The sequence below is a fragment of the Planosporangium spinosum genome (assembly GCF_049999945.1).
GTDB classification, from domain to species: domain Bacteria; phylum Actinomycetota; class Actinomycetes; order Mycobacteriales; family Micromonosporaceae; genus Planosporangium; species Planosporangium spinosum.
Genome location: NZ_JBLYUB010000039.1, coordinates 1 through 52,685, shown reverse-complemented (window position 1 = coordinate 52,685; position 52,685 = coordinate 1). Strand labels below are relative to the sequence as shown.

The window sequence follows — 52,685 nt, the reverse complement described above, 5'->3', positions numbered from 1 at the left end:
CGGCCATCGCGTTCGTCTCCTTCGGTTTGTGACTTAGCCGTCTCGAAGGATCTACGCGGTGGCCGTCTCCTACATCACGACACGCTCATCAACGAGCCCGTCGTACACCATCTCCGTGGACGCAACCTCGGCAGGTACGCCAGTCGCAGCAGCACGGCAGCCCATCATGCCGCATCGATCACCAGCTACACCCGGGCTCAGCGCCCAGCAACCGGGCCAACATCTCCGGCCCCCGCACCGGCCCGCACCAGCGCGGATGGGGTTTTCGGCAGGGGCAACGTCGGTCAGGTGACTGCTTGGCTCAGCCCCAGGACTGTTCGGCCATCGAACGGAACGCGACCTCCAACATCCGGTAGTGCCGGGGCCGGGTGAGCGCAAAGAGCACCATTTCGGCCACGTCCTCCGGACGCATCATCTCCGCGAGCGCCGGCATCTCCGGAGTACGCAGACCCCGCCCCATCCCGAAGTTGGTGGCGACGCCGCCGGGGCAGACGTTGGTGCAGCGGATACCGAGGCCGCGGAGCTCGTGGTCCAGCGCCCTCGTGAAGCCGACCGAGGCGAACTTGGTCGCCACGTAGGCGGCCTCGTCCGGAAGCCCGCGCCGGCCGGCTTCGGAGGCCACCGTGATGATGTCGCCCGCGCCGCGCGCCTTGAGGTGCGGCAGCGCCGCCCGTACGGTGTGGAACAGGCCGCGGACGTTGACGTCCACCATCTCGTCGAGATCCTCGACGGGCGTGTCCTCGAACGGTCCCCACGAGCCGACACCCGCGTTCGCCACCACGATGTCAATGCCGCCGAAGCGGTCGACCGTCGCGGCGACGGCGGCCTCGACCTGCGCGAGGTCCCGGACGTCGCAGACCGCGTTCACGCAGTCGGATAGCCCGAGGTCCACCGGACGGCGGGAGGTGAGACCCAGCCTGACGCCTTCCGCCGCCAGGGCGCGCGCGACCGCGGCGCCGATACCGCTGCTCGCCCCGGTGACGAAGGCGACCTTTCCCGCGAGAGATGTCATTTCTGTGCTCCTTGGATGGCACCGGCCCAGGGTTCGTCGCCGGTCGTGACCGGCTCGCCGCGTTCAGCCGCAGCGTGGACGCCGAGCGCCAGTAGGTGGTCCTGGCAGCCGTCGGCGAGCGGGTACGGCGCCGACTCCGCACCGCGCCGCCAGAGCGCCGTCCGCTCGAGGCAGGTGGCGATGGCGATCTCCTCGTCCGACATGCGGGAGCCCGGGTACGGGTTGCGATAGAGCGTTCGGCCGCACCAGCTCAGCGCGTCGAGTTCGGCGCCTTCGAGGTTGCCGTCGAACCCGGTGTGGCGCCGTACGATCGGCGCGGACAACGGCCGGCCGTCGTCACCCGCCCAGATGACGTCGTTGCCCACGACTTCCCCACGGCTGCCGCGCAGGGTCAGATGCCTGCGGCGCCAGGGGTGGAACCACTGGCCCTCGGTGAAGTCGTAGACGCCGGTCCGGCCGCCGAAGTCGAGGATGGACAGGGTGTGCGCGGCATCCCGCACCCGCTGGACGTCCGGCCATCCGCCGCGGTCCGGCCCCTCCAGTACCGGCGTGGCCGTCTCCATCGCGCTGATCCGGGCCGGCTCCGCCCGTACGCTGAGCAGGGTGCGCAGCAGCGCCATGGCGTGGTAGTCGTGCGTCCAGGACACCTGCGCGGAGGTCACGTCGCCCAGGACCCCCTGGTCGATCAGCGCGCGCACCGCGACCACGACCGGCAGGTACGGGTGCTGCTCCGCCACCTGCACCAGGTCACGCGCGCCGACGTCGACCCACAGCCGCCGCATCCCGTCGGCATCGGCGGCGGGCGGTGTCTCCGACAGCACCGCCGTGTCGAGCCCGACCAGGGCCCGGATCACGTCGGGGTTGGCCTCCCTCGGTACGGAGGTGACGACGACCTCCGGTGCCCCGGAGGAGACGAGCTCCTCCGGGGTCCGGTACGTCGGGATGTTCCACTCGCGCTCGAGCCGCTCCCCCACCTCGGCGCGCCGGGTCACCGCGCCGACGCACTGGAAGCGGTCCGGGGCCAGGCGGGCGAGGCGGAGGTAGAAATCCGCCCGCCAGCCGTGGCCGACGACGCCGAAGCGCACCGGTCCGGGCCGCGCCGGTGGGTCCTCGATCGACATGTGGAACTCCCTGCCGTCGTTGTGGGCGAACTTACGGAACGAGGACGGCCCGCGCCTTGACCTGGCCGGCCTTGAGCATCGCCAGCACCTCGTTGGCCTCGGCCAGCGGGTAGTCGGCGTGGACCGAGCGCAGCTTGCCGGCGGCGGCGAGGTTGAGGACGTCGCGCATCTGCTGGCGGTTGCCCAGCACCGAGCCGACGACGGTCCGCTCGTCACCGATGTCGAGCAGACCGACGTTCTGGGCGACGCCCAGGACGATCCGCCCGCCGGGCTTGACGACGCGCATGGCCTCCGCGACCGAGGCGTCGGACGGCGCGAACACGATCGCGGCGTCCATCGCGTTGTCGGAGAGGTTGCTGGCACCGGAGCCCTTCGGGCTGTACGAGGCGACCGCGCCGAGCTCCTCGGCCACGCCCTGGTGCACCGAGCTGCGGGTCACCGCGTACACGTCGGCGCCGGTGAGCGCGGCCATCTGGATGACCATGTGGCCCACGCCGCCGACACCCAGCACGGCGACCTTCTGCCCAGGGGTCAGGTGCGCCTTCGCCACCGAGCCGTACGCGGTGATGCCGGGGCAGAACAGCGGCGCGGCGTCGGCGAAGGAGAGGTTGTCCGGCAGCGGGTACGCGTACGCCGACTCGGCGAGCATGTACTCGGCGTAACCGCCGTCGAGGGTCTCCCCCGTGATCTGACGCTGGCGGCACAGCTGCTCGCGGCCGGAGAAGCAGTACTCGCAGACCCCGCAGGTCTTCCAGATCGGCTGTACGCCGACCCGGTCGCCGACCTTGAGGTGCGTGACGGCCGAGCCGACCGACGAGACCGTACCCACGACCTCGTGGCCGGGGATGATCGGGAAGGACGCCGGCGTGTTGGGCAGCCAGTCCCCTTCGACCATGTGCAGGTTGGAGCGGCAGACACCGCACGCGCCCACCTTGATGACGATCTGGGTCGCCGACGGGGTGGGGTCGGCCACCTCACGCAGCTTCAGCGGCTTGCTGTCGATCGGGCCGGTCTGTTCGAGTAGGGCTGCCTTCACGTGCTTGCTCTCCTAAGTAAAAAAACGGCGATCGACGCCGGAAGCCGCTCGACCCTTCCAGCGATGACGCGTACTGGAAGGGTCGAGCGGGTTTACGCCTTACTGACGAGTTTCAAGAAGATCAGGCCGACGGCGGCGTGATGATGCCACGCTCGACGAGCTTGTCGATGTTGCCCTGGCGACGTACGTCCTCGCGGGCGAGCCAGCCCTCCTGCGGCAGCTCGTCGACGTACTGGTTCTTCTCGTAGATCGGCTTCTCGTAGATCGCCGCGTACTGCTCGGTGCGCAGGTCCTTGAACCAGTTCATGACACCGTTCTGCGCGCGGGCGCGGCGCAGTGCCTCGATGTCGATGACGCAGCTGACGAACGAGTCGCCCGGAAGGAGGCCCTCCTGGCGGGCGACGACCTGGCCCTTGCTGTTCACGATCATCGACCGGCCGCCGAACAGGTCGAACATGGTCCCGTCGTCGTAGCACTGCGGGCCCAGGTTCGGCGAGATCACGTAGGTCTGGTTGAACATGGCGTGGGCGCGGTTCTGCAGCTCCCACATGCCCTGGGCAACCTGCGGGTCGATCAGGGTGGCCCGGATGATGATCTCCGCGCCGTTCATCGCCAGACCGCGGGAGGTCTCCGGGTAGGCGCCCTCGTGGCAGATGATGTAGCCGATGTTGCCGATCTCGGTCTTGGCGACCGGGAAGATGGCGTCGAGGACGTTGCCGTTGCCCTTCTTGGCCACCCACTCGTCGTAGATGTCGTGCGGGTTGGTGGTGCCCAGTGCGCCACCCTCGTAGGCGTCGCTGGTGGACTTGGCCCGCTTGTAGATGACCTCGCCCTCGGGGTTGATGATGAACGCCACGTTGAACAGGTGACCCGGGAAGTCCTCGTCGGTCACGAACAGCAGCTCAGCGGCGATGTAGGTGTTGAGCTCGCGGGCCTTGGCCGCCAGGACGTCGGTCTCCGGGCCGGGCACGGTCGTGGCGAACGCCGCGTGGGCCTCCCGGTTGCCGGCCTTGAAGTCCTCCGGCATGCCCTGGATGGCCATCTCGGGCAGCACGACCAGCTTGACCGGGGCACCCTCGGTCGCCGCGGTCCGGACCGCCATGTCCATGAAGTTGCAGATGCGCTTGGCGCTCTCGACGGCGTCCTCGCGCTTCTTCATCGTGACGACGCGCGGCGAAATCGCCACCACTCCGTACGGTTCCACCGTCAGATTCCTCCTGACTCATGCGCCTCTGCGGTATGCCGCTCGGCACTCTTCTTACAAGCGCGTCGTTGCTCGGTACGGGTGCGGTTTCACACCGGCGGCCGTGCACGACGTGGATTGGTGATGCTCGGGCGGCCTACGTCCGCAGAGGCCGCACCGCCGCGCCCCCCGGCGCTGCGGGCTTAGGTAATCGATGTCACGGCCTCGAAACAACACCGTAAACACCTCCATCTGACGTGTCAAGCAACTCGGCGTACGGGGCGGGCGGAGGCGGAAACGCAACGGTCGGCCACCCGGAACCATCGCGAAATCCCTTGTGTCGCAACGCTTTGCGGGCCTCTGCGAAGACACGGTGGGACCGCCGATGGCGTCGGGCGGTGGGCCGCCCACGCATCGACCGAAAGCCTGACCGTCACGCCCCGGCGCCACCGCCGTTCGGGACGATCTCGCCTGATCCACGGGGAACCAGACGCAGCGGGATGACCGTGTTGACCGGGTCGCTACGGTCGCCGTCCAGCCGGGCGAAGAGCCGCTCGGCCGCGAGCCGGCCGAGAAGTTCCGGCGACTGCTCGAGCACGGTGATCGCCGGCGACAGGACGTCGGCCAGGGCGAAGTCGCCGAACGACACCATGGCGATGTCGGTGCGTTTCCGGTCGTGGAGCACCTTCACTGCCCCCAGCGAGGTCTCCGACCGGGCGCTGAAGATCGCGGTCGGCGGCTCGTCGAGGTCCAGGAACTCGCAGGTACGCGCCCGGGCCATCGCCGCATCGGAACAGTCGGTGGCCACGAGCTCCCCGACCACGGGAAGGCCGGACTCCTGGAGCGCGTCCACATACCCCGCGTGCCGGTTACGGGAGGTCTCGACCTCCAGGTCGTCGCTGATGAACGCGACCCGCTGATGACCGTAGCGAAGCAGATGACGCACGGCCGTCCGCGCGCCACCGCGGTCGTCGAACGTCACGACGTCCGCCTGTAAGTTCCTGGGGTGACGGTCCACGAAGACGACCGGGGTGTCGGTGGACGCCAGGTACGACAGGTCCGAGGTGTGCGGCGTGATGATCAGGCCGGCGACCCGGCGCTGCTGGAGGCTGTCGACAATGGCGGCCTCGCGGTTCGGGAGCCGACGGTTGCTCGTCACGATGACGTTCAGGCCGCGACGGAGCGCGGCGAGTTCGATCTCGCTGATGACGGCCGCGAAGAACGGGTCGGCGATCGACTCCACGATGACACCGATCGTGTCGTCCACACCGCGGCGCAACGACCTGGCCAGCAGATCGACGCGGTATCCCAGGCGGTCCACCGCCTCCTCGACCCGACGGCGGGTCTCCGCCGACACCCGTGGATCGCCGTTGATCACGCGCGACGCGGTCTTGGCGCTCGTCTCGGCAGCGGCAGCGACGTCACTGAGTCGCACCGGTTTCTTCATCCCGACACCTGCCCGCCGCCCTCACTACGTGGAATGAGGTAATCGTTGTTACGCCTGGCTTCACCCAGACGCCCATCTGTGCTCATAGACGTTGATGTTCCGATGTTAGGCCACCGTTCACAGTGTCGAGCTCGCCGTCGGCACCCGGGCTCACCGTCGGCGGACTAGTCCTGCTCCGCTGCGGAGCGGACCGGCGACGGTGGAGGTCAGGCCCCGTCCGGCCCTCTCAGGTGCGGAATGAGGTCACGCCAGTCGTAGTCCTGCACGTAGTACTCGCGCACGCTGTACGTGCCGTCCATGGTGTCCGCCAGCGACTCCGGGCCGGGGAACCCGATCACCCGCCAGCCGACCCGACCGGCGTTGCCGCCGTAGACCGGGTCACCGTAGAAGCCCTGCCGGGTGTGTGCCACGAGGGCGTCGAAGAAGGCCAGGCCGTCGTCGAACGCGTACACCTGGATGGTGGGGTTCCCCCCGTCGCCGGTGAGCGCGACGGGCGCCGGCTTCGGCGCGCCGGACAACTGTTCCAGGACCGCGTCCTGGTCGGCATCGGACAGCGACACGAAGTCCGACCCGAAGCGCTCATGGGCTCCTGCGTCGAGGTCACGGACGCCCCGGCGGTAGGTCTGCTGCAGATCCGCGATCCGCGCCCGCCAGGCGTCGGCGAGCTTGCCGCTCATCCGCAGGAACCCGCTGCCGTCCGCGGCGGCGTACACGTAGTCGATACCGGACAGGTACCGGTCGATGAACCGTACCGCGCCCGCCTCACGCGCGCCGGGGTCGTGATCGGTGGGGATGATGCGGGCACAGGCCGCCTCGATCGTGTCCCACTCGTGCTCGTCGAAGAACAGCCGCTCGTCGGCGCCGGGATCCACCGGCGCCGGGACGCTCGCCCAGTCGGCCATGGACGTCATCGCTGAGCACCCTCCTTCGCGTGGACCTGGGATATGTAGTCGGCGCACCGCCACGCGTTGGCCATGATGGTCAGGGTCGGGTTGACCCCGGTGGCCGTCGGGAAGCTCGCGCCGTCGAGCACGTACAGGTTGTCGACGTCGTGCGCCCGGCACCACTTGTCGAGGACCGTCTTCGCCGGGTCGTTGCCCATGCGCACCGTGCCGTGCTGGTGGCAGGTGTTCCCGCTGGCGCGGCCGCGCTCCAGGTACACCGGGATCGTCTTCCAGGCGCCCGCCGCCTCGAGGATCTCGACGTTCTTGTCGACCTGCCACTTCGCCAGGCGGATGTCGTTGGGGTGCGCCTTGTGGGTGATCCGGGCGGCCGGCAGGCCCCATGCGTCCTTGACCACCGGGTCGAGGTCCACCCGGTTCGACTCGACCGGCATGTCGTGCAGGGTGTGGCCGATCTTCATGGCGTGGTTGTAGAAGTCGCGGTCGGCGTCCTTGGCCGCGCTCCCCCACGACGGCCGGCCCGGGAAGTTCCAGTTGATCGGCTGGCCGACGTGTGACGCGCCGATCAGAGCGCCGCCGATGTGGCCGCGGTCGTAGTCGGTCTCGTAGAACTGGAAGGAGCCGCCGCTGATGTAGTTGCCCGGGAAGCCGTACAGCGGCTCGGTGTCGTTGAACAGGCCGACGGCGAACAGGTACTCGTGGAACGTCGCGTTGCGCCCGACCTGCCCGCTCGAGTTGGCGAGGCCGTCGGGGTGCTGCCGCGACGTCGACAGCAGCATCAGCCGCGCCGACTCGACCGCGCCGAGGCACAGCAGGACGAGGTTCGCCTCCTGCTCGATCTCCCGGCCGTCGGCGTCGATGTAGACGACCCCGCGGGCGCGGCCGTCGGGGCCGACGGTCACCTCGCGTACGTAGCACTCCGCCCGCAGTTCGAGGTTTCCGGTGGCGAGCGCCTCCGGTACGAACGTGTCCAGCGTCGACGAGCGCATCCCGCTCGGGTCGCCGTACCCGTTCCAGAAGCCGGTCCAGTTGGACGGCGTCCGTCCGCGGAAGGGCTTGGTGATCAGGGCCTGCGGGATCGGCATCGCGTTGATGCCCAGCTTCTCGCACGCGGAGTAGAAGCGCCTACCGGCGCGGGTCGGCGGCGCCGGCGGCGTCGGGTACGGCGTGCTGCGGTACGGCTCGTGGGCGTCCGCGCCGTCCAGGCCGGCACAGCCGAAGGCCCACTCCACCTTGGACAGGTACGGCTCGAGGTCGTCGTACGTGATCGGCCAGTCGGCGAGGCTGGCGCCCTCGATGTCACCGTGCAGGGTCCGCATCATGAAGTCCGACGGGCGAGGGCGCGGCAGCCAGCCCGCCCAGTGCACGGTTCCGCCGCCCACCATCTGCGGCACCATCGAGAACGGCGTCGGCACGGCCGTCTCGGTCTCGTCCATACGCACGGTACGGGGGTTGACCCGCGGGTCCGACCACAGGTAGGTGCGGTTGAGAAACTTGATCTCGTCACCGGAGAAGTGCTCGCGTGGCCGTAGCCACGGCCCGCGCTCCAGGCCGACCACCTTCAGGCCGGCTTCGCACAGCACCTTCGCGGCGGTGGCACCGGACGCGCCCATGCCGACGATGAGAACGTCGACGGGGTCCGGCTTCATCGCGTACTCCATGAGGCTCACCTCTCAACCGGAGCGGGCCGGGACGGTGCCCCGGCCCGCTGGTGACGTCATGCGCTCGCCGCTGCCAGCTTCCGGGAGCTGCGGGCCTGGTACACCTTGTCCAGGACGACGGCCAGGACGAGGATCGTGCCCTTGATCAGGTACTGGTTGAAGGAGGGGACGTTCATCATGTCCAGGCCGGTGTCGATCTCGCTGACGAGGATCGCCGCCAGGACGGTGCCGAGGATCGAGCCCCGGCCGCCGGACAGGCTGGTGCCGCCGATCACCGCGACCATGATGACCTCGAGCTCGTAGCCGGTCGCCGCCAGCGGTGACGCCGACGACAGGCGGCCGGTCAGGATCAGACCGCCGAGGCCCGCCAGCAGCCCGCTGATCGCGAACACCATCACGATCGTCCGGCGGACGTTGATCCCGGCCAGCCGGGCGTTGTCGGCGTTGCCGCCCAGGACGAACAGGCTACGGCCGAAGGGGGTCGCCTTCAGGACGAACGCGATCAGCGCGGCGAGCACGACGAAGAGAACGGTGATCGCCGGGACCGGCCCGTAGTTGGTGAGGCCGAACCAGTCGAACAGCGGGTCGGAGAACGTGACCCCCGCGGTGTTGGAGCTGCCGATCGCCCAGGCGATCATCAGGTAGGTCAGCCCTCGCGCCACGCTCATCATGCCGAGCGTGACCGCGAACGGCGCGAGCTTGAGCCGCGAGATCAGCGACCCGCTGACGGCACCGAGGATCGCCGTCACCGCAAGGGCGATCAGCACGGCGAGGACGGCCGGGAGCTTGACCGGGTTGGCGGCGCTGAACGCGGTGCCGAGCAGGCCGGCGCCGATCGCGCCGCCGAGCGCCATCATGGACCCGACCGACAGGTCGATGCCGCCGAACGATCCGGTGGCGATGATGACGACCGTCATGCCCAGCCCGACGATGCCGAACATCGAGGCGCTGCGCAGCAGGTTCTCGATGCTGCTCAGGGACAGGAACTCCGGCGACCGGCTGACGAACCCGGCCGCGAGCAGAGCGATCAGCACGACGAGCGCCAACTGCTGTCCCTGTACGGGTAGCCGGCGACCGGTCTTGGGCTTGCTCGCCTCGGTCTTGTGCCCCGGAGTCTCTACTACTACCGACGTCGACATCTACCTGCTCCTGCTCTCTGCCGTGGCGAACCGAAGCGACCCCGGCGTGCTCATGACCGCCTCCGGCGCCGGGCGATCCCGTCGAGGCTGATCGCCGCCAGCAGCACCAGACCGGTGACGACGTACTGCACCTGCGTCGAGGCCCCGAACAGGTTGAGCGCGTTCTGGATGACGCCGACGGTGAAGACACCGATGAGGCTGCTGATGACCGAGCCGCGGCCACCGACGAGGCTCGTCCCGCCGATCACGACCCCGGAGATCGCGATCAGTTCGTACCCGGTGCCGTTGACGGTGTCGGCGCTGGCGAGCCGCGACGTCAGGATGATTCCCGCCAGACCGGCGAGGAAGCCCAGGAGCGTGTACACGAAGATCTTCGTCCGGTCGACCTTCAGCCCGGACAGGCGGGCCGCTTCCGGGTTGCCGCCGATGGCGTAGATGGCGCGGCCGACCGACATGCGCCGGGAGATCCACCAGAGCGCGGCGACCACGATCGCGAACAGCCAGACCGGCGTCGGGATCCCGACCAGCGCGCCCTGTCCGATGAACGCGAAGGCGTGCGGCATGGGGTCGAAGTGGATCGGGTAGCCGCCGGTGAACAGGTACAGCAGGCCCTTGACGAAGATCATCGAGCCGAGGGTGGCCATGAACGGCTCGATCTTGGTCTTGGTGATGATCAGACCGTTGATGAAGCCGATCAGGCTGCCGACGGCGAGTCCGACGAGGACGGCCAGTGGTACCGGCAGCTTGAAGTCGGTCACGAAGTGGGAGTTGCTGGCGGATCCGGCGACCAGCGACGCCGTGACCGCCCCGACCAGCCCGACGGTGGAGCCGACCGACAGGTCGATGCCGCCGGTGATGATGACCAGCGTCATGCCCGCGGCGATGATGCCGGTGATGGACACGACCCGGGCGATGTCGAGGAAGTTCGAGAACGACAGGAACGCCGGCGAGACGATGCTCAGGATGATCACCAGGCCCACCAGCACGATGGCGCTGGCGATGTTCTCGATCTGAATGTTGAACTTTGCCAGGCCGCGCTTGGGCGCCTCGACGACCTTGCGGTCCACCTGCTGGCGGTCAATCTGCGCGGTGGTGCTCACGCGTTCGACCCTTCTCTCGTCGGCTCAAGGTCTCTCGTCGGCTCAAGGCCCGAGGCGTACATGACGATCGCCTCTTCGCTGAAGTCCTCCCGGGCGAGCTCACCGGCGATCCGTCCTTCGTGCATGACGAGGATGCGGTCGCTCATGCCCATGACCTCGGGCAGGTCCGAGGAGATCATGATGATCGTCGCGCCCTCGCCGGCCAGGTCGTTGAGCAGTCCGTGGATGGCGGCCCGGGCGCCGACGTCGACGCCGCGGGTGGGCTCGTCGACGATGAGGATCTTCGAGCCGGCGAACAGCCACTTCGCCAGCACCACCTTCTGCTGGTTACCGCCGCTCAGCCGGCCGGTCTCCTGCTCGGCGCGCGGCGGGTAGACCTGCAGGTCCTGGACGAGTTTCCGGGCCGCCTGCTTCTCACCACCCCGGTCGAGCTGACCGAACCGGCTCACCTTCGACAGGCTGGCGAGGCTGATGTTGTGCGCGTTGCTCATCGACAGGACCGCGCCCTGGTGCTTGCGGTCCTCGGGTACCAGGCCGATGCCGTGCCGGATGGCGGCGCCCGGTGAGCCCACAGTGACCTTCTCACCCTCGACGAAGATCTCGCCCGCGGTGATCGGATCGGCGCCGAAGATGGCCCGGGCCAGCTCGGTACGGCCGGAGCCGACGAGCCCGGCGATGCCGAGGATCTCGCCCTGGTAGGCGGTCAGGCTGACGTCCTTGAGCTTCGGGGTCGACAGGTTCGACACCCGCAGGGTCTCGCGGCCCCGCTCGTGCTCGGTCTTCGGGAAGAGCTCCGACAGCTCGCGCCCCACCATCATCGTGGCCAGCGTGTGCGAGCTGGTCGTCCTGGCGTCGACGGTGTTCACGATCTTCCCGTCACGCAGGATGGTGGCCCGGTCGCAGATCTCGGCGACCTCGTGCAGGCGGTGCGAGACGTAGAGGACGGAGACGCCGTCGGCCTTCAACGCCCGCATCAGCGTGAAGAGCCGCTCGATCTCCGATTCGGTCAGCGACGCCGTCGGCTCGTCCATCGTGATGATCCGGGCGTTCATCGACAGCGCCTTGGCGATCTCGACGAGTTCCTGCTCGGCGGTGCCCAGTCGGCCGACGATCGTACGCGGGTCGATCTTCACCGCGAGGCGTTCGAGGATCTCACCGGCCTGCCGGTAGCAGGCTGCCCAGTCGACCAGCCAGGGCAGGCCCTTGCGGCGGGGCAGGCGGCCGAGGAACACGTTCTCCGCGACGGTGAGGTACGGCAGGACGCTCAGTTCCTGGTGGATGAAGGCCAGGCCGGCGTCCTGCGCCTGCTTCGGCCCGGCGAACTCGACCGGCGCGCCGTCGATGTGGATGGAGCCGGTGTCGCGCTGGAGCACCCCGTTGAGGATGTTCAGCAACGTCGACTTGCCGGCACCGTTCTCGCCCAGCAGCCCCAGGACCTCACCGCGCCCGACCTCGAGATCGACGCCGTGGAGTACCTGGACGTTGCCGTACGACTTGGTTATGCCCTCCATGCGTAGGAGGGGCTGTGGAGCCGATGAAGCAACCATGGCACGCCCCCTTTCTCGTACTCCCCGTTGGTGGTCGGTCGACAAGGTGCCCTTCCCGCTCGCCACCGGCCGTCGGCGAGCGGGAAGGGGCAGGTGCGGATTGCGATCCGCGATGCAGAGCCGGGGCTGTTACCAGCCGACGAACATCGGGTCGTTCGCGTTGGTGGAATCGACACCGAAGAAGTCCGGCTTCACCCAGGGCATGCCCTCGTAGTCGACGAGAGCGGCCTTGCGGCCCTCGTACTCCTGGTTGCCGAAGTCGGGCTTCTGGCCCTTGAGCTTCTGGGCCATCAGCCGGGTGCCGATGACGCCCTCGTCCTTGGGGAAGAAGATGCCGTCGTAGTCGATCTGGCCCTTACGCAGGAGGTCCAGAGCGTTCTTGTCACCGTCGCAGCTGATGATCTTCAATCCGTCGCGGCGACCTGAGTTGTTGACCGCCTGGATGCCACCGAACAGCATCTCGTCGGCCATGTAGTAGATGGCGTCGAGCTCACCCTTGGGGAAGCGCTGGAGGATGGCCTCCGTCACCTGCTGGCCACCGCTGCGCTTGAAGTCGCCGTCCGCCTTGTAGACCACCTGGATGCCCGGGTTCTGGGCGATGACCTTGTAGAACGCCCCACCCCGGTCGACCGTCGAGCCGGCGCCGGCGGTGCCCTCGACGACGGCGATCTTGCCCTTGCCGTTCAGCGCCTTGACGACCTGCTCACCACCGACCGTGCCGGACTTGACCATGTCCCAGCTGACCAGGAAGTCCCACTTGATGCCCGAGCCCTTGGTCTCCATGCGCCGGTCGACGATCGCGAACGGTACCTTCGCCGCGTTGACCTTCTTGACCGCCGGGATCATCGGGTCGGAGACGGTCGGGGTCAGGATGATCCCGTCGACCTTCTGCGCCAGGAAGTTGTTGATCTGCTGGGTCTGGACGGCGGGGTCGTTCTTTCCGTCCGCAAGGATGACCTTCACGCCCTGCTTGGCGGCCTCCTCCTTGATCCCCTCCATCATGAGCTGGTAGACGGGGTGGTCGAAGTAGGCGACCGACCAGCCGATCGTGATCTCCTTGTTGCCGGACTTCGAGCCCGACGACGTGCCACACGCCGTCGCCGTGGCGACGGCGGCGACCGCGGCGGCGGCCAAGGAGGCGCGTCGCGTCATCCTTGCGTCGAAGATTGACATGCGGTGGGTCCTTCCGAGGAATGTGTCGTTATGGGGGATGTGCCTCTCAACCCGCTGATGCACCGCTGTCCCGGCTGCCTTCGTCCGTGACCCAGGGTTTGATGTCACGTCGTTGGTTCAGTGGGAGCGCGGGTCCAATCAGCGACGTTCGACGCCGCACTGTTCCGGTAGCCCATGACCGTTACGGTCACGGGAAGGTAATCGATGTCACCGTTAAGTGCACCCAAGCTAGGTAGCGCCGACCGGGGATGTCAAGCCTCTACAGACCGTGATCCTCCGGGTGCGCCACTACGTAGTTCTCAACCGGCCCATCCGTCCCGCCGCTCCACAATTTCCCTTGTGCCACAGGCATTTCGGGGTTCTCACGGACGACGCGACAGCATCGGCCCGCTCGCCCGGCCACCGGGTCGAGCAAGCCGACCGACCGGCTCGACGACGGCCCGCGACACCGGCGCGTCGTACGTGGGCACGACGCGTACACCGCGACACCGGCGCACGCGCCAGTCGCTCCCGTCGGACCGATCACCGTGGAACAGGACGGTCGCCCTGGTCGGGCCACCACTGTCCGCACGGCTCACCCCCTTGGAGGTCACCGTTCGAGGTGAGGTAATCGATGTCACAGCAGGGTGGTTTGAACTTAGACACGCGGATTTAACGTGTCAAGGGTTGTCGCCGCACCGTGTTCTTGTTATCCCGAGCGGCGCCCAGCCTCCGCTCAGGACGCGCTCGCGCCGGCGTCCCCGGCGCCGGTGAGCACCGTCAGCAGGCGCCGTACGACGGCCGTCATCTCCACCCGCGCCGGGGCGAGGTACTTGCGCGGGTCGACCAGCGACGGCTCGCGCAGGGTGTCCCGGACCGCGCCGGTGAAGGCGACGTTCAGGATCGTGCCGATGTTGACCTTGACAATGCCCGCGGCGACGGCCTCGCGCAGCTCGTCGTCGGCGACGCCGGACGAACCGTGCAGGACCAGCGGCACCGGTACGGCCTCGCGCAGCTTGCCGATCAGTCCGTGGTCGAGCGTGGCGGTACGGGTCGTCATGGCGTGGGAGCTGCCGACCGCGACGGCGAGCGCGTCGACGCCGGTGGCGGCGACGTAGGCGGCGGCCTCCGCCGGATCGGTGCGGACGCCCGGAGCGTGCGCGCCGTCCTTGCCGCCGACTTCGCCCAGCTCCGCCTCCAGGTGCAGGCCGCGCTCGTGGGCCCACTCGGCGGCGGCGCGTGTGGCGGCGACGTTGGCGTCGTAGCCCAGCTTGGAGGCGTCGAACATGACCGAGCTCATCCCGGCGTCGGCAGCCTGGTGCAGCAGTGCGGTGTCCTCGACGTGGTCGAGGTGCAGCGAGACCGGTACGGCCGCGGACCGGGCGACCGCCGCCGCGGCGGCCGCGATGGGCGTCAGCCGGCCACCGTGGAACTTGACCGCGTTCTCGCTGATCTGCAGGATCACCGGCGCGCCCGCCTGCTCGGCCCCGGTCACGATGGCCTCCGCATGCTCAAGGGTGATGACGTTGAACGCCCCGGCGCCGGCGCCCCGGGCACGGGCGGAGTCCACGATCTGCTGGGTACTGACGAGCGGCATCCACTGCCTCCGAGGTGACGGGCGCGAGGCGTCTCGCGGCGAATCAGGGTGTTGCCTTTTAGGAACATCAGTTCTCTTGACACCCCACCAACGAAACGCAACGATATCCACCGACTCGCAACTAGGCAACGGGTCGGGACAGTAAGGCTGGGTGCATGGATCCACTGATCGTCGGCCTGGACGTGGGCACGACCACGAGCAAGGCCGTCGTGTTCACCACGGATGGCCGACCCGTCAGCGAGGGCAAGGCGGTAACCCCGTGGGCGCTGACCGCACACGGGGCGGAGCTCGACGCCGTCGAACTGCTCGCCTCGGCCCGGGAAGCGTTGCGGCTGGCCCTGACCCAGGCCCCGGACGGCCCTGTGCTCGGCGTCGGCGTGACGAGCATGGGCGAGTCGGGTGTACTCCTGGACGCCCACGGCGTACCGCTGGCGCCCGTCATCGCCTGGCACGACACCCGCGACGGTGCCGAGGTCCGCGACCTGACCGCGGCACTCGGCGAGGACCGCTTCGCCGGCCACACCGGACTGCCGCTCCGCGGTCAGTGGTCGCTGACCAAGCATCGCTGGCTGCTGGCACACCATCCACAGACCAGGGGCGCGGTGCGCCGGCTCAACATCGCCGAGTGGGTGGTGCGGGGACTCGGCGGCGAGGAGTCGGCCGAGCAGTCACTGGCCTCACGTACCGGCTGGTTCGAACTGTCCACCCGGAGCTGGTGGTCCGACGCCCTGGAATGGTCGGGCGCCGCCCGCTCGCTGATGCCCGACGTCGTCACGGCGGGCACACCGCTGGGCCGGGTCAGTGACGAGGTCGGCATCCCGCGCCTGACCGGCGCGGTCCTGACCGTCGCCGGCCACGACCACCAGGCCGCGACCGTCGGCGCGGATGCCGCGGGCCCCGGCGACGAGCTGGACTCGTGCGGCACCGCCGAGGCGCTGGTCCGCACGGTTCCGGCCGGCCTCGTCGACACGGCAGCCGTCGCATCCCTCGCCAAGGGCGGGATCACGACCGGCTGGCACGTACTGGCCGACCGCTGGTGCCTGCTCGGCGGTACGCAGGGCGGCCTTGCCCTGCAACGGGTTCTGCGCCTGCTCGGCCGTACGTCCGCCGATGTCAGCGAACTCGACCGCGAGGCGCTGACCCGCGACACTCCCACCGTGACCGTCACCGGCGCCGACACCGACGAGCTGCGCATCTCCGGTATGACCAACGGCGTCGGCCCGGCAGACCTCTGGCGCGCCGCGCTGGAGGCCGTCACCGCGGAAGCCGACCAGATCCACTCCGCGATGTCCGCGGTCGTCGGCGGTCACCAGGCGCTCGTGGTCACCGGCGGGTGGTCGCGCAGCAGGGCCCTGCTCGAGGTGAAGTGCCGGGTCCTGGGTCCACTTCGGAACCCCGATGTGGCCGAGGCCGGCGCCCGTGGCGCCGCGCTGCTGGCCGGTCAGGCCGCGGGCGTGTACTCCGGACGGGAGCAGTTCCCTCCCCTTGACTAGCAGGTCGTCAAACGAAGGAGCAGCTGGCATGAGCACGCGTACGACCAGCGGCGGCGCGACGCGGCACGCTCTCGCCGACCGAGCCGGGGGCGCGGCATGAGCACGCCCGAGCGGGTCCCCTATGCCGCGCAACGCAAGCAGGCCATCATCACCGAGCTCCGCGCCAACGGGCGGGTGGACGCCGCCGACATCGCGGCCCAGCTCGGCGTCACCCAGGAGACGGTACGCAAGGACCTCATCGGACTCGAACAGCAGGGCCTGCTGCGCCGGGTGCACGGCGGCGCCGTGCCCGTGGAACAGCTCTCCTTCGAGCCGGCGGTGTCGACCCGCACGTACTACTCGGAGGAGAAGACCCGGATCGCGCGGGCGGCGCTCGCCCATCTGCCCACCCGTGGGTCCGTCCTCATCGACGCCGGTTCGACCAACGCCCGCCTCGCGGAACTGTTCCCGGCCGACCGGGAACTGACCGTGTACACCAACACCCTGTCGATCGCGCTCACGCTCGTCACCCGTCCCCGGCTCACGGTCCTCACCCTCGGCGGCCGGGTCCGTCCGCTGACGCTCGCCGGAGTCGACGACTGGGCCGCGCGCGCCCTGAGCGAGATCAACGTCGACGTCGCGTTCCTCGGCACGAACGCGATCTCCGTGGAGCGCGGCCTGACCACGCCGGACCCCGCGGAGGCCGCGATCAAGCGCCTCATGCTCGCGAGCGCCCGGCGGCGGATCCTCCTCGCCGACCACAGCAAGGTCGGCGCCGTCAGCCTGTGCAAGCACGGGGATCTGTCCGACATCGACCTGCTCATCACCGACACCGGCCTGTCCGCCGCCGACTTGAAAACCCTGCAGGCCACTGGCCTCGAAGTGGAGCAGACGTGATCATCACCGTTACCCCCAACCCGAGCGTCGACCGCACCGTCTTCGTCGACGCGCTGCCCAGGGGCGCGGTCATCCGCAGCCGGCGCAGCCGCAGCGAACCCAGCGGCAAGGGGGTCAACGTCGCGCTGGCCCTGCGCGCGCACGGCCACGACGTCGTCGCGGTACTGCCGGTGGGCGGCGCCGTGGGTAGCCAGATCATGACGATGCTCGACACCGCCGACATCCCCCTCATCACCGTCCCCATCGACGGTGACATCCGCAGCAACGTCAGCCTGGTGGAGCCCGACGGCACCGTCACCAAGATCAACGAGGCCGGGCCGGCCCTCAGCTCGGCCGAGGCCCGGGCGCTGGCCGTCGCGGCCCTTGAAAAGGCCGACAACGCGAGCTGGCTCGCCGGGTGTGGAAGCCTGCCCGCCGGCCTGCCGGAGGACTTCTACGCGCAGCTGACGGCCGACGCCCATCGCCGCGGCGTCAAGGTGGCCGTCGACAGCTCGGGCGCCGCCCTGCGCGCGGCGCTCCCGGCCGGCCCCGACCTCGTCAAGCCCAACGCCCACGAACTCGCCGAGGTCGTCGAACGCCCGCTGGCGACCTTCGGAGACGTCGTCGACGCGGCCACCGTCCTGCGGGAGCGCGGCGCCCGGTCGGTACTGGCGAGCCTCGGCGCCGACGGCGCGATCCTCGTCGACGACGACGGCGTGCACCACGGGATCGCACCGGTGACCCGGGTGGTGAGCGCGGTCGGTGCCGGTGACGCGCTGCTCGCCGGCTTCCTGGCGGCCGGTGGAAGCGGCGTCTACGCCCTGCGTACCGCCCTGACGTGGGGAGCCGCGGCCGTCCAGCACGAGGGGACCCTCTTCTCCGCCGCCGACCCGGGCGTCACGGTCACCGTCGACGACGTCATCGACCGCGAGCGGCCCCTCGCCGAACCGGCCTGACCTCTCGCCGCGCTAGGCTAGGCCGCGCGGAACGGGAGACTCGGCGGCATGCTTTGCTCTGCCAGCGAGGTCGAGCGCGGGCTTTTCGCGACGGCAACAGCACACTTTGACCACGCCGACGGCAACAGCACACTTTGACCACGCCTGAGCCCTCACTCGCCTGATCATCAAGAGGCCGTCAGGCCTGGCGGTAGACCGGCCCCCGGCCGATGACCGGGGCGAGGATGTCGTCCTCCAGGTAGTACTCGGCTTCGCCGTCCACCGCAGGCATCCGGCGCGGCGCGATACCGGGGTATCCCAGTGCCTGACGCACCGCGGGGTTCATGAAGTAGGCACCGCTGACGGCGAACGCGAACGCGTCGAAGACGTCCGTACGCTCGATCCGCAGCCTCTCGAGCACCTCACCGGGCGCACCCTCGATGGCCAGGACGTGTGCGACGGCGTCGGCCAGGTCGGGGTTCGCGGCCAGCGTACGGTTGATCCACTGACCCGCCACGTCGGCGTCGCTCGCGGGCGGAAGGCCGGACCCGCCCGGGATCAGGACGTCGGCCAGCGTGGCGAGGCGGGCCCGCGACGCGTCACCCAGTTCGTCCGAGAGGTTGACGACCGTCACGACCCGACCTCCTGGTTACGAGCGTTGGTTGCGATGTAGGTGGCGGTGCGCTTGGCCAGGGCGCAGATCGTGGCCGTCGGGTTCACGCCCGTCGAGGTGGTGAACACGCTCGCGTCGATGATGTAGAGGTTCGGTACGTCGTGCGCCCGGCCGAACCGGTCGACGACCGACGTGGCGGGGTCGTCGCCCATCTTCGCGGTACCGGTGTTGTGACCGGTCATGAAGTTGCGCCCGGCGACCCAGGTCCTCAGGGCGCCGGCAGCCTCGTGGGCCTCCAGGCTCCTGGCCAGGTTGAAGTCGATGATCTTGTTAGTGTTCTCGGAGATCCGGTACCGCACCTTGGCCGCCGGCAGACCGTCGGAGTCGGTGAGCGTGGGGTGCAGCGAGACGGCGTTCGTCTCCTCCGGGAGGTCCTCCGGAACGATGTGCCACTGCAGCATGCGCACGAACGACTTCATCCGGTCGGCCGAGCCCTCGCCCCAGAGCGCCTCACCGGCGAGGCTGCCCTTGTCGGTCCACTTCTCGGCCGCTTCGAGGGGCCCGGCGATGGGGAGCAGTGCCCACTTCGCGCCGCGTACGAAGCCGCGGGAGGAGTCGGTCTCGTAGAACTGCATCGAGCCGATGTGCTCACCGGCGGGCCCGAGCCAGTTCTCCAGGTCGTCGTCGTAGACGCCGACGGACGCGGCGTACGGGTGGAGCATGAGCCGCTTACCGACCAGGCCGGACGAGTTCGCCAGGCCGTCGGGGAAACGCTCGGACGCCGACATCAGCAGCAGCCGGGGAGTTCCGATGCCGCCGGCCGCCATGAGGACCACCGAGGCGGCCTGGAAGTGCTCCACACCGTCCCGGATGTAGACGGCCCCGTTGGCGCGGCCGCGTTCGTCGACGGTGACCCGGGCGACTCGTGCCCGGGTGATGACCTCGGCTCCCAGCGCCACGGCGTCCCGCCAGTGGGTGACGTCGGTGGAGGATTTGGCACCCTCCGGGCAGCCCATCCGGCAGATGCCGTAGCGGACGCACTTGCCCTCGTGGGTACGGTTCTGCGTCGGGATGGAGTTGGTGCCGGGCCACCAGTGCCACCCCAGCTTGTTCATACCCTCGGCCATCGTCCGGCCGGTCCGGTGGATCGGCGCGGCCGGCATCGGCGGCTCGAACCCCGGCGGGTACGCGGGGTTGCCGGCCAGGCCGGAGACGCTCATCTCACGCTCGACGGCCTGGTAGTACGGGAGGAGCTCGTCGTAGCTGATGGGCCAGTCGTCGGCGACGCCGTCGAGGGTCCGTGCCCGGAAGTCCGACGGCAGGGCCCGCGCCCAGATGCCGCCGTAGAGCACACTCGAGCCGCCCACCCCGTTGTACAGCCATACCGGCAGGTCGGCATCGGTGGTGTCCACCGGGTAGTCCTCGCGACGGCCACGGACGTTCGGGCTCGGGTGCCAGTTCTTGGACCCCAGCAGCTCATACTCGGGCTTGTTGCCCGGCAGGTTGCCCGGATCGACCCAGGTGCCCTGTTCGAGGGCCACCACCCTGAGCCCCGCCTCGGCAAGGTGTCTGGCCGCGATCCCGGCCGCAGTTCCCGCTCCAACGATCAAGACATCTGCAGGATCTTGCCTGGAACCCAACCCAACCACTCCCCATGCGGCCTTGCGTCGGTCGCAAGCGTTCACCGACCGCCCGGCTGGCGTTACTTGCAAACAGTTGGGAACTGTTGCAAGTCATTGGATTTCTGTCAAGCCTCTGGGAGTGTCGTCGCGACCGCGTAGTCGGTTCAGCGGCGGGTGGCCGCACGGCAGGAAGCTGGAGTGCTTCCTGCCGTGCGAAGAGTACGTACCTGCCGAGCAGGCCGAGCAGGCCGAAGTGGCCGAGCAGGCCGGCTTCCAGGCGGGACTGCCGGATCTCCGGCGCTGGTACACATCCGGTGATCACGATGAGCGACGATCGCTCGCGTAAGGTAGCCCGGATGGAACGTCACGTTCGAGACCGTGACCGCGGTACGGGGCCAGGACCGCGCTATCGGCGGCGTGCAGTGGCGCAGGATCAGGCCGAGGGCGAACGGAACGAGCTGCAGGATGGCCACGGTGCGCACCAGGGCGGCCACGTCCAGGGAGACCCCCGTGCCGACCTTGGCCGCAGTGAGGATGGCGTCGACGGTCGCACTGAAGGTCAGGCCGCCGATTGCGGCGAGCAGGACCTGCATGGCCGCGACCGTGCCCAGCTCGGCCGCGAGCGCAGCGTGGTCGACCGCATCCGACTGGAGCACACCGAGCATCTCGACGTGCTGCGCAACGACGGCCGGGGCGACCACACTGACGGCCGGCGCACCGAAAACTGCTTCCGCTCGCTACGCCCTCGCGCTGCTCTCCCACAAGCGCGCCGCGATCACCCGGCTGCACGACGAGCACCGCATTGACGACACCGTCCTACGCTGCGTGCAGACAATCTCGACGCCGCACAGGTACGGCTGTCCCGCTGCGACCATTGCGAGTAAGCGCCAGACATACAGCACATGCACCCCTCGTGCACGCCGTACCAGGGCGGCTCGTAGGGTAACAGGCGGGTACACCCCGGATGTACGTTCACGCCTTTGGCCCGCTCCCCCGGAGGGACCGACTGCAGGTGAGGTCAAGCAGTACGGGGGCCGATGCGGCGTACCGCTACCGCTGCCTGCCGGGCACATCTCAGCCGACAACCACGGGGAGGTAACGCCAGAATGCGATCGGACTCAAGGCCAAAGTCTGGTTGAAGAGTATTCGGTAACGCCAAGAATCGCGTATCCCTGCCGGCTATGACCGGAGTGCACGGTACGGGGTTGCCCCTCGTTCCGTGGCGGTTGCGCCCGGCATACGGGCATACGACATTGCCGCCGGAGAACCACGGGATGGAACCACTCCGCTTCGGGACGGTATCGTGCGCATTTGTTGGCTTCGGCGGGACGGGATGCGGTGCTTGAGACGTGGGCGTGACCGCACGCACCCGAGGGGTACGGCAGTGACAGCCGAGCTCGGGTCGTCGGCGTGGGATGCCAACGTAGCGGCGAAGCTAGCGGGGATGCTGCCCGGATCGGCACTGTCCGAGCTGGCCGGGGTGCCGGTCGTCCTGGCCGTGGTCGACCAGACCGCCGAGGCCCTGGAACTGGTCTGGTCGGCCGCCGTACCACCGGAGCAGGCCGAAGCGTGGACGCGCATCCCGCTCGCGGCGGACGTGCCGCTGAGCGAGGCGGTGCGCCGCGGCGAGCCGGTCCTCAGTGACGCGCTACCGCAGCGCCTGTCCCGCTACCCGACGATTCCCCGAAGGCTGAACGGAGCCGCGGCGGGCACCCTCGCGGTGCCGGTGTGGGCGCGGACCGGCGACGGCCCCGCGGTGATCGGCGCGGTCGGCGTCGGCTTCCGCGGTTCCGTTCCGCCGTACGCGCTGCAGACAGTAACCGTGTTCGCCGCGCAGTGCGCCCAAGCGATCAAAGACACCGGCGTGGCACACGGAACGGTCCGCACCGTCGACGAACGCAGCGACCCGCTGGCCCTCGGCGCAACGGCCGAGGTCGCCGACGCCGTAGCCGTGGCCCGCGCTCTGGCCGAGGAGCAGGCCCGCCGCACCATGCTGCTGCAACGGCTGACCGCCGCCCTAGCCGCCGCCGCCGACACGCAGCAGGTGGCCGAGGCGGTCCTGACGATGGTGCTCGACACGTTGGGCGCGGACGCCGGCGCGATCACCCAGCGCGACCCGTCCGGGCGGTCCCGGGCCCTGGCCTCGGTCGGGTCGCCGCTGTCGCGGTCATCCTGGGAAGAGGTGGCGCACGGCGCGACACCGATGTCGGCGGAGGTGCTCGCCACCGGCCGGCCAGTCGTGATCACCAACCGGTCCGACCGGGACGCCCGCTACCCGACGCTCGCCGGCCTGCCGATGCCCCACCAGGCGTGGGTCGCGGTGCCGCTGCTCATCCACGGCGAACGGGTCGGCATCGCCGAGTTCGCCTGGACCGAGCCCCGCCAGTTCGCCGCGGACGAGGTCGACCTGCTGGTCGCGGTGGCCGACTACACCGCCAACGCGATCGAGCGCACCCGACTGCTCGACCGGGAACGCCGCGCCCGCGCCCACCTGACCCTGCTGGCCGAAGCCAGCGCGCCGCTCACCACGGCGACCACCGAGGCCGACCAGTTGGCCGGCCTGGCCAACGCCCTGGTCGACGCGTTCTGCGACTGCTGCACCATCCTCGTGCCTGACGAGCTGGGAAGACTACGCCGAGAGGTCATCCGGATACGTGGCGTACAGAAGCAGCTGGTCGATCGGCTCACAGGTGCCGGTGTGATGCTGCTGGGCGAGCACGATCCACGCGCGGTCGCCTGGCGAGAACGCCACGTTGCCCGGGCCGACGTCGACGACCTCTCCGCCTACTTCGGCCAGCCCTCGGCCGACGTAGCCACCGACACCACGACGCCTGGCCCAGGCACGCTCATCGCCGCGCCGATGGTCGCCCGTGACGGCATGATCGGCGTCATCACGGCCTGGCGGGCCGCCGGCCGCGACGAGTTCGACACCGACGACGAACAGCTGCTGGCCGACCTCGGTCACCGCGCTGGCACCGCGATCGACAACCTCCGGCTGCTGGCCGAGCGCACCTACGTCGCCGCCCGGCTGCAAGACACTCTCCTGCCGGCGCAGCTGCCCACCATCGACGGTGTCGAGCTTGCGGCCGGGTACCTGGTCGCCGAAGCCGCCGCCGACGTCGGCGGCGACCTCTACGACGTCTTCCCCATCAGCTCCGATGGCGGCTACGCCCTCATCGTCGGCGACGTCACCGGTCGCGGGGCGGGCGCCGCCGGCCTGACCGGCATCACTCGCGCCGCTCTGCGGGCGCTCGCCGGTCAACTGCCCGTACCCGCTGCCCTGGCCCGACTCAACACTCTGCTGGCCGAACAAACCGGCGACGAACGCTTCCTCACCCTCGCCTACCTGCACCTGCAGCCGACGGCGGACGGTGCGGTCCTTGACACCTGGTTGGCCGGGCACCCCGCGCCGGTGCTCATCCACCCCGACGGCAGCCACACCGAGGTCGGCGTCCCCGGCCCGGCTCTAGGCATCCTCGACGAGGTCGAGTTCACCGCCACCCGACACCACCTGTACCCCGGCGACACGCTCCTGGCCTACACCGACGGGCTCATCGAGGCCCGCGGACCACGCGGGCAGTTCGGCGACGCCGACCTCCCCGCCCTGCTGCCCACTCTCGCCGGACACCCCGCCACCGACGTCGTCGCCCGAGTGGAGCAGGCCCTGCTCGATTACCGTGACGGCGGCGCCGACGACACCGCCCTCCTCGTCTCCCGACTGACCCCCCCGGCCGAGCCCAGTGAATACCTCCTGTTGGACGAGCACCTGCCCGCCAGCGCCGCCGCGGTCCCACAGACCCGGCACCAGGTCCGCGACGTGCTCGCCACCGAAGTGGCGCCCGATCTGATCTTCGACATTCTCCTCGCGGTCAGTGAACTGCTCGCCAACGCCGTCCAGCAGCTCACCCGCCAACCGCCACGCAGTCCCCGCCTCGACCCGATCCACCTGCGCATCCTGCGCCGCGGCAACCGACTGCGGGTGGAGATCAGCAACCCGGGTCCCCGCTTCCGTCTGCCCAACCCGGCGGATGTCCCGCCGGCAACCGACCTTGCCGAGTCCGGGCGCGGCCTGCAACTGGTGCAGGCCATCGCCACCGACCTCGGCGTCATCACGAGCAGCGGCACCACCTGCGTCTGGTTCGAAACGCCCCTACGGTATTGACGCCGCCGCACTCCCCATCCTTGATGGGCCTGTCCTGCTCCACCTGCTCATCCCACAGCCGTACGCCGTAGCGCGCTACTTGAGCCCGCCGCCGAGGGCACATCGGACAGCCTGCGGGGTTCCAAAATCCCACCCCGATGCATGAGCAGGGCAAGCAGTAGTGCTCGGTCATGCCCTCCGACATCATCATGACGCGTGTCGCTACACCTGCTCTACCTAGTGTTCCGCGGTATCACCGACTGGCTCGCACTCCTCGCCCACGCGTATGCGGCGAAAGATGCCAGATCCTGCTCCTACGCCACGAGAACACGGTCCTGCGCCGGCAGAGCCCCAGGTGAGTCGGTTGCAGCGGGCCTCCTCCGTGCGGGGAAACGGCCAACCCTCCACATCACGGCCCGCGCTTGCTCGCCGCACGTTCGAAGTCGCCGTATCAGTATCCAAACGGGCCGCACGCTCGGGGTCGTACTCGACGTCGTAGCAGGCGCAGTCACACGACCGCCCGGAGCTTGCGCACTATTCAATTTCTTTCCTCATCCACTGGACCTCGTACCTGCGTCGAAGCGGTAACGACGAAAGCCTGCCCCGTAGCCACAGGTCCCAGGTGGAGGTGCGCCATGGCCTGGATGGAACGACACGGTCCGCACTACCGGGTCCGCTACCGTACGCCGGCCGCACAGTCTTGGACGGCATCTACGACACCGCCGACGCCGCGCATGATCGAGTGATCCAGCTCGACCGTCTGAACCGAGCCGTGCGGCAACGACTCACCACACCGCCACCGACCGTGGCCGAATGGGTCGCCGCCTGGCTTCCCGCCCACTTCGCCGGCGCGGCGACCACCGCCAAGTACGGGTCGATGCTGCGCACACATCCTTCCCGTCTTCGGTGACCGCCGCCTCACCGGGCGGATGCCCAACCTCCACACCCGCATGCTCGTCGTCACCGCCGTCTACACCGGCATGCGCTTCGGCGAACTCGCCGGACCGAGCCGAACGAACGTGCACCTCGACCGCGCCGTCATCCACGTCGCCGCCGACACCGGCGCCCTCCACGAGGTCGCCGGCCAACGCTGGCTCGGCCCACCCAAGACCAAAGCCGCCGTCCGCGACATCCGCCTACCGCCGTTCCTCATCGACGGCCTCGAACGACTCCTGCGCGCCCACCCCTACGCCACCGCCTTCTGCACCGACACCGGCCGGTGGATGTGGCGCACCACCTTCGTCGAACGGACCTGGCGGCCGGCCTGCGACGGCCACGCCCGGCGCGGCTGGTAGCCGATCATCGACGCTTCCGCTTCCACAACCTGCGCCACACCCACCGCACCTGGATGGACGAGGACGGCATCCCCGAAGCCCTCAAAAGCCAGCGCCTGGGCCACCAACTGCCCGGCGTCCGCGGCGTCTACGCCCACGCCACCGAGCCCATGCAGACGCCACTGCTGGCAGCCCTACAACAACGCTGGCTCGCCAGCGGCGGCCACTCGTGACCAGGATGTAACCGACACAGCCGCGATCGGTAGTTACCGGGGGAGCAAAACTGCTCCCAGAAACAGATGATCGCCGATCCGTAAGATCGGCGATCAGTGCCTTCACCTGCAGTTTTTTTGGGGGGGCGATACTGGGTGTGAACCAGTGACCTCTTCCGTGTCAACGAAAATCCGATCATGCGCTGACCTGCGCAAACGCGAGGACCCGCAGGTCACGGCGAGACGATACAGGCAGCTCAGCCCGATCGAACGCGGTTCAGCGCCGTTGAACGCGCCCCGCTGCTCCCATTCCGCTCCCCTACCGCCAGCCCGATCCAGCCGTGAATGACGAGCGAATGGCACCCCGACGACGCCCCGTACAGCATCAAGATCGCTGACGGCCGCGTCCTCGCGCTGACCGCAGGGTTGGGGTCAGGGCTGGAATCGGTAGCCCATGCCCGGCTCGGTGAGCAGGTGCCGGGGCCGGCTGGGATCGGGCTCGAGCTTGCGGCGCAGGTGGACCATGTACTGGCGCAGGTACTGCGTCTCGGTCCGGTAGGTAGGCCCCCAGACCTCCTGCAGCAGTTGCCGTTGGCTGACCAGCTTTCCGGGATTGCTGATGAGCACGGTGAGCAGCTGCCACTCGGTGGCGGTCAGGTGGACGGTGCTGCCGTCGTCGGCTTGCACCCGGTGGCTGGCCAGGTCGACGGTGTAGTTGCCGATGCGGGCGCCGGGCGGGGCCTCCGTTCCGGCGAGTCGGCGGGTGACGGCGCGGATGCGGGCGAGCAGCTCGTCGACGCTGAACGGCTTGGTGACGTAGTCGTCGGCGCCGGCGTCGAGGGCATCGACCTTCTGCCTACTGTCGGTACGTCCAGACAGGATGACGATCGGGACCGGGGTCCAGGTACGCAGCTTGCGGATGACATCGACGCCGTCGATGTCGGGCAGCCCGAGGTCGAGGACGACCAGGTCGGGGCGGTGGATGGCGGCGGCGTGCAGCGCCTCGGCGCCGTCGGCGGCGGTGACGACGTCGTAGTGGCGGGCGTTCAGATTGATGCGCAGCGCGCGCAGGATCTGGGGTTCGTCGTCGACGATGAGCACCCGGGTCATGAGCTGGCTCCGTTGTCGCTCGCCGGCGTCTGCCGCGCCGGCTCGAGAATGGCGTCGTCGAGGTCGTCGGTGTGCGGCGAGGAGATAGCCGACAGCGTGAGGATCATCGTAAGGCCGCCGCCGGGGGTGGCGTCCGGATCGACGGTGCCGCCCATGGCTTCGACCAGGCCGCGGGAGAGCGCGAGGCCCAGGCCGACGCCGGTGGAGTTGTCCCGGTCACCGAGGCGCTGGAACGGGGCGAAGATGCGGTCCCAGTCGGCGGCGGGCACACCCGGGCCGTGGTCGATGACGCGGATCTCGACCTGGCCGGCGTGCGCGCTTGCGGTGATCATTGGGGGCCGGTCGGGCGGGCTGTAGCGGACCGCGTTGGTAAGCACGTTGACCAACGCGCGTTGCAGCAGCGCCGGATCGACCGACACCTCGGGCAGGTCGTCGGGCATCTGGATACTGATGGCGCGGCCACCGTCGCCGAGCTCGTCGACGGCGGCCGGTATCGCTTCGGCCAGGCTGATCACCTGCGGGAACATCGCCAGCGCACCGACCTCCAGCCGGCTCATGTCGAGCAGGTTGTCGACGAGCCGGCCGAGCCGGTCGTGCGACTCCTCGGCGGTGGCGAGCAGCTCGTCGCGGTCGGCCTCGCTGAACTCGACGTCGGGACTGCGCAGGCTGCTGACCGCTGCCTTCGCCGACGCGAGTGGGGTGCGCAGGTCGTGGCTGACGGCGGACAGCAGCGCGGTGCGCAGCCGGTCGATCTCGGCGAGCGGCCCGACGGCGGCGGCCTGCTCGGCCAGCCGCTCCTGGCGCAGGGCGACCGCGGCCTGGGCGGCGAACGCCTCGACGACCCGCCGGTTGCCGGCTGCGAGGGCACGTCCGCGTAGCACCAGCGACATCTGGCCGTCGACGGGTACGTCGGCGTCGCCCTGCGCCGGGGTCAGGCACGGTTGGTCGCCGACGGCGGCCGCCACCCGCCAGGCGGCCGGGTCGTGCCGCAGGTCCGGACCGGCGGCGTCGGGACGGCGCTCCAGCAGCGTGACGCCGGTCAACTGGAAGGTCTCCCGAAGCTGGTCGAGCAGGGCGGGCAGCGGGCGGCTGCCGCGCAACACGCTGCCGGCGACGGTGGACAGCGTTTCCGCCTCCGCACGGGCGTGGGCCGCCTCGCTGGTACGTCGGGCGGCGAGGTCGACGACGGTGCTGACCGCGACGGCGATCAGCAGGAAGACCGCCAGGGCGAGGATGTTCTCCCGCTCGGCGATGGTCCACTCGTGGATGGGCTGGGTGAAGTACCAGTTGAGCAGCGCGAACCCGGCGACGGCGGCGACCAGCGCCGGGTACAGGCCGCCGATGAGCGTGACCGCGACGACGGCGGCCAGGTAGAGCAGGATGTCGTTGGACAGCGTCAGGTGGCCACGTAGGTGGGTGAGCGCGACCGTCAGCAGCGGCAGCCCGAGCGTGGCGAGGGCGAACCCGGCCAACCGCCGTCGCGGCGTCAGGCCCCGGCTGAGGGTGATCGGCGGCCGGCCGCGCTTGACCTCCTCGTGGGTGACCAGGTGCACGTCGATCGGGCCCGACCCGGCGGTGGTGGTCACCCCCACCCCGGGTGCCAAGAGCTGCGCGAGGCGGCCGCGGCGGCTGGCGCCGAGCACGAGCTGGGTGGCGTTGACGCCTCGGGCGAAGTCCAGTAGTGCGGCCGGGATGTCATCGCCGAGGACCTGGTGGTAGCTGCCGCCCAGGCTCTCGACAAGCACCCGCTGGCGGGCCAGGTGCGCCGGGTCGACGCTGGCCAGCCCGCTGCTACGGGCCACGTGCACCGCGAGCAGGTCCGCGCCCTTGCTGCGATCGGCGATCCGGGCGGCCCGCCGGATCAGCGTGTCGCCTTCCGGGCCGCCGGTGAGCGCGACGACCACGCGTTCGCGGGTTTCCCAGGTGGCGTCGATGTGATGTTCGGCGCGGTAGCGCTCCAGTTGGTCGTCGACCTTGTCGGCCAGCCACAGCAGGGCCAACTCGCGCAGGGCGGTGAGGTTGCCGACGCGGAAGTAGTTGCTCAGCGCGGCGTCGATCTTGTCCGGAGTGTAGACGTTGCCGTGGGCCAGCCGCCGCCGCAGCGCCTCGGGGGTCATGTCGACCAGCTCGATCTGGTCGGCCCGGCGGACAACCTCGTCGGGGATGGTCTCGCGTTGGGTCACGCCGGTGATCTGGGCGACGACGTCGTTGAGTGACTCCAGGTGCTGAATGTTGACGGTGGTGATGACGGTGATGCCGGCGTCGAGCATCCGCTGGACGTCCTGCCATCGTTTGGCACTGCCGCTGCCCGGCACGTTGGTGTGGGCCAGCTCGTCGACCAGGGCGACCTGCGGCCGACGGGCGAGGACGGCGTCGAGGTCCATCTCCGTGAACGACGCGCCCCGGTACGTCACGGTCGTGCGGGGCACCACCTCCAAGCCCGCGACGAGGGCCTCGGTGTGCCGGCGGCCGTGGCATTCGACGAAGCCGACGACCACGTCGGTGCCGCGCTCGCGGCGGCGGTGGCCCTCCTCCAGCATCTTGTAGGTCTTGCCGACGCCGGGGGCGGCGCCGAGGTAGACGCGTAGTTGTCCGCGGGCCATCACCGCTTCTCCCTTCCCTGCGCCGGCCGCCCCGACGCCTCGCCTCACCGGTGGTACGGGTATCGCCGGTCCAGGTCAAGGTTGAGTTCGACGACGTTGACCGCCGGCTCGCCCAGGAACCCCAGGGACCGCCCGGTGGTGTGCCGGCCGATGAGGGCGTCAATGGTGGCGACGTCGACATCGCGGGCCCTGGCCACCCGGGCCGCCTGCAGTCGCGCGTACGCCGGGCTGATGTGCGGGTCGAGGCCGCTGCCGCTGGCGGTGACCGCGCCGGACGGCACCGCTGGCTCGGCCGGTGCGTCGCCGCGTACCGGGGTGACGACACCGCGGGAATAGTCCTCCCCCGCCTTGGCGCACTCGACGGCCACGCCGGCGTAGCCGTTTACGAACGGTGCCGCCGGGCACGGCTGGTTGAGGCTGACCACGCGGGTCACCGGGCCGGTGGCGCCGTCGCGGCGGAACACCGCGAGCACCGCGCCGACCCCGTCGGGAGTGCAGTACGGTCGTCGCCCGTCGGCACCTTCCAGCTTGCCGACCGCGACGCTGCGGGCGCAGACCTGGGTGAGCAGGCTGGGCTTGCCGGTGTCGCCGGGCTTGGCCTGGTCGGGCAGGGTGTCGACGATGCTCTCGGGACCGAGGTTGGACCCGCCGCTGGCGGTCGGGTCGTACCCGTTGCCGCCGCCGGCCGCCGAGGGGCGCGGCTGGAAGTACTGCACGAGGGGTTTGCCGGCGAGGTCGATGAACGACTGGCCGATGAGCGCGCTGCCCACCGTCCGGTCTCCGACCATGATCAGCGAGCCGTCGGCGCGGTGGGACAGGCCGGGCAGCTGGGCGACGACCGTGATGACCAGCGGGTACGCGATACCGGTGAGCACGGTGAGCACGAGCAGCACGCGCAGGGCGGCGACGTGCTGGGCAAGCCAGGAGGGCAGGCGCATCACGAGATCCCGGGGACGAACTGGATGAGCAGGTCGATGAGCTTGATGCCGACGAACGGGGCGATGATGCCGCCGAGGCCGTAGACGAGCAGGTTGCGGCGCAGCATCGCGGCCGCGCTGCTCGGCCGGTAGCGCACCCCGCGCAGGGCGAGCGGGATCAGCGCGACGATGATGAGCGCGTTGAACACGACCGCGGACAGGACCGCCGAGGTCGGGCTGGCCAGCCGCATGACGTTGAGCCGCTCCAGGCCCGGGTAGACGGCGGCGAACATGGCCGGGATGATCGCGAAGTACTTGGCGATGTCGTTGGCGATCGAGAACGTGGTCAGCGCCCCGCGGGTGATCAGCAACTGCTTGCCGATCTCGACGATCTCGATCAGCTTGGTCGGGTCGGAGTCCAGGTCGACCATGTTGCCGGCCTCCTTGGCCGCCGACGTGCCGGTGTTCATGGCGACGCCGACGTCGGCCTGCGCGAGGGCCGGGGCGTCGTTGGTGCCGTCGCCGGTCATCGCGACCAGCTTGCCGCCCTGCTGCTCGCGTTTGATCAGCGCCATCTTGTCCTCGGGCTTGGCCTCGGCAAGGAAGTCATCCACGCCGGCCTCGGCGGCGATGGCCTGGGCGGTCAGCGGGTTGTCACCGGTGATCATCACGGTGCGGATGCCCATGCGCCGCATCGCGTCGAAGCGCTCCCGCATCCCCGTCTTGACCACGTCCTTGAGGTGGATCACGCCGAGGGTGCGCGCCGGCTGGCCCTCCACGTGCTCGGCGACGACGAGCGGGGTGCCGCCGGAGGCGGAGATGCCGTCGACCAGTGGCCCGATCTGGTCGATCGGGTGGCCGCCGTGGTCGCGGACCCACTTCATCACCGCGGTCGCCGCGCCCTTACGGATGCAGCGCACCACGCGGCCGTCCGCGGCCAGGTCAACCCCCGACATTCGGGTCTGCGCGGTGAACGGCACCCAGGTGGCGGACGTCAGTTCGCCGGCCTGGCGTTCACGCAGCCCGTACGCGGTCTTGGCGTAGACGACGACCGAGCGGCCCTCGGGGGTCTCGTCGGCGAGGCTGGACAGCTGTGCCGCGTCCGCCAGGTCGGCCGGGTCGATCCCGTCGATCGGCAGGAAGTCGCTGGCCTGCCGGTTGCCGAGAGTGATGGTGCCGGTCTTGTCCAGCAGCAGGGTGTTGACGTCGCCGGCCGCCTCGACCGCGCGGCCACTCATGGCGAGGACGTTGCGCTGCACCAGCCGGTCCATGCCTGCTATGCCGATCGCCGACAGCAGTGCCCCGATCGTGGTGGGAATCAAGCACACCAGCAGCGAGACGAGCACGACGGCCGTCACGCCGTGCGCGGTCAGGGCCCCGGTGTCGGGCGCGAACACCTGCACGCCCTTGGAGTAGATCGCCAGCGGCTGCAGCGCGGCGACCGCGAGCAGGAAGATGATCGTCAGCGCGACGAGCAGGATGTTCAACGCGATCTCGTTGGGGGTCTTCTGCCGGTTGGCGCCCTCGACCAGGGCGATCATCCGGTCGATGAAGCTCTCCCCCGGCTTCTGCGTGATCCGCACGACGATCCGGTCGGATAGCACCTTGGTGCCGCCGGTGACCGCCGACCGGTCCCCGCCGGACTCGCGGATCACCGGCGCGGACTCGCCGGTGATCGCGGACTCGTCGACGCTGGCGATCCCCTCGACCACGTCACCGTCACCCGGGATGATCTCTCCCGCCTCGACCACGACGACATCGCCCAGCGTGAGTTCGGCCGCGGGTACCGACTCCTCGTCGACGCGTCCACCGCCGGGCGCCCAGCCCGCCAGTCGACGCGCGATGGTGCCCTGCTTGGCCCGGCGCAGCGTCTCGGCCTGCGCCTTGCCCCGGCCCTCCGCGACCGCCTCGGCGAGATTGGCGAACACCACGGTCAGCCACAGCCAGCCGGTGGTCAGCCACGCGAACACGGTCGGATGGGCGATCGCGAGGACGGTGGTGAACACCGAGCCGACCTCGACGATGAACATGACCGGGTTGCGCCACAACGTGCGGGGGTCGAGCTTGCGGAGCGCGTCCGGGGTGGATCGCAGCAGTTGGGTGGGGTCGAGCAGCCCGCCGGACACCCGGCGCGGGCCGGGCCCTTCCGGCGGGTGCGCCTGCGGTATGGCGACGTCGGTAACGGTCATCGGGCTTCCCTGTCGCGGTGTCACTTGAGGCCTTCGGCGAGGGGGCCGAGGGCGAGGGCGGGCAGGAATGTCAGGGCCACCAGGATCGCGGTCACGCCCACCAACATGCCCACGAACAGCGGCTGGTAGGTCTTGAGCGTGCCGGTGGAGGCGGGTACCGGACTCTGGCGCGCGAGCGAGCCGGCCAGGCCGAGCACGAACACCATCGGCAGGAACCGGCCGAGCAGCATCACCGCCCCGAGCGTGGTGTTGTACCAGGTGGTGTTGGCGGTCAGGCCGGCGAACGCCGAGCCGTTGTTGTTGGCCGCCGAGGTGTAGGCGTACAACACCTCGGACAGCCCGTGTGGTCCGGAGTTGAGCATGGACGCCCGCGCCGCCTTGAGCGCCATTGCCGCAGCCGTGCCCATCAGCACCAGCGCCGGGGTGGTCAGGAAGTACAGCGACGCGAACTTGACCTCGCGGGCGCCGATCTTCTTGCCCAGGTACTCCGGGGTCCGCCCGACCATCAGCCCGGCGACGAACACCGTGAGCACGGCGAGGATAAGCATGCCGTACAGGCCCGACCCGGTCCCGCCGGGCGCGACCTCGCCGAGCATCATGTTCAACATCGTCATGCCGCCGCCGAGAGCGGTATAGGAGTCGTGGACCGAGTCCACCGCCCCGGTCGACGTCAGCGTCGTGGCGCTGGCGAAGGTGGCCGAGTCGAGCACCCCGAACCTGGTCTCGACGCCCTCGCTCGCCGCGCCCGCCGCCTGCGGCACAGTGCCGTGGTGCAACCCCTGCAGCACGTTGATCGTGATGACGCTGCCGAGAGCCAGAATCGCCATCGCCGCGACGATCGCGTACCCCTGCCGGTTGCTGCCCACCATCCGGCCGAACGCGCGCGGCAGGCTGAACGGAATCACCAGCAACAGGAAGATCTGCAGCCAGTTGGTCCAGGCGGTCGGGTTTTCGAACGGGTGGGCGCTGTTGGCGTTGTAGAACCCGCCCCCGTTTGTGCCCAGCTCCTTGATGGCCTCCTGGCTGGCCACCGGCCCGCCGGGCAGGTGCTGCGCGGCGCCAGCGAGGGTGTGCACGTCGTGGCCGGCCGCCAGGTTCTGCGCCGCGCCGCCGGCGACCAACGCGATCGCCGCGACCGCGGAGATCGGCAGCAGGACGCGGACCACGATGCGGACCAGGTCGACCCAGAAGTTGCCCACCTGCGTCGTCTGGCGGCCGGCGAACCCGCGCACCAGCGCCACCGCCACCGCGATGCCCACCGCCGCCGAGGCGAAGTTCTGCACCGCCAGGCCGGCCATCTGCACCAGATGACCCATGGTCGACTCACCGGAGTACCACTGCCAGTTGGTGTTGGTGACGAAGCTGACCGCGGTGTTCCACGCCCCGGCCGGCGGCACCGCGGGGAAGCCCAGCGACAACCAGAGGTGACTCTGCAACCGCAGGAACGCATACAGGAACAGGATCGACACCGCGGAGAAGGCGAGCACGCTGCGCGCGTACACCGTCCAGGACTGCTCGCCGTCCGGGTCGACCCCGACCAGCCGACACACCACCCGCTCGGCGCGCAGGTGCCGGGGTGAGGTCACCGTCCGGTACAGGTGGTCGCCGAGCGGCCGGTAGGCCACCGCCAGGGCGACCACCAGCGAGGTGACAAAGAGGACTCCTGCCGTGGTGTCGCTCATCAGAACCGCTCCGGAAACAACAGGGCGACCACCAGGTAGGCGACCAGACCGACCGCCAGCACCAGACCCACCACGTTCTCGACGCTCACAGCCGCTCCACCGCCCGCGCCGCGAGCGCCAGCACGGCGAACAGCACCACCGTCACCAGCACGAACACCACGTCCAGCACGCCTACCTCCCGCTCTCCTCGACAATGCCGGCGCCCTCCACCCGGCCGTCCGGCCGCACGGACTGCGCCCCCGGCGCCAGCCGCACCTGCCCGCTCGACTCGCGTAGCAACACGGTGAACAGGCGCCAACGCCGCCGATTGCGACGCGCGCGGCGGATCGTGGTGGCGGCCGTACCCACCGCCGCCGCCCACAGCCGGCCGAGCAGGAACCAGGCGTCCAGCCGCCCGTGCCAGCTGAGGTCTCCGCCCCGGTTGACCAGGAACCCGTTGCCGACCGGCCAGGCCACCCCGGCTGCCGCCAGCGCCGCCCGGCCGTTACCGGTCATGGCGGAAAACGCCGCCACCGCGACCACCAGCAGCCCCAGTCGCGGGTCCGGCGTGCGGAGGATCATCACGGCGGTGGCCGCTACACCGACCACGACCGTCGCGCCGGCCGCCACCGCGATACCCGTGGGACCCCGTTCGTCGTCGGTCGGCGTCCGCCGGATCTGCCAGCCGCTCGCCGTCATGCCAGCCGCCTCCCTCGTACTCCGACCGCGGAGGCCCGCGGCCGCAGTCAAGTGAAGTCACGTGTAGATGAGCGGGACAGTGGCGTTGACGCGTTCTCTACGGTGGACGGTCGAATATTCACGCGATTTCTACGCGCCGCCCGTCGGGATGTCGAAGCCGTCGACTGTTACCAGAGAACCGGCCGCGCGCCGTTCGCGCCGCTTTCCTGTGACCGTGTCGGCGGATGCTGTGCGGTCGGTCGCCGCGCGCTGCACGCCGTCAGGGTGATTAGCGGACGGTCACGGGCGGCGCGACTGGCTGAGCAGCTCGTAGCGAGGGTTACAGATGGCCTGCGGGGTTCCAAAACCCCATCACCGTGTTTGACCTGAACAGACGCAACGCCTGACGATGCCATCGGGCATCATCATGATGCGTGTCGCTGCGCCTGACATACCTCGCGCTCTGCCGCGTTGTTGGTTGGCTCGCCCTCCTCGCCCGTACCAGCGCGGCCAAAGACCTGGAGATCTTGGTTCTGCGTCACGAGAACGCGGTCCTACGCCGGCAGAACCCGAAGCCGCGCCTGGACTGGACCGACCGAGCCGTGCTCGCCGCCCTGATCAGGCTCCTCCCTCAGGCGTTGAAGAACCACCGCTCCCTCAGGCGTTGAAGAACCACCGCCTGGTTACCCCGAACACGGTCATGCGCTGGCATCGGCGACTGGTCGCCCGGCACTGGACCTATCCGCACCGGTCCGGCCGGCCGCCGATCGACCCGACCATCACCGCCGTCATCGAGCAGATGGCCCGCGCCAACCCTGGCTGGGGGCACCAGCGCATCCAGGGCGAGCTGATCGGTCTCGGTCACCGTGTGAGTGCGTCCACCATCCGCCGCATCCTCAAACAGCTCTGCCTACCACCAGCACCCGGTACGCCGCGACCGCACCACCTGGCGAAAGTTCCTCTCCACCCAGGCGTCGACCGTGCTCGCCTGCGACCTCTTCCACGTCGACTGCGCACTCACTCTCACCCGCCTGTACGTCTTCTTCGTGATCGAGGTCGGCAGCCGCTACGTCCACATCCTCGGCGTCACCGCCAACCCCGATGGGGACTGGACCACCCAGGCCGCCCGCAACCTGCTCATGGACCTCGGCGACCACGCCAAACAGTTCAGGTTTCTCATCCGGGACCGCGCCGGGCAGTTCACCGCCGCCTTCGACGCCGTCCTCGCCGACGCCGGCATCACCAACTGCAAGATCCCATCACGCAGCCCGCGGGCCAACGCGTACGCGGAGAGGTTCGTACTCACCGTCCGCACCGAGGTCACCGACCGCATGCTCATCCTCGGTGAGCGACATCTCCGCCGAACCCTCGACGAGTACGCCCGCCACTACAACGGATACCGTCCGCACCGAGCCCTGCAGTTGCAGCCACCACGGTCCGACCGTCCCGCCGTCGACCTCACCCGTGAACGGATCAGGCGTCGATCGGTCCTTGGCGGACTCATCACCGAGTACGAACGAGCGGCATAGCACTGCAGGTCACCCAGGATGCCTGGATGCCAGGCGCCAGGATTTTGACACCCCACAGCCGTTTCTCTGGTGGGCGATACTGGGCTTGAACCAGTGACCTGTTCCGTGTCAACGAAAATCCGATCATGCGCTGACCTGCACAAACACGAGAACCCGCAGGTCACGCCGAGACGATGCAAGCGACTCAGCCCGGTCCAGCGCGATTCGGCGCCCGTTGGACGCGCCCCGCTGCTCCCATTCTGCTCCCCTACCCTCGGCCGCCGCAACGACTTCGAGCTGGGCGCACTGACACGACCCCGCGGTGAGGTTCGCGAGGCGGGCAAGCCTCAAGAGCATCGATCCCCGCATTGTCGGTGAGACAACTGCGGGGATCGATCCAGTCGGTTTATGTGGGGCCGACCATCCCGTCGTTCATTGGTGCGACCGCGCGGGTCTGAGGTGCCGGCCGCACGCGAGCTTTGATCAGAGCGGACGAACGTTCTCGGCCTGCGGGCCCTTCTGGCCCTGCGTGATGTCGAACTCGACCCGCTGGTTCTCCTCAAGCGACCGGTAACCGCCGGACTGGATGGCGGAGAAGTGGACGAACACGTCGTCGCCGCCGCCGTCCTGGCTGATGAAACCGAAACCCTTGTCGGCGTTGAACCACTTCACGGTGCCCTGTGCCATTGCCGTTCTCCCTTGTCAGGCGAGGATCTGCACCACGCAGATCCGGAAGCCGTTGGTCTAGCGGCCCCACATCGCCCAACCCGCTGGCGACGCATCTGCGGTCTGCCAACTGGCCGGGATAAGGCGAACCACCGATCCAATAACTTCGTTCACCCTAACAGGGACGCGGCGGTGGCGCGCAGTCGTCGTGTGACTCCCCGGGTCCGCCGGCACTGGCTACTCGTAGGGTCAGCCCCGCCGACGAGGCGCCGTTGGACCGCAGCGCGGGACGCGGCCCCGCCATTTGCCGAGCGGCACGGTCAGCGACGCAGCCCGAGGACGTAGGCGTGTCGGATCTGCGCGTCCTCGGGCGCTCCGATCATGGAAACCGGGTAGCTCGCGACGACCTCCAGGCTGTCGTGCGGCAGGTAGACCCGGCCGGGATCGCCGATCAGGATCCGGGCACCGCGCGCGGCGGCGCGGTGCAGGAACGGCAACATCCGCTCGGCCATGGACCGGCTGTAGAAGACATCTCCGGCGAGCACCACCTCGGCGTCATCACCGTCACCGTCGAGCAGATCGCCCCGGCTTACCTCGACAGCCACGTCATTGGCATGGGCGTTCAGCGCTATCGCGGCCAGAGCGTAGGGATCGATGTCGTTGGCGGTGACGGCCGCCGCACCGGCCACCGCCGCCGCGATGGCCACCAGACCCGACCCGGAGGCCACGTCGAGCACCCGCAGACCGGCAACGACGTCGGGATGGTCCAGGACGTACCGCGCGACCGCCTGACCACCGGCCCAGGCGTCAGCCCAGAACGGCGGCGGCAACGCCGCCCCCACCTGAGCCTCCAGCCTCGCCCGCAGCACGATCGCGTCCTCGGCGAGGTGCAGACGGATCTCGGGCACGAAGGGCACCTCCGCGAGGCGTAGTCCGTCGTGACCGGCTGCGTCGGGCACTACGAAGGGATCGAGGACGGGGCGGTCGTCGGTGGTCAGGGCGGGTGCCGTCCGATTCATCACTTGCCCAGCATGCCGCACAAATCGGAAACTGATCGGCTCGTCGGCGACATCGGGCTTCTCGTACCCTGCGCGCCAGGCCACGCTGCTGGCATGCGACGGCTGGAACCGCACCGACCGGGCCAAGTCCGTCACCGCAGCGGTGGGCGCTGCCGGGGAGCCGAAATCGGCATTCTGATTCCGTCACCACAGGCACGGCGTTGACCGGCCCCGATCGACGACGCAGACGAGGGGCACTGCCGCCCGGAGTGTCACCGCAGAGCGTGTACAGTCCACAGAACGGTTTCTTACTTTGTGGTTGCCTTCTGCCCAGTTACGGCCCGGATCGGTCTGCTTGCGGATTCGTCTTGGTTCGCCGCTGCTTGAGACGGCCATCTGGCCCTCGCAGCGCGAGGGCCGTGACCGCACAGAAGGAGATGTCCTTGTCCACTGGCACCGTGAAGTGGTTCAACGCCCACCAGGGTTTCGGCTCCATCCGCGTCGGTCGCGACGGGCCCGACGTGCTCGTACACCACGCCGCGATCCGGACTGACGGCTTCCGCGAGCTCCAGGAAAGCCAGCGGGTCGAGTCCGACATCGCCCCGGGCGCCAAGGGCCCGCACGCGGACGCCGTCCGCCCGATCTGACTCAGACTCCCGGGCCCACTGTGGTCCGGGCGGCGCCGCACGGCGCCACGGTGCTCGGGCCCCGCATTACTGCCCTGTGCTGCGGGGCCCGACCTCACCATCCCCCGCCACCGGCGGGGCCAGCCGGTACGGGGCCAGGTCGCCAGGCGGGCGGGCGTGGGCAAACTCCAGGCCCAGCCACTGCCAGGCCTGCTCGATAAGCGTCTCGTGGTCCGCCGTCGGCCAGGGCTGCCCGAACGTGTGGTGGCAGAAGGCGAGCCGGTCGCGCAGCGCCCGGGCATCGCGCCCCAGAGCAGCAGCCGGATGCCCTTCTGACGCGGCCCGTTCAGCACCGCCTCGACCAGCATCCCGCACGGCTTACCATCGCACCCCCCACGGGCGAACTACGGCCAGCTCGCGCTTGTCACCGTACGTGCGGCGCAGCCTCCCCGACCGAGGGTTGCGCCACCCTCTGAGCGGCGGCGCCCTCGAGTTGGGTGATACGCCTGCGGGCCACGGCGAGCTCGTCTTCGGCGCGTACCACCCGGCAGGCCGCAGCGAGGGTCATGCCTTCGTCGACCAGCTCGCGGGCCCGGCCCGCCAGCTCCAACTGGTGACGGGAGTAGCGCCGGTGCCCGCCGCCGGAGCGGTGCGGCGTGAGCAGTCCTGCCTCGCCGAGACTGCGCAGGAAGCTGGGCGTGACGCCGAGTATCTCGGCGGCGGCACCCATGCTGTAGGCGGGGTGGTGCACGTCATCGAACTTGCCTGCCGACGCCGGCTTGGTGTCAGCCAAGTATCACCTTCCGCAACGCGGTCAGGGGCCCCGGCGCGACATGGACAGCGCCGGGGCCCAACGGAGGTAAAACACCATCTATTGACTTCACAATGCGCTCATGACACGCCTCACCACAGAAGTGACGGCGAAGCGGAGCGCTTGCGGGCGCCTTCCGCACGGTCAGGGACGCGGGTACCGAATGCACCGTCGCGCCGACCGGAGCGGTCGAGGCCGCACCGCTGCAATATCGATGTCTGACCTCCTTCCTCACAAACCCATCGGATGCTCAAACTCGGCAGTGCTCTTCTGCGGCGGTCCGGCCCTGACGATCAGGCCTTTCCGCCACCGGGTCAGCGACTCCGTCACATCGATGCGACAAAGCCACAACTGCCGACCCGACGGGCCAACCGGCACGCCTGTCGCGCGACCGGCTTCCCGTTCGGCGTTCACCGTCGAACCTCTTCATCAACTTCAGATAAGTTAACCGCCCGGCGACATTATTTCTAGTCCCGCCATGGCAGATTTTATAGGCCGGCAGATGGCCGTGGACTCCGCCGCCTCGCGGGCATCGACGTGGACGATGACCGGGCGGTACCCGACACCGGCGCGGCCCGGTCGACCCATTCCCCGGCCACGTTCGACGATCAGGGCGGTCGGGGCACAGCGTCGTCCACGGCTCGACCGCCCCGCCGGCGGACTTCACCCATGAACAGAACAGACGTCGATCCGTCCTCGACGGGCTCATCACCGAGCATGGACCGGCCGCGTAGAACTGCAGTTCACCCGCGATGCCAGAGTTTTGAAACCCCACACGAAGTCACGAGCCATTCCTACTAAATTGATAGACTAAGTAGGTGATTCGCGTCACAGTGTGCTGACGGTCCGTCACCGCCGCGGTTAGCGTGCATACATGGATCGAAGCAAGCGTCTCGTCCGGCGCCGCTTCGTCGACTTCCTCCGGGTGTGCAGCAGCACCTGTTGAGTCTGACGGCGTAGCGCGAGCACTGACCGTCCCATCACACCCCGCCGCGACGGCCGCCGTGTGACACCGCCCGTGCGGCTGACCCCACCGGGCCAACGCCGTGGTCGGTCCCCACCCCCTCCCGTGCCGGGATTCCCACCCGCCGCGGCGCGGCGAACCGCCCCGCGCCTGACGGTCGGGTCGGCCCGGACGCCGGGTCCGCTCCCCCGCTGCGCCTTCCCGCATGCGACGACGCCGCGTCGGCGTCGCCGGCACCGTGTCGTTTCCGTTCACCCGGGCTCCGCCGCCGATGCCGGTCGCCCCCACCCATCCGCCGCCTGACCGCGAGGAGACGCACCGATGACACACATCTCCCCTCGACATCCCACCCGGTCCCGGCAGGCCGCCGCTGTCGCATTGTCCGCCGACGTCGTCGTGATCGGCGGCGGGCCGGCGGCGACCTGGGCGGCGTTGAGCGCCGCCGAATCGGGGGCCGACGTCGTCCTGGCAGACAAGGGGTACTGCGGAACGAGCGGGCCGACCGCCTCCGGCGGCACCGGCGTCTGGTACGTCGAGCCGCGGCCGGCCGCCCGGGAGGCGGCGATGGCCAGCCGGGAGGGGCTCGGCGGGTACCTGGCCGACCGGCGCTGGATGGCCCGGGTCCTGGAACAGACGTACGAGAACATGCACCGCCTGGGTACCGAGGGCCGCTATCCGTTCCCGGTGGTCGACGGTGCCCAGGTGCGCACGGGGGTGCAGGGGCCGGAGTACATGCGCCGGATGCGCGCCTGGATCAAGCGGCGCGGGGTACGGGTGCTCGACCACAGCCCGGTCCTGGAACTGCTGGTCGACGCGACGGGTGGGGTCGGCGGGGTGGCCGGATACCGGCGTCAGCAGCACCGGCCGTACCGGGTGCACGCCGGCGCGGTCGTGGTCGCCACCGGCGGTTGCGCGTTCGGAAGCGGCGCGCTGGGCACGAACGTCGACACCGGCGACGGTGCGCTCATGGCCGCGGAGGTGGGCGCGGCCCTGTCGGGGATGGAGTTCTCCAACGCGTACGGGATCGCCCCGGCGTTCACGTCGGTGACCAAGACCGCGTACTACAACTTCGCCTCCTTCTTCCACCCGGACGGCACTCCGCTCGAGGGCGCCGGCAGCCAGCGCGGCCGGTCGGTGATCGCCCGTGCGCTGCTCCGCGGCCCGGTGCACTGCCAGCTCGACCAGGCCGACGCCGACACGCAGGCGGCGATGCGCCGGGGCCAGCCCAACTTCTTCCTCCCCTACGACCGGCTCGGCATCAACCCGTTCACCCAGCGGTTCCCGGTGACGCTGCTGCTGGAGGGCACGGTGCGGGGAACCGGCGGGATCCGGGTCGTCGACGGCGACTGCGCCACAGGCGTGCCCGGCCTGTACGCGGCCGGCGACGCGGCCACCCGGGAACTCATCTGCGGCGGGTTCACCGGCGGCGGCAGCCACAACTCGGCGTGGGCGATGTCGTCGGGCACCTGGGCCGGGCGGGCCGCCGCCCGCCACGCGCGTGGGATGCGGGGCGCGGCCGGCCGCCCGCGGTTGCACCCGGCCGGCGAGGCCGGGCTGCGCCCGACCGGACCGGCGACGGCAAGAGTGGACCACCGGGTGGTACGTGAGGTCATCTCCGCGTACGTCCACCCGTACGACCGCAACTACCTGCGCCACGGCGACCGGCTGGCCCCGGCGCTGGCCGCGCTCGACGAAACGTGGGCGGCGCTGCGCGCCGGACTCGGGGGCGGTAGGGGCGACGGCTACGACCCGGTCCCGGCGCGGCAGGTGGCCGCTATGGTCGCGCACGCCCGCTGGATGTACACCGGCGCACTCACCCGTACCGAGAGCCGCGGGATGCACAAGCGGGAGGACCATCCGGACACCGACCCCGGCCAGTGGCACCGGCTGGTCGTCAGCGGCCTCGACGAGGTGCACGTCGAGACCGAGCCGGTACGGCCGGCACTGGCGACCGCATCATGATCGAGATCGTCTCCGCGGCGCGCTGCATCGGCTGCGACGTCTGCGTCGCCGTCTGCCCGACCAACGTGTTCGACCCGACCCCCGGCGGTGGACCGCCGGTGATCGCGCGGCAGACCGACTGTCAGACCTGCTTCATGTGCGAGGCCTACTGCCCCGTCGACGCCTTGTTCGTCGCGCCGCACGCCTGTCCACTGCCGACATCGTCGCCCCTGCTCGACGAGGAGTACCTGGTGGCCACCGGGCTGCTGGGCAGCTACCGCAACGAGATCGGCTGGGGCAAGGGGCGTACCCCCGGCGCGCGTACCGCAGTTGGGCCGCCACTGCCGCCGGCCCACATCACCGCCGCGGTCGGCCGATCCGCCGACCCGCTCACCCCGGAAGGAGCCACTGGTGCGTAGGAGAAGAAGACTCAGGACGGCCGTCGCGACGATGGCGGTCGCCGTGGCGGGGCTGGCCGGCTGCGGCACGGCCGGCGCCTCGCCCGGAAAGCAGGTCACCGAGCTGCGCTACCAGGGCTCGGTCGGCGCGGTCACGCTGCCCGAACTGGCCGCCGACCTCGGTTACCTGGGCAACGTGAAGCTCAAGTGGATCGGCAACACGATCAGCGGCCCGCAGGACATCCAGGCCGCCACGACCGGCGACACCGACTTCGGCGGGGCGTTCAACGGGGCGATCGTCAAGCTGAAAGCCGCGAATGCGCCGATCAAGGCGGTGATCGGCTACTACGGCGTCGACGAGCAGTCCTACGGCGGGTACTACGTGCGCGACGACAGCCCGATCAAGTCGGCCCGTGACCTGGTCGGCAAGAAGGTCGGCATGAACACCCTCGGGGCGCACTACGAGGCCGTACTCAAGACCTACCTGACCCGAAACGGCCTGTCGGACGCGGAGGTCAGGCAGGTCACCGAGGTCGTGGTGCCCCCGGTCAACGCCGAGCAGGCGCTGCGGGCGGGCCAACTGGACGTCGCCGTGCTCAGCGGTCCGCTGCGGGACAAGGCCCTCGCCCGCGGCGGCATCCATCCCCTGTTCACCGACTACGACCTGCTGGGGAAGTTCACCGCCGGCAGCTACGCGTTCCGCGCCGACTTCATCAAGAAGAACCCCGACACGGTACGCGCCTTCGTCACCGGCGTCGCGAAGGCGATCGAGTGGGCCCGCACCCAACCACGGGACACCGTCATCGCCGAGTACGAAAAGATCCTCAAGGCCCGGAGCCGCAACGAGGACGACAGCCAACTGCAGTACTGGAAGAGCACCGGCGTCGCCGGCACCGGCGGGGTCATCGTCGACCGCGAGTTCGCCACCTGGATCGACTGGCTCACCAAGGACGGCGAGCTGAAGGGCAAGACGGTCAAGGTCGCCGACCTGTACACCAACGAGTTCAACCCGTACCGGTCGGGCGGTGACCGACGGTGACGGCGAAGATCAGTTTTCAGGGCGTCGGCAAGACGTTCTCCTCCCGCGGCCGCCAGCTGAGCGCGCTGGAGGACATCACCTTCGACGTACGCCGTGGCGAGTTCCTGGCCCTGGTCGGGCCGAGCGGCTGCGGCAAGTCCACCCTGCTGGACCTGCTGGCCGGGCTGTCGGCGCCCACGACGGGCGCGATCGAAGTCGACGGCGCGCCGGTGACCGGTCCGGGGCTGGACCGGGGCGTGGTGTTCCAGCAGTACGCCCTGCTGCCCTGGCGCACCGCACAGGCCAACGTGGAGTTCGGCCTGGAGGCCAAGGGCGTCGCCCGACGCGAACGCGCCGACCGCGCCCGGCACTTCCTCGACCTGGTCGGCCTGTCCGGCTTCGGCGACCGGTACCCGCACGAGCTGTCCGGCGGCATGAAACAGCGCGTCGCGATCGCCCGCAGCCTGGCCTTCGACCCGGACGTCCTGCTGATGGACGAGCCGTTCGCGGCGCTGGACGCCCAGACCCGCGACAGCCTCCAGGACGAACTGCTGCGCATCTGGGAACGCACCAACAAAACGATCGTGTTCATCACCCACGGCATCGACGAAGCCGTCTACCTCGGCCAGCGGGTCGCCGTGATGACCTCGCGGCCAGGCCGGATCAAGAAGATCATCGACATTCCGCTCGGATCGCGCACCGAGACCGAGGACCTGCGCTCCGACCCGACGTTCGCCCGGTACCGCCACGAGATCTGGGCGTTGCTGCGCGACGAGGTCGTCACGGCGCAGGAACAGGAGCGCACCGCCGGCCGTCGGGACGCCGACGGCGAACACCGGCCCCGGACCCGGTGGCACGGACTCGGGCGCAGCCGGCCGCCGAGGCGCGACAGAAGACCCGGACCAGCCGCCAGCAGCGAGCATCAGGAGGCCCGCGTTGACTAGCACCGCCTACTCCACCCGCGCCGACACCGCTGCGACAGCTGCCAATTCACCACCGGCCGGATCGACGCCGCTCGCTGGCGGCACCCGTCCGCTCCGCCGGCGACGCCCGATCGCCCTGCTCGGCGCCGCCACGCAGCGCACCGCCGCCATCGCCGCGCTGCTCGCCATCTGGGAGACGTTCCCGCGCCTGAACCTGGTCGACCCGACCTTCCTGCCACCGCTGTCACAGGTACTCAAGGCGTGGTGGACCCTCGCGGCCACCGGTCAGCTCGCCCAGCACGTCGAGGCCAGCCTGGTCCGGTCGCTGTCCGGATTCGGGCTCGCGATCATCGTGGCCGTGCCGTTGGGTCTGCTCATCGGCTGGTACCGGCCGGTCGCGACGCTGCTGAACCCGCTGCTGGAGGTGTTCCGCAACACCGCCGCCCTCGCCCTGCTGCCGGTGTTCGTGCTCATCCTCGGGCTGGGCGAAACCTCCAAGATCGCGATCATCCTGTACGGCTGCGCCTGGCCGATCCTGCTCAACACCATCAGCGGGGTGCGCACCGTCGACCCGCTCCTGGTCAAGTCGGCCCGCTCGCTCGGTCTGTCGCCGCTGCGCCTGTTCAGAAAGGTGGTCCTGCCGGCCGCGGTCCCCACCATCTTCACCGGCATCCGGCTCGCCGGCGCGTACTCGATCCTCATCCTCATCGCGGCGGAGCTGGCCGGCGCGAAGGCCGGCCTCGGGTACCTCATCACCTACGCCCAGTTCAACTTCGCCGTGCCGGACATGTACGCCGGCATCATCACCATCTCGGCCATCGGCCTGGTCATCAACCAGCTCCTGGTCCTCCTGGAGCGCCGGTTCTCCTCCTGGCGGACCTCATGACCGCCGCGCCCCCGGCAGTGAGCGCCGCGCCGTCCGCAGTGAACGCCGATGTGCTCCGCGCTCTGCTGCGCCACCAGGCCAGCACGGTGACCGTGGTGACCGCACCCGGAACGCCTCCGGTCGGCTTCACCGCCACCTCGTTCACGTCGGTGTCGCTGTCGCCGCCGTTGGTGTCGTTCTGCCTCGCGCGGACCTCCTCGAGCTGGCCGACGGTGGCCCGGGCCGGGCACGTCGCCGTGCACCTGCTCTCGCAACGGCAGCAGGCCCTTGCCCGGACATTCGCCACGAGCGGGATCGACCGGTTCGCCGAACCCACGGCGTGGCGGCCCGGCCCGCACGGCGTACCCGTCCTCGACGGCACGCTCGCCTGGCTGCTGTGCCGCGTGGTCGACCGGGTCGCCGCCGGCGACCACACCGTCGTGCTCGCCGAGCCGCTACTCGCCCGGCACGGTGAATCGGACGCGCCGCTGCTGTACCACCAGGGTGGCTACACGGCCCTCGTACCCGCCGTACCACGAGCGGGAGCCGCGACGTGACCGCCCGCGCCGCCGGGGACCTGCTGGCGCTGGACGCCGCCGCGCAGGACCTACTGTTCCGCGCGGCCCGCACCGCGAACACGTTCACCGACGAGCCGGTCACCGACGAGCAGATCCACGCGATCCACCGCCTCATCCGGTACGGCCCGACCGCGTTCAACGCCCAGCCGCTGCGCATTCTCCTGCTCCGCTCGCCGGCGGCACGGCAGCGGCTGCTGCCCCACCTGGCCGAGGCCAACCGGGCCAAGACCGCCGCCGCACCGCTGACGGCGATCCTCGCCGCCGACACCGCGTTCCACGAGCACCTGCCGCAGGTGTTTCCACGCCGACCCGGCCTCGCCGACCGGCTGGCCACCGACCCGGCCGGCCGGCACGCGCAGGCCCGCTTCAACGCCGCGCTGCAGATCGGCTACCTCATCGTCGGCATCCGCGCCGCCGGCCTGGCCGCCGGCCCGATGGCCGGCTTCGACCCGGCCGGCATCGACGCGGAGTTCTTCCCCGACGGGCGGCTACGCGCGCTGCTCGTGGTCAACATCGGCCGCCCCGGACCGCACGCCTGGGACGGGCGACTACCCCGCCTCACGCACGACGACGTCGTGCGGACCGCCTGAGAAGGCACGACTTCATCATGCAGACCGTCCAAGGAGGACAACCATGACCACCACCCACACCGGCCTCGACGTCAGGAAGATCGGCGGCCGGATCGGCGCCGAAGTCGTCGGCCTCGACCTGTCCACCCCGCTCGACGCGGGGACGGTATCGGAGCTCACCGCCGCGCTGCTGGCCAACAAGGTCCTCGTGTTCCGCGGCCAGCACCTCGACGATACCGGCCAGGTGCGTTTCGCGGCCGCGTTCGGGCCGCTGACCACCGCGCACCCCACGGTGCCGGCGCTGGACGGCAACGAGCACATCCTGCCGGTCGAGGGCGGCGAAGGGGCACGGGCCAACAACTGGCACACCGACGTCACGTTCGTACTCACCCCGCCCAAGGCCAGCACGCTGCGCGCCCTGGTCGTGCCGCCGTACGGCGGCGACACCCTCATCGCCAACGCCGCGGCAGCCTACGCCGACCTACCCGAGGAGCTGCGGTTACTGGCCGACCGACTGTGGGCGGTACACACCAACGACCACGACTACGCCACCCACCCGCAGTTCCGCACCGAAGAAGCGGTCGAGCGGCACAAGGTGTTCGTCTCCCGCCCGTACTCCACAGCCCATCCGGTGGTGCGGGTGCACCCGGAGTCCGGGGAGCGGGGCCTGTTCATCGGCGGCTTCGCCCAGCGAATCGTCGGCCTGTCGAACACCGAGTCACGCGACATCCTGCGGCTGCTGCAGGCGTACGTCACCCGGCCGGAGAACGCGGTCCGCATCCGATGGTCACCCGGCGACCTGGTGCTGTTCGACAACCGGATCACCCAGCACTACGCCGCAGACGACTACGGCGACCTGCCCCGCCGGCTGCACCGCGTCACCGTCGCCGGGGACGTGCCGGTCGGCGTCGACGGCCGACGCAGCCACGTCATCGAAGGCGACGAAGCCGACCACTACACCCCGAAGGCAGCCTGATGAGTACCCGACACGGCACACTGCACCTCAACGCGTTCCTGATGGGCGTCGGACACCACGAGGCCGCCTGGCGGCTTCCCGAGGCCGACCCGTTCGCCCACGTCGACGTCGCCCACTACCAGCACCTCGCCCGCATCGCCGAACGCGGCAAGCTCGACTCGCTGTTCCTGGCCGACGGGCCCGTCCTGTGGAACGACCTGGGCCGCCGGCCGGCCGGCACACTGGAACCCACCGTACTGCTGACCGCCCTCGCGGCGGTCACCAAGCACATCGGACTGATCGCCACCGCATCGACGACCTACAACGAGCCCTACAACCTGGCCCGCCGGTTCGCATCGCTGGACCACATCAGTGGCGGGCGGGCCGGCTGGAACATCGTCACCACCGCCGACCTGCAGGCCGCCCGCAACTTCAACCTCGACTCCCTGCCCGCACACCGCGAGCGCTACGAACGGGCCGCCGAGTTCGTCGAGGTGTCGCTGAGGCTGTGGGACAGCTGGGACGACGACGCCGCGCTCGGCGACAAGGCCGCCGGGGTGTGGGGCGACAGCGCGAAGATCTACCCGCCCGCGTACGCGGGCAAACACTTCCAGGTCGCCGGAGCGCTCAACGTACCCCGCCCGCCACAGGGCCACCCGCTGCTGGTGCAGGCCGGCTCCTCCGAAGACGGCAAGGACTTCGCCGCCCGCTACGCCGAGGCCGTCTTCACCGCCCACCAGACCCTCGCCGACGCGCAGGCGTTCTACGCCGATCTCAAACGGCGCGCCCTCGGCCACGGCCGGGACCCGGACACGGTCAAGATCCTGCCGGGCATCGTGCCGATCCTCGGCGCCACCGAAGCCGAGGCCCGCGCCCTGGAGGCCGAACTGGGCCGGCTCATCCGGCCGGAGTACGCCCTGCCGCAGCTGGCCGAACTGCTCAAGGTGTCGCCGGCGGCACTGGTTCTCGACCGGGAACTGCCGGCCGACCTGCCCGACGAGGACGCCATCGAAGGGGCCAAGAGCCGCCGCACCCTGGTGGTCAACCTGGCCCGCCGCGAACGGCTCACCGTCCGTGAGCTGATCGGCCGGCTCGGCGGCGGCCGCGGACACTTCACCGTCGCCGGCACCCCGGCACAGGTCGCCGACACTATCGTCGAGTGGTACGAAAACGGCGCGGCGGACGGGTTCAACATCATGCCGCCGGTACTGCCGTCCGGGCTGTCCGCCTTCGTCGACCACGTCGTGCCGATCCTGCAGCAGCGCGGCCTGTTCCGCACCGACTACGACGGCCGGACCCTGCGCGACAACTACGGCCTGCCCCGCCCGGCGAACCGCAACACCGCCGCTCCCGCGCCGGCCCTGACCGGCGACGGCCGGTAGCCCCTACGGGTGCGTGGCCCGCGCGGGTAAAGCCGTGCGGGCTACGCAGCCGGGGGCCGAGCTTCCCGGGGGCCAGCGGACGCGGCGTACGAAGGAAGTTGCCGGGCGGAATGATTACCGGCGGTGGGAGCGGGTCAGGCTGAGGCGGGGGCATGGGCGACAGCGGCACGGCCATGATCAGCTCGCCCGGCAACGAGGAAAAGATCAGGCTGCTCAGTTAATCGTGCGGGGACGTGTACGAGGTGGCAAGCCTCGACCGTGCACGGTCGTGGAATGCGCCTCCCCACCGCGGCGATCACCGCGGGCTCCCTCATCGGCGGATGGCAGCCCGCCCGCCGGACCGGGAACCGCCCCTCGGCGGCGTGGTCCTTGCCGCGGGCGGTGCGCTGGCCGGACGCAAGTGGGCCCGGCGGACCAGCCCAGCCGTGACGACAGCGCTGGTCACGACCTACGTCGAGGCCTTCGGCCTGTCGCACCCACTGGCCAGGCGCATCGACACCTGCGCTCCCCCGCCGCGCGAGTTGGAGCGCAGTACTCTTCCGTGCCGGGAAGCGGACAACCCTCCGCATCGCGGCCCGCGCTTGCTCGCCGTGCGTTCGAAGACGCCACGTCCGCGTCCGAGCGGGCGCCACGCCGGGGTTGTACTCCACGTCGTCGCAGGCGCAGACACACGAAGCTTGCACATATTGGGTTCCATTCCTCATCGACTGGACCTCATGCCTGCGTCGAAGCGGTAACGGATCAAACCCGCAGTCAGATCCCAGGTGGAGGTGCACCATGGCGTGGATGGAACGACACGGTCCGCACTACCGGGTCCGCTACCGGTACGCCGGCCGGACCATTCTGGCCGGCACCTACGACACCGCCGACGCCGCGCACAACCGAATCGCTCAGCTCGACCAGCTCAACCGAGCCGTACGGCAACGCCTCACCACACCGCCGCCGACCCTGGCCGAATGGGTCGCCGACTGGCTCCCGGCGCATCTCGCCGGCGTGGCCACCACCGCCAGATACGAGTCGATGCTGCGCACACACACCCTTCCCGTCTTCGACGACCACCGCCCCGACGCGATCACCCGCAACGAGGTCAGAACCTTCGTCCGCACCCTCGCCACCCGGCTGTCCCCGGTCACGGTGCGCAGCATCGTCACCGTCCTCGGCCTGGTCCTGCGGGAGGCGATCGACGAGCACTACCTGCTCTTCGACCCCACCGCCCGGCTCCGGCTGCGCGACGGCCCCGGCGAGCCGCGCCCCGTCGCCACCCCGGCACAGGTCTGGCGCATTGCCGGGCGGATGCCCAACCTCCACGCCCGGCTACTGGTCATCACCGCCGCCTACACCGGCATGCGCTTCGGCGAACTCGCCGGGCTCAGCCGCGCGAACATCCACCTTGACCGCGCCGTCATCCACGTCGCCGCCGACACCGGCGCCCTCCACGAGGTCGCCGGCCAACGCTGGCTCGGCCCGCCCAAGACCAAGGCCGCCGTCCGCGACATCCGCCTACCGCCGTTCCTCGTCGACGGCCTCGACCGGCTGCTGCGCGCCCACCCCTACGACACCGTCTTCTGCACCGACACCGGCAAGTGGCTGTGGCGCACCACCCCTGCTGGCAGCCCTGCAAGAGCGTGGGCTCGACAGCGGCGGCTACTGGTGACGGCGACGTAAGTCCAGGTTCGGTCGTTACCGTGGTAGCAAAATTGCTCCCAGAAACAGATGATCGCCGATCAGAAAGATCGGCGATCATTGCCTTGACCTGCAGTTTTGGTGGGCGATACTGGGTTTGAACCAGTGACCTCTTCCGTGTCAACTTTGTTCGGTCCACCGGCCTGACCTGCCACAACAGCGTTTCGGCAGGTCAGGCCGGCTCTGTTCAACGCCCCTGACACCCCTTCGGCGCCATTGACGCTCGTTCACGGCACCCATCGACAGCCCCAATGACCGGCCCGCCATGGGGAGCATGCCGCCAGTCGTCATCCCGCCAGGGCCACCCAACATCACGCACTGCTCCCCCAATGCCACCTCGACAGCGACCATGACCAGCACAAACACCCGAGCAGCAGGGAGCAAGGTGCGCAGCCGGAGGTCGAGGGCAGGCTGTCGGCATCCCGAAGCGCCCGGGTCCAGGGCCGATGCTCGGCCGCCGGAGGCACGGCCAGGGACGGCCAACCCCGGAACCGGTGATCGCGCGGGAACAAATCAAGGCCGCATCCGACGTTTTCGCCGGTCACAGCCTTAACCTAGTCGCACGCCCGAAGAACTCGAACCCCTAACCTTCTGTTACCGACCGTCGCAATCCCTAGCTTGTGCCGATCGTCAAATCTTGGCACTGAGCTGCACAGACGCTGCCACACGGCGATCAACGCTTGTCGCCGATCGTCAACGCTTGGCACGGGTTTTCGGGGGTAAACGGGGGCGCATCCCGGCCTGCGGGTGCCCGTACCGTCGGGACGCAGGGATGTCGGCGCAGGCTGGTGCCCCGCCGGGGGCACCAGACAAATGGGCACGGTCGTCGAGATCACGGACGTTGGTGATCGAGGCAGCCGTTTCGCTTTCTGTCGATCGTGAGGGCGCGGGTCGGCGCCGGTCGGGTGGTGCCCGATGAGCGCCACGAATCGGGTGATCGTCGGTGCGGCCGGAACGACGGTGGTTGGGCTGGCCGGGGTTGCCGGGGCTATCCCTTATTCGCACGGACTATCTACACGAAGGCCGACCAGCCTAACCTTCAAATAATCTTGATTAGCCAAGCTCGCCGACCGCGCAAGAGCTGCTCCGTCTTCTATAGCACCAGCCGTCCACCGTCAACCTGATCCGGCGCGTGGATCAGACGTCGCCGCTGGCTGCCACCTGCATCGATGCGTCAGAGCGCGCCGTTCGATAGCTTGATCGTTTCGTACACGTCCCGGGTCTTGCGCTGCCTACGGTGGACCATGCCTTAGCCCCCAACGGACCACCCACTCGCACCCACGCTCACTCTGCGCTATCAGGTCTTTCCATAACGTAGCAAGTTGAGTTACGGTCATGCCTGCCTATCTGGAGCGGCGGAGGACACATGGCGGGTTGCGTCCACGGAGATGGTGTACGACGGGCTCGTTGATGAGCGTGTCGTGATGTAGGAGACGGCCACCGCGTAGATCCTTCGAGACGGCTAAGTCACAATGAGCTGTGTCAAGGATCTTGGACAGGTCCTCGTGGGTTTGCTGGTCAGGCGGCGATGCGGATCTGGTAGTCGGTGAGGGCTTCGGCTGGGGTGCGGTAGTCGAGCGCAGAGTGCAGCCGCTGCCGG

Annotated in this window: 46 protein-coding genes and 1 pseudogene; 22 read left to right on the top strand and 25 right to left on the bottom strand. The window is 69.7% G+C overall.

The features are described 5' to 3' along the window. Window positions 1–301: 301 nt before the first annotated feature. The 12 genes from ACNTMW_RS31830 to ACNTMW_RS31775 form a co-directional block, all read right to left on the bottom strand. Window positions 302–1,012 carry an SDR family oxidoreductase gene (locus tag ACNTMW_RS31830; protein ID WP_426637695.1) on the bottom strand — a complete coding sequence of 237 codons (711 nt, stop codon included), beginning with the start codon at window positions 1,010–1,012 and terminating at the stop codon, window positions 302–304. Then, window positions 1,009–2,133, bottom strand: a complete 1,125-nt coding sequence (locus ACNTMW_RS31825; protein WP_426637693.1) for a Gfo/Idh/MocA family protein — start codon at window positions 2,131–2,133, stop codon at window positions 1,009–1,011. The genes ACNTMW_RS31830 and ACNTMW_RS31825 overlap by 4 nt, the downstream gene beginning before the upstream one ends. Window positions 2,134–2,164: 31 nt before the next feature. Continuing rightward, window positions 2,165–3,169, bottom strand: coding sequence for an alcohol dehydrogenase catalytic domain-containing protein (locus ACNTMW_RS31820; protein WP_426637691.1), 1,005 nt, complete (start codon window positions 3,167–3,169; stop codon window positions 2,165–2,167). A gap of 121 nt (window positions 3,170–3,290) precedes the next feature. Beyond that, the gene (locus ACNTMW_RS31815) at window positions 3,291–4,373 is read right to left on the bottom strand and encodes a nitrilase-related carbon-nitrogen hydrolase (RefSeq protein ID WP_426637690.1); all 1,083 of its coding nucleotides are present in this window, start codon (window positions 4,371–4,373) and stop codon (window positions 3,291–3,293) included. 412 nt (window positions 4,374–4,785) lie between these two features. Then, window positions 4,786–5,787, bottom strand: coding sequence for a LacI family DNA-binding transcriptional regulator (locus ACNTMW_RS31810; RefSeq protein ID WP_426637689.1), 1,002 nt, complete (start codon window positions 5,785–5,787; stop codon window positions 4,786–4,788). 218 nt (window positions 5,788–6,005) lie between these two features. Continuing rightward, window positions 6,006–6,710, bottom strand: a complete 705-nt coding sequence (locus tag ACNTMW_RS31805) for a gluconate 2-dehydrogenase subunit 3 family protein (RefSeq protein WP_426637688.1) — start codon at window positions 6,708–6,710, stop codon at window positions 6,006–6,008. Then, window positions 6,707–8,362: a GMC family oxidoreductase gene (locus ACNTMW_RS31800; RefSeq protein ID WP_426637687.1), complete on the bottom strand. Its 1,656-nt coding sequence runs from the start codon at window positions 8,360–8,362 to the stop codon at window positions 6,707–6,709. The genes ACNTMW_RS31805 and ACNTMW_RS31800 overlap by 4 nt, the downstream gene beginning before the upstream one ends. Window positions 8,363–8,418: 56 nt before the next feature. Then, the gene (locus tag ACNTMW_RS31795; RefSeq protein ID WP_426637686.1) at window positions 8,419–9,501 is read right to left on the bottom strand and encodes an ABC transporter permease; all 1,083 of its coding nucleotides are present in this window, start codon (window positions 9,499–9,501) and stop codon (window positions 8,419–8,421) included. Window positions 9,502–9,551: 50 nt separating this feature from the next. After that, window positions 9,552–10,601 carry an ABC transporter permease gene (locus ACNTMW_RS31790; RefSeq protein WP_426637685.1) on the bottom strand — a complete coding sequence of 350 codons (1,050 nt, stop codon included), beginning with the start codon at window positions 10,599–10,601 and terminating at the stop codon, window positions 9,552–9,554. After that, window positions 10,598–12,112: a sugar ABC transporter ATP-binding protein gene (locus ACNTMW_RS31785; protein ID WP_426637684.1), complete on the bottom strand. Its 1,515-nt coding sequence runs from the start codon at window positions 12,110–12,112 to the stop codon at window positions 10,598–10,600. The genes ACNTMW_RS31790 and ACNTMW_RS31785 overlap by 4 nt, the downstream gene beginning before the upstream one ends. 165 nt (window positions 12,113–12,277) lie before the next feature. Beyond that, entirely contained in the window at window positions 12,278–13,321 is a 1,044-nt protein-coding gene (locus ACNTMW_RS31780; RefSeq protein WP_426637683.1) for a substrate-binding domain-containing protein, read from the bottom strand. Between the two features lie 715 nt (window positions 13,322–14,036). Beyond that, entirely contained in the window at window positions 14,037–14,897 is an 861-nt protein-coding gene (locus ACNTMW_RS31775; RefSeq protein ID WP_426637682.1) for a class II fructose-bisphosphate aldolase, read from the bottom strand. 155 nt (window positions 14,898–15,052) lie between these two features. Here ACNTMW_RS31775 and ACNTMW_RS31770 point away from each other — a divergent pair, with 155 nt between their 5' ends. From ACNTMW_RS31770 to pfkB, 3 genes are all read left to right on the top strand, one after another. Next, a complete protein-coding gene (locus ACNTMW_RS31770; protein ID WP_426637681.1) occupies window positions 15,053–16,390 on the top strand; it encodes an FGGY-family carbohydrate kinase in 1,338 nt (445 codons plus the stop codon). Window positions 16,391–16,486: 96 nt separating this feature from the next. Then, window positions 16,487–17,266: a DeoR/GlpR family DNA-binding transcription regulator gene (locus ACNTMW_RS31765; RefSeq protein WP_426637680.1), complete on the top strand. Its 780-nt coding sequence runs from the start codon at window positions 16,487–16,489 to the stop codon at window positions 17,264–17,266. Next, window positions 17,263–18,201, top strand: a complete 939-nt coding sequence (gene pfkB, locus ACNTMW_RS31760; RefSeq protein WP_426637679.1) for a 1-phosphofructokinase — start codon at window positions 17,263–17,265, stop codon at window positions 18,199–18,201. Before ACNTMW_RS31765 ends, pfkB begins: the two co-directional genes overlap by 4 nt. Window positions 18,202–18,379: 178 nt before the next feature. Here pfkB and ACNTMW_RS31755 read toward each other — a convergent pair whose 3' ends face one another. Together ACNTMW_RS31755 and ACNTMW_RS31750 are read right to left on the bottom strand one after the other, a co-directional pair. Beyond that, complete coding sequence (locus ACNTMW_RS31755; protein WP_426637678.1) at window positions 18,380–18,814, bottom strand: hypothetical protein; 435 nt, start codon at window positions 18,812–18,814, stop codon at window positions 18,380–18,382. Then, window positions 18,811–20,403 (bottom strand): GMC family oxidoreductase, encoded by a 1,593-nt coding sequence (locus ACNTMW_RS31750; RefSeq protein ID WP_426637677.1) that lies wholly within the window; start codon window positions 20,401–20,403, stop codon window positions 18,811–18,813. The genes ACNTMW_RS31755 and ACNTMW_RS31750 overlap by 4 nt, the downstream gene beginning before the upstream one ends. Window positions 20,404–20,837: 434 nt before the next feature. On the opposite strand from ACNTMW_RS31750, the gene ACNTMW_RS31745 reads away from it, so the two are divergent. From ACNTMW_RS31745 to ACNTMW_RS31725, 5 genes are all read left to right on the top strand, one after another. Beyond that, the gene (locus ACNTMW_RS31745) at window positions 20,838–21,221 is read left to right on the top strand and encodes a hypothetical protein (protein ID WP_426637676.1); all 384 of its coding nucleotides are present in this window, start codon (window positions 20,838–20,840) and stop codon (window positions 21,219–21,221) included. Window positions 21,222–21,799: 578 nt separating this feature from the next. Next, complete coding sequence (locus ACNTMW_RS31740) at window positions 21,800–24,577, top strand: SpoIIE family protein phosphatase (protein ID WP_426637675.1); 2,778 nt, start codon at window positions 21,800–21,802, stop codon at window positions 24,575–24,577. Window positions 24,578–25,256: 679 nt separating this feature from the next. Beyond that, window positions 25,257–25,466 (top strand): hypothetical protein, encoded by a 210-nt coding sequence (locus ACNTMW_RS31735; protein ID WP_426637673.1) that lies wholly within the window; start codon window positions 25,257–25,259, stop codon window positions 25,464–25,466. Window positions 25,467–25,485: 19 nt separating this feature from the next. Beyond that, the gene (locus ACNTMW_RS31730) at window positions 25,486–25,851 is read left to right on the top strand and encodes a site-specific integrase (protein ID WP_426637672.1); all 366 of its coding nucleotides are present in this window, start codon (window positions 25,486–25,488) and stop codon (window positions 25,849–25,851) included. Between the two features lie 53 nt (window positions 25,852–25,904). Beyond that, complete coding sequence (locus ACNTMW_RS31725) at window positions 25,905–26,063, top strand: hypothetical protein (protein ID WP_426637671.1); 159 nt, start codon at window positions 25,905–25,907, stop codon at window positions 26,061–26,063. Window positions 26,064–26,474: 411 nt separating this feature from the next. On the opposite strand, the gene ACNTMW_RS31720 is transcribed toward ACNTMW_RS31725, so the two are convergent. The 7 genes from ACNTMW_RS31720 to ACNTMW_RS31690 form a co-directional block, all read right to left on the bottom strand. Next, window positions 26,475–27,152, bottom strand: coding sequence for a response regulator (locus ACNTMW_RS31720; RefSeq protein ID WP_426637670.1), 678 nt, complete (start codon window positions 27,150–27,152; stop codon window positions 26,475–26,477). Then, on the bottom strand, window positions 27,149–29,755 hold the full coding sequence (locus tag ACNTMW_RS31715) for a DUF4118 domain-containing protein (protein ID WP_426637669.1): 2,607 nt from the start codon (window positions 29,753–29,755) through the stop codon (window positions 27,149–27,151). Before ACNTMW_RS31715 ends, ACNTMW_RS31720 begins: the two co-directional genes overlap by 4 nt. A gap of 44 nt (window positions 29,756–29,799) precedes the next feature. Further along, window positions 29,800–30,693 carry a potassium-transporting ATPase subunit C gene (locus ACNTMW_RS31710; RefSeq protein WP_426637668.1) on the bottom strand — a complete coding sequence of 298 codons (894 nt, stop codon included), beginning with the start codon at window positions 30,691–30,693 and terminating at the stop codon, window positions 29,800–29,802. Then, window positions 30,693–32,861 carry a potassium-transporting ATPase subunit KdpB gene (kdpB, locus tag ACNTMW_RS31705; RefSeq protein WP_426637667.1) on the bottom strand — a complete coding sequence of 723 codons (2,169 nt, stop codon included), beginning with the start codon at window positions 32,859–32,861 and terminating at the stop codon, window positions 30,693–30,695. The genes ACNTMW_RS31710 and kdpB overlap by 1 nt, the downstream gene beginning before the upstream one ends. A 20-nt stretch (window positions 32,862–32,881) precedes the next feature. Continuing rightward, window positions 32,882–34,543 carry a potassium-transporting ATPase subunit KdpA gene (gene kdpA, locus ACNTMW_RS31700; protein ID WP_426637665.1) on the bottom strand — a complete coding sequence of 554 codons (1,662 nt, stop codon included), beginning with the start codon at window positions 34,541–34,543 and terminating at the stop codon, window positions 32,882–32,884. After that, window positions 34,543–34,632, bottom strand: coding sequence for a K(+)-transporting ATPase subunit F (kdpF, locus tag ACNTMW_RS31695; protein ID WP_426637664.1), 90 nt, complete (start codon window positions 34,630–34,632; stop codon window positions 34,543–34,545). The genes kdpA and kdpF overlap by 1 nt, the downstream gene beginning before the upstream one ends. An 82-nt stretch (window positions 34,633–34,714) precedes the next feature. After that, window positions 34,715–35,221, bottom strand: coding sequence for a hypothetical protein (locus ACNTMW_RS31690; protein ID WP_426637663.1), 507 nt, complete (start codon window positions 35,219–35,221; stop codon window positions 34,715–34,717). 413 nt (window positions 35,222–35,634) lie between these two features. Here ACNTMW_RS31690 and ACNTMW_RS31685 point away from each other — a divergent pair, with 413 nt between their 5' ends. The 3 genes and pseudogenes from ACNTMW_RS31685 to ACNTMW_RS31675 all read left to right on the top strand — a co-directional run bounded on the left by ACNTMW_RS31685 (window position 35,635) and on the right by ACNTMW_RS31675 (window position 36,729). Then, on the top strand, window positions 35,635–35,868 hold the full coding sequence (locus ACNTMW_RS31685; protein ID WP_426637662.1) for a hypothetical protein: 234 nt from the start codon (window positions 35,635–35,637) through the stop codon (window positions 35,866–35,868). Between the two features lie 32 nt (window positions 35,869–35,900). Then, window positions 35,901–36,038 (top strand): annotated as a pseudogene (locus ACNTMW_RS31680) (helix-turn-helix domain-containing protein); the annotation flags it as partial. A 34-nt stretch (window positions 36,039–36,072) separates the two neighbouring features. Then, complete coding sequence (locus tag ACNTMW_RS31675) at window positions 36,073–36,729, top strand: integrase core domain-containing protein (protein ID WP_426637661.1); 657 nt, start codon at window positions 36,073–36,075, stop codon at window positions 36,727–36,729. A 462-nt stretch (window positions 36,730–37,191) separates the two neighbouring features. Here ACNTMW_RS31675 and ACNTMW_RS31670 read toward each other — a convergent pair whose 3' ends face one another. Both ACNTMW_RS31670 and ACNTMW_RS31665 read right to left on the bottom strand, forming a co-directional pair. Beyond that, the gene (locus ACNTMW_RS31670) at window positions 37,192–37,395 is read right to left on the bottom strand and encodes a cold-shock protein (protein ID WP_167928114.1); all 204 of its coding nucleotides are present in this window, start codon (window positions 37,393–37,395) and stop codon (window positions 37,192–37,194) included. Window positions 37,396–37,694: 299 nt separating this feature from the next. Continuing rightward, complete coding sequence (locus tag ACNTMW_RS31665; RefSeq protein ID WP_426637697.1) at window positions 37,695–38,393, bottom strand: class I SAM-dependent methyltransferase; 699 nt, start codon at window positions 38,391–38,393, stop codon at window positions 37,695–37,697. Between the two features lie 422 nt (window positions 38,394–38,815). Here ACNTMW_RS31665 and ACNTMW_RS31660 point away from each other — a divergent pair, with 422 nt between their 5' ends. Then, entirely contained in the window at window positions 38,816–39,019 is a 204-nt protein-coding gene (locus ACNTMW_RS31660; protein WP_426637660.1) for a cold-shock protein, read from the top strand. Between the two features lie 66 nt (window positions 39,020–39,085). Here ACNTMW_RS31660 and ACNTMW_RS31655 read toward each other — a convergent pair whose 3' ends face one another. Both ACNTMW_RS31655 and ACNTMW_RS31650 read right to left on the bottom strand, forming a co-directional pair. Further along, window positions 39,086–39,373 (bottom strand): hypothetical protein, encoded by a 288-nt coding sequence (locus ACNTMW_RS31655; RefSeq protein ID WP_426637659.1) that lies wholly within the window; start codon window positions 39,371–39,373, stop codon window positions 39,086–39,088. Window positions 39,374–39,422: 49 nt separating this feature from the next. Continuing rightward, the gene (locus tag ACNTMW_RS31650) at window positions 39,423–39,791 is read right to left on the bottom strand and encodes a helix-turn-helix domain-containing protein (protein ID WP_426637657.1); all 369 of its coding nucleotides are present in this window, start codon (window positions 39,789–39,791) and stop codon (window positions 39,423–39,425) included. Between the two features lie 1,303 nt (window positions 39,792–41,094). Between ACNTMW_RS31650 and ACNTMW_RS31645 the strand changes: the two genes are divergently transcribed. The 10 genes from ACNTMW_RS31645 to ACNTMW_RS31600 all read left to right on the top strand — a co-directional run bounded on the left by ACNTMW_RS31645 (window position 41,095) and on the right by ACNTMW_RS31600 (window position 51,067). Beyond that, a complete protein-coding gene (locus tag ACNTMW_RS31645; RefSeq protein ID WP_426637656.1) occupies window positions 41,095–42,735 on the top strand; it encodes an FAD-binding protein in 1,641 nt (546 codons plus the stop codon). Continuing rightward, window positions 42,732–43,133, top strand: coding sequence for a 4Fe-4S dicluster domain-containing protein (locus ACNTMW_RS31640; RefSeq protein ID WP_426637655.1), 402 nt, complete (start codon window positions 42,732–42,734; stop codon window positions 43,131–43,133). Before ACNTMW_RS31645 ends, ACNTMW_RS31640 begins: the two co-directional genes overlap by 4 nt. Further along, window positions 43,126–44,151: an ABC transporter substrate-binding protein gene (locus ACNTMW_RS31635; RefSeq protein ID WP_426637654.1), complete on the top strand. Its 1,026-nt coding sequence runs from the start codon at window positions 43,126–43,128 to the stop codon at window positions 44,149–44,151. The genes ACNTMW_RS31640 and ACNTMW_RS31635 overlap by 8 nt, the downstream gene beginning before the upstream one ends. Further along, a complete protein-coding gene (locus ACNTMW_RS31630) occupies window positions 44,148–45,074 on the top strand; it encodes an ABC transporter ATP-binding protein (RefSeq protein WP_426637653.1) in 927 nt (308 codons plus the stop codon). Before ACNTMW_RS31635 ends, ACNTMW_RS31630 begins: the two co-directional genes overlap by 4 nt. Next, window positions 45,067–45,939 (top strand): ABC transporter permease, encoded by an 873-nt coding sequence (locus ACNTMW_RS31625; protein ID WP_426637651.1) that lies wholly within the window; start codon window positions 45,067–45,069, stop codon window positions 45,937–45,939. The genes ACNTMW_RS31630 and ACNTMW_RS31625 overlap by 8 nt, the downstream gene beginning before the upstream one ends. Next, window positions 45,936–46,475, top strand: a complete 540-nt coding sequence (locus ACNTMW_RS31620) for a flavin reductase family protein (protein ID WP_426637650.1) — start codon at window positions 45,936–45,938, stop codon at window positions 46,473–46,475. The genes ACNTMW_RS31625 and ACNTMW_RS31620 overlap by 4 nt, the downstream gene beginning before the upstream one ends. Continuing rightward, window positions 46,472–47,086 (top strand): malonic semialdehyde reductase, encoded by a 615-nt coding sequence (locus ACNTMW_RS31615; RefSeq protein WP_426637649.1) that lies wholly within the window; start codon window positions 46,472–46,474, stop codon window positions 47,084–47,086. Before ACNTMW_RS31620 ends, ACNTMW_RS31615 begins: the two co-directional genes overlap by 4 nt. Window positions 47,087–47,129: 43 nt before the next feature. Further along, window positions 47,130–48,041 (top strand): TauD/TfdA dioxygenase family protein, encoded by a 912-nt coding sequence (locus ACNTMW_RS31610; RefSeq protein ID WP_426637648.1) that lies wholly within the window; start codon window positions 47,130–47,132, stop codon window positions 48,039–48,041. Continuing rightward, a complete protein-coding gene (locus ACNTMW_RS31605; protein WP_426637647.1) occupies window positions 48,041–49,402 on the top strand; it encodes an LLM class flavin-dependent oxidoreductase in 1,362 nt (453 codons plus the stop codon). The genes ACNTMW_RS31610 and ACNTMW_RS31605 overlap by 1 nt, the downstream gene beginning before the upstream one ends. A 786-nt stretch (window positions 49,403–50,188) precedes the next feature. Further along, a complete protein-coding gene (locus ACNTMW_RS31600; RefSeq protein ID WP_426637646.1) occupies window positions 50,189–51,067 on the top strand; it encodes a tyrosine-type recombinase/integrase in 879 nt (292 codons plus the stop codon). Window positions 51,068–52,685 lie beyond the last annotated feature (1,618 nt).

What these genes read in the sequence shown, in the direction of transcription:
- ACNTMW_RS31830 (WP_426637695.1), bottom strand. Translation starts at nt 1,012, where the DNA reads ATGACATCTCTCGCGGGAAAGGTCGCCTTCGTCACCGGGGCGAGCAGC.
- ACNTMW_RS31825 (WP_426637693.1), bottom strand. Translation starts at nt 2,133, where the DNA reads ATGTCGATCGAGGACCCACCGGCGCGGCCCGGACCGGTGCGCTTCGGC.
- ACNTMW_RS31805 (WP_426637688.1), bottom strand. Translation starts at nt 6,710, where the DNA reads ATGACGTCCATGGCCGACTGGGCGAGCGTCCCGGCGCCGGTGGATCCC.
- ACNTMW_RS31800 (WP_426637687.1), bottom strand. Translation starts at nt 8,362, where the DNA reads ATGGAGTACGCGATGAAGCCGGACCCCGTCGACGTTCTCATCGTCGGC.
- ACNTMW_RS31795 (WP_426637686.1), bottom strand. Translation starts at nt 9,501, where the DNA reads ATGTCGACGTCGGTAGTAGTAGAGACTCCGGGGCACAAGACCGAGGCG.
- ACNTMW_RS31785 (WP_426637684.1), bottom strand. Translation starts at nt 12,112, where the DNA reads ATGGAGGGCATAACCAAGTCGTACGGCAACGTCCAGGTACTCCACGGC.
- ACNTMW_RS31780 (WP_426637683.1), bottom strand. Translation starts at nt 13,321, where the DNA reads ATGTCAATCTTCGACGCAAGGATGACGCGACGCGCCTCCTTGGCCGCC.
- ACNTMW_RS31775 (WP_426637682.1), bottom strand. Translation starts at nt 14,897, where the DNA reads ATGCCGCTCGTCAGTACCCAGCAGATCGTGGACTCCGCCCGTGCCCGG.
- ACNTMW_RS31770 (WP_426637681.1), top strand. Translation starts at nt 15,053, where the DNA reads ATGGATCCACTGATCGTCGGCCTGGACGTGGGCACGACCACGAGCAAG.
- ACNTMW_RS31765 (WP_426637680.1), top strand. Translation starts at nt 16,487, where the DNA reads ATGAGCACGCCCGAGCGGGTCCCCTATGCCGCGCAACGCAAGCAGGCC.
- ACNTMW_RS31730 (WP_426637672.1), top strand. Translation starts at nt 25,486, where the DNA reads ATGCCCAACCTCCACACCCGCATGCTCGTCGTCACCGCCGTCTACACC.
- ACNTMW_RS31725 (WP_426637671.1), top strand. Translation starts at nt 25,905, where the DNA reads ATGGACGAGGACGGCATCCCCGAAGCCCTCAAAAGCCAGCGCCTGGGC.
- ACNTMW_RS31720 (WP_426637670.1), bottom strand. Translation starts at nt 27,152, where the DNA reads ATGACCCGGGTGCTCATCGTCGACGACGAACCCCAGATCCTGCGCGCG.
- ACNTMW_RS31715 (WP_426637669.1), bottom strand. Translation starts at nt 29,755, where the DNA reads ATGGCCCGCGGACAACTACGCGTCTACCTCGGCGCCGCCCCCGGCGTC.
- ACNTMW_RS31710 (WP_426637668.1), bottom strand. Translation starts at nt 30,693, where the DNA reads ATGCGCCTGCCCTCCTGGCTTGCCCAGCACGTCGCCGCCCTGCGCGTG.
- kdpB (WP_426637667.1), bottom strand. Translation starts at nt 32,861, where the DNA reads ATGACCGTTACCGACGTCGCCATACCGCAGGCGCACCCGCCGGAAGGG.
- kdpA (WP_426637665.1), bottom strand. Translation starts at nt 34,543, where the DNA reads ATGAGCGACACCACGGCAGGAGTCCTCTTTGTCACCTCGCTGGTGGTC.
- ACNTMW_RS31690 (WP_426637663.1), bottom strand. Translation starts at nt 35,221, where the DNA reads ATGACGGCGAGCGGCTGGCAGATCCGGCGGACGCCGACCGACGACGAA.
- ACNTMW_RS31670 (WP_167928114.1), bottom strand. Translation starts at nt 37,395, where the DNA reads ATGGCACAGGGCACCGTGAAGTGGTTCAACGCCGACAAGGGTTTCGGT.
- ACNTMW_RS31665 (WP_426637697.1), bottom strand. Translation starts at nt 38,393, where the DNA reads ATGAATCGGACGGCACCCGCCCTGACCACCGACGACCGCCCCGTCCTC.
- ACNTMW_RS31645 (WP_426637656.1), top strand. Translation starts at nt 41,095, where the DNA reads ATGACACACATCTCCCCTCGACATCCCACCCGGTCCCGGCAGGCCGCC.
- ACNTMW_RS31640 (WP_426637655.1), top strand. Translation starts at nt 42,732, where the DNA reads ATGATCGAGATCGTCTCCGCGGCGCGCTGCATCGGCTGCGACGTCTGC.
- ACNTMW_RS31620 (WP_426637650.1), top strand. Translation starts at nt 45,936, where the DNA reads ATGACCGCCGCGCCCCCGGCAGTGAGCGCCGCGCCGTCCGCAGTGAAC.
- ACNTMW_RS31610 (WP_426637648.1), top strand. Translation starts at nt 47,130, where the DNA reads ATGACCACCACCCACACCGGCCTCGACGTCAGGAAGATCGGCGGCCGG.
- ACNTMW_RS31605 (WP_426637647.1), top strand. Translation starts at nt 48,041, where the DNA reads ATGAGTACCCGACACGGCACACTGCACCTCAACGCGTTCCTGATGGGC.
- ACNTMW_RS31600 (WP_426637646.1), top strand. Translation starts at nt 50,189, where the DNA reads ATGGAACGACACGGTCCGCACTACCGGGTCCGCTACCGGTACGCCGGC.